48 protein-coding genes and 1 tRNA gene (2 of these 49 cut by a window edge) are annotated in these 57,671 nt (G+C 55.3%); 24 read left to right on the forward strand and 25 right to left on the reverse strand.

Features of this window, described 5'->3' with window-relative positions; genetic code table 11:
* Together ABVF61_RS00535 and ABVF61_RS00540 are read left to right on the forward strand one after the other, a co-directional pair.
* Window positions 1-252 carry the 3' portion of a DUF6161 domain-containing protein gene (locus ABVF61_RS00535; protein ID WP_353991596.1) on the forward strand. 861 nt of this gene lie to the left of the window's left edge, so only the last 252 of its 1,113 coding nucleotides appear in the window; its start codon lies off the left edge, out of view; the stop codon is at window positions 250-252.
* A 71-nt stretch (window positions 253-323) separates the two neighbouring features.
* Window positions 324-1,091 carry a hypothetical protein gene (locus tag ABVF61_RS00540; RefSeq protein ID WP_353991597.1) on the forward strand — a complete coding sequence of 256 codons (768 nt, stop codon included), beginning with the start codon at window positions 324-326 and terminating at the stop codon, window positions 1,089-1,091.
* Between the two features lie 26 nt (window positions 1,092-1,117).
* Here the strand turns inward: ABVF61_RS00540 and ABVF61_RS00545 are convergent, their stop codons facing one another.
* Entirely contained in the window at window positions 1,118-1,660 is a 543-nt protein-coding gene (locus ABVF61_RS00545) for a hypothetical protein (protein ID WP_353991598.1), read from the reverse strand.
* A 98-nt stretch (window positions 1,661-1,758) separates the two neighbouring features.
* Here ABVF61_RS00545 and ABVF61_RS00550 point away from each other — a divergent pair, with 98 nt between their 5' ends.
* Entirely contained in the window at window positions 1,759-2,967 is a 1,209-nt protein-coding gene (locus ABVF61_RS00550; protein WP_353991599.1) for a pentapeptide repeat-containing protein, read from the forward strand.
* 116 nt (window positions 2,968-3,083) lie between these two features.
* On the opposite strand, the gene ABVF61_RS00555 is transcribed toward ABVF61_RS00550, so the two are convergent.
* Genes ABVF61_RS00555 through ABVF61_RS00575 form a run of 5 tightly spaced genes read right to left on the reverse strand, consistent with a single transcriptional unit; the run spans window position 3,084 to window position 5,338 of the window.
* The gene (locus ABVF61_RS00555; RefSeq protein ID WP_353991600.1) at window positions 3,084-3,647 is read right to left on the reverse strand and encodes a GcrA family cell cycle regulator; all 564 of its coding nucleotides are present in this window, start codon (window positions 3,645-3,647) and stop codon (window positions 3,084-3,086) included.
* Window positions 3,644-4,285, reverse strand: coding sequence for a hypothetical protein (locus tag ABVF61_RS00560; protein ID WP_353991601.1), 642 nt, complete (start codon window positions 4,283-4,285; stop codon window positions 3,644-3,646). The genes ABVF61_RS00555 and ABVF61_RS00560 overlap by 4 nt, the downstream gene beginning before the upstream one ends.
* A complete protein-coding gene (locus ABVF61_RS00565) occupies window positions 4,282-4,524 on the reverse strand; it encodes a hypothetical protein (protein WP_353991602.1) in 243 nt (80 codons plus the stop codon). Before ABVF61_RS00565 ends, ABVF61_RS00560 begins: the two co-directional genes overlap by 4 nt.
* On the reverse strand, window positions 4,521-5,066 hold the full coding sequence (locus ABVF61_RS00570; protein ID WP_353991603.1) for a hypothetical protein: 546 nt from the start codon (window positions 5,064-5,066) through the stop codon (window positions 4,521-4,523). Before ABVF61_RS00570 ends, ABVF61_RS00565 begins: the two co-directional genes overlap by 4 nt.
* The gene (locus tag ABVF61_RS00575; protein ID WP_353991604.1) at window positions 5,063-5,338 is read right to left on the reverse strand and encodes a hypothetical protein; all 276 of its coding nucleotides are present in this window, start codon (window positions 5,336-5,338) and stop codon (window positions 5,063-5,065) included. The genes ABVF61_RS00570 and ABVF61_RS00575 overlap by 4 nt, the downstream gene beginning before the upstream one ends.
* Window positions 5,339-5,395: 57 nt before the next feature.
* Here ABVF61_RS00575 and ABVF61_RS00580 point away from each other — a divergent pair, with 57 nt between their 5' ends.
* The 6 genes from ABVF61_RS00580 to ABVF61_RS00605 all read left to right on the forward strand — a co-directional run bounded on the left by ABVF61_RS00580 (window position 5,396) and on the right by ABVF61_RS00605 (window position 12,467).
* Window positions 5,396-6,025 (forward strand): helix-turn-helix domain-containing protein, encoded by a 630-nt coding sequence (locus tag ABVF61_RS00580; RefSeq protein ID WP_353991605.1) that lies wholly within the window; start codon window positions 5,396-5,398, stop codon window positions 6,023-6,025.
* A gap of 1,807 nt (window positions 6,026-7,832) precedes the next feature.
* Complete coding sequence (locus ABVF61_RS00585; RefSeq protein ID WP_353991606.1) at window positions 7,833-8,279, forward strand: hypothetical protein; 447 nt, start codon at window positions 7,833-7,835, stop codon at window positions 8,277-8,279.
* Entirely contained in the window at window positions 8,276-8,560 is a 285-nt protein-coding gene (locus ABVF61_RS00590) for a hypothetical protein (protein WP_353991607.1), read from the forward strand. The genes ABVF61_RS00585 and ABVF61_RS00590 overlap by 4 nt, the downstream gene beginning before the upstream one ends.
* A gap of 95 nt (window positions 8,561-8,655) precedes the next feature.
* The gene (locus ABVF61_RS00595; protein ID WP_353991608.1) at window positions 8,656-8,883 is read left to right on the forward strand and encodes a hypothetical protein; all 228 of its coding nucleotides are present in this window, start codon (window positions 8,656-8,658) and stop codon (window positions 8,881-8,883) included.
* Between the two features lie 210 nt (window positions 8,884-9,093).
* Complete coding sequence (locus ABVF61_RS00600; protein ID WP_353991609.1) at window positions 9,094-11,973, forward strand: AAA family ATPase; 2,880 nt, start codon at window positions 9,094-9,096, stop codon at window positions 11,971-11,973.
* Entirely contained in the window at window positions 11,970-12,467 is a 498-nt protein-coding gene (locus ABVF61_RS00605; RefSeq protein ID WP_353991610.1) for a hypothetical protein, read from the forward strand. The genes ABVF61_RS00600 and ABVF61_RS00605 overlap by 4 nt, the downstream gene beginning before the upstream one ends.
* A 94-nt stretch (window positions 12,468-12,561) precedes the next feature.
* Here the strand turns inward: ABVF61_RS00605 and ABVF61_RS00610 are convergent, their stop codons facing one another.
* From ABVF61_RS00610 to ABVF61_RS00635, 6 genes are all read right to left on the reverse strand, one after another.
* Window positions 12,562-13,887, reverse strand: a complete 1,326-nt coding sequence (locus ABVF61_RS00610; RefSeq protein ID WP_353991611.1) for an MvaI/BcnI family restriction endonuclease — start codon at window positions 13,885-13,887, stop codon at window positions 12,562-12,564.
* Window positions 13,887-14,342, reverse strand: coding sequence for a very short patch repair endonuclease (locus tag ABVF61_RS00615; protein ID WP_353991612.1), 456 nt, complete (start codon window positions 14,340-14,342; stop codon window positions 13,887-13,889). Before ABVF61_RS00615 ends, ABVF61_RS00610 begins: the two co-directional genes overlap by 1 nt.
* A complete protein-coding gene (dcm, locus tag ABVF61_RS00620; protein ID WP_353991613.1) occupies window positions 14,335-15,591 on the reverse strand; it encodes a DNA (cytosine-5-)-methyltransferase in 1,257 nt (418 codons plus the stop codon). Before dcm ends, ABVF61_RS00615 begins: the two co-directional genes overlap by 8 nt.
* Window positions 15,592-15,811: 220 nt before the next feature.
* Entirely contained in the window at window positions 15,812-17,164 is a 1,353-nt protein-coding gene (locus tag ABVF61_RS00625) for a DUF6538 domain-containing protein (RefSeq protein ID WP_353991614.1), read from the reverse strand.
* Between the two features lie 128 nt (window positions 17,165-17,292).
* Window positions 17,293-17,377, reverse strand: a tRNA-Leu gene (locus tag ABVF61_RS00630).
* A gap of 88 nt (window positions 17,378-17,465) precedes the next feature.
* Window positions 17,466-19,013: an NAD(P)H-hydrate dehydratase gene (locus ABVF61_RS00635; protein WP_353991615.1), complete on the reverse strand. Its 1,548-nt coding sequence runs from the start codon at window positions 19,011-19,013 to the stop codon at window positions 17,466-17,468.
* Window positions 19,014-19,380: 367 nt separating this feature from the next.
* Here ABVF61_RS00635 and ABVF61_RS00640 point away from each other — a divergent pair, with 367 nt between their 5' ends.
* Complete coding sequence (locus tag ABVF61_RS00640; protein ID WP_006934743.1) at window positions 19,381-19,719, forward strand: P-II family nitrogen regulator; 339 nt, start codon at window positions 19,381-19,383, stop codon at window positions 19,717-19,719.
* Between the two features lie 125 nt (window positions 19,720-19,844).
* Window positions 19,845-21,254 (forward strand): type I glutamate--ammonia ligase, encoded by a 1,410-nt coding sequence (gene glnA / locus ABVF61_RS00645; protein WP_353991616.1) that lies wholly within the window; start codon window positions 19,845-19,847, stop codon window positions 21,252-21,254.
* A 74-nt stretch (window positions 21,255-21,328) separates the two neighbouring features.
* Here glnA and ABVF61_RS00650 read toward each other — a convergent pair whose 3' ends face one another.
* Both ABVF61_RS00650 and ABVF61_RS00655 read right to left on the reverse strand, forming a co-directional pair.
* Window positions 21,329-22,366: a DmpA family aminopeptidase gene (locus tag ABVF61_RS00650; protein ID WP_353991617.1), complete on the reverse strand. Its 1,038-nt coding sequence runs from the start codon at window positions 22,364-22,366 to the stop codon at window positions 21,329-21,331.
* Window positions 22,367-22,504: 138 nt separating this feature from the next.
* A complete protein-coding gene (locus ABVF61_RS00655; RefSeq protein ID WP_353991618.1) occupies window positions 22,505-22,774 on the reverse strand; it encodes a tyrosyl-tRNA synthetase in 270 nt (89 codons plus the stop codon).
* 555 nt (window positions 22,775-23,329) lie between these two features.
* Between ABVF61_RS00655 and tyrS the strand changes: the two genes are divergently transcribed.
* Entirely contained in the window at window positions 23,330-24,583 is a 1,254-nt protein-coding gene (gene tyrS / locus ABVF61_RS00660; RefSeq protein ID WP_353991619.1) for a tyrosine--tRNA ligase, read from the forward strand.
* A gap of 37 nt (window positions 24,584-24,620) precedes the next feature.
* Here the strand turns inward: tyrS and ABVF61_RS00665 are convergent, their stop codons facing one another.
* On the reverse strand, window positions 24,621-27,866 hold the full coding sequence (locus ABVF61_RS00665; RefSeq protein WP_353991620.1) for a YhdP family protein: 3,246 nt from the start codon (window positions 27,864-27,866) through the stop codon (window positions 24,621-24,623).
* A 244-nt stretch (window positions 27,867-28,110) separates the two neighbouring features.
* On the opposite strand from ABVF61_RS00665, the gene bcp reads away from it, so the two are divergent.
* The 3 genes from bcp (at window position 28,111) to ABVF61_RS00680 (ending at window position 30,893) form a co-directional block, all read left to right on the forward strand.
* Entirely contained in the window at window positions 28,111-28,578 is a 468-nt protein-coding gene (gene bcp / locus ABVF61_RS00670) for a thioredoxin-dependent thiol peroxidase (RefSeq protein ID WP_353991621.1), read from the forward strand.
* A gap of 35 nt (window positions 28,579-28,613) precedes the next feature.
* Window positions 28,614-29,450 (forward strand): ferritin-like domain-containing protein, encoded by an 837-nt coding sequence (locus ABVF61_RS00675; protein WP_353991622.1) that lies wholly within the window; start codon window positions 28,614-28,616, stop codon window positions 29,448-29,450.
* A 156-nt stretch (window positions 29,451-29,606) separates the two neighbouring features.
* Window positions 29,607-30,893, forward strand: a complete 1,287-nt coding sequence (locus tag ABVF61_RS00680) for a M23 family metallopeptidase (protein WP_353991623.1) — start codon at window positions 29,607-29,609, stop codon at window positions 30,891-30,893.
* Between the two features lie 49 nt (window positions 30,894-30,942).
* On the opposite strand, the gene prfB is transcribed toward ABVF61_RS00680, so the two are convergent.
* The 3 genes from prfB to ABVF61_RS00695 form a co-directional block, all read right to left on the reverse strand.
* Window positions 30,943-32,074, reverse strand: a protein-coding gene (prfB, locus tag ABVF61_RS00685; protein WP_353991624.1) for a peptide chain release factor 2 whose coding sequence is annotated in 2 segments (ribosomal slippage) — window positions 30,943-32,004 and window positions 32,006-32,074 — 1,131 coding nt in all. Because the reading frame shifts where the segments join, the coding sequence is not laid out codon by codon here.
* 154 nt (window positions 32,075-32,228) lie between these two features.
* Entirely contained in the window at window positions 32,229-34,673 is a 2,445-nt protein-coding gene (locus ABVF61_RS00690) for a penicillin-binding protein 1A (protein WP_353993648.1), read from the reverse strand.
* 187 nt (window positions 34,674-34,860) lie between these two features.
* Window positions 34,861-36,162 (reverse strand): N-acetylmuramoyl-L-alanine amidase, encoded by a 1,302-nt coding sequence (locus ABVF61_RS00695; protein ID WP_353991625.1) that lies wholly within the window; start codon window positions 36,160-36,162, stop codon window positions 34,861-34,863.
* Window positions 36,163-36,827: 665 nt separating this feature from the next.
* Between ABVF61_RS00695 and ABVF61_RS00700 the strand changes: the two genes are divergently transcribed.
* Entirely contained in the window at window positions 36,828-39,830 is a 3,003-nt protein-coding gene (locus ABVF61_RS00700; protein ID WP_353991626.1) for an Rne/Rng family ribonuclease, read from the forward strand.
* Window positions 39,831-39,898: 68 nt separating this feature from the next.
* Here ABVF61_RS00700 and ABVF61_RS00705 read toward each other — a convergent pair whose 3' ends face one another.
* Complete coding sequence (locus ABVF61_RS00705; RefSeq protein ID WP_353991627.1) at window positions 39,899-41,062, reverse strand: pyridoxal phosphate-dependent aminotransferase; 1,164 nt, start codon at window positions 41,060-41,062, stop codon at window positions 39,899-39,901.
* A gap of 401 nt (window positions 41,063-41,463) precedes the next feature.
* Between ABVF61_RS00705 and ABVF61_RS00710 the strand changes: the two genes are divergently transcribed.
* From ABVF61_RS00710 to aat, 5 genes are all read left to right on the forward strand, one after another.
* Window positions 41,464-42,714, forward strand: a complete 1,251-nt coding sequence (locus tag ABVF61_RS00710; protein ID WP_353991628.1) for a M48 family metalloprotease — start codon at window positions 41,464-41,466, stop codon at window positions 42,712-42,714.
* Between the two features lie 58 nt (window positions 42,715-42,772).
* Window positions 42,773-43,540 carry a DsbA family protein gene (locus tag ABVF61_RS00715; RefSeq protein WP_353991629.1) on the forward strand — a complete coding sequence of 256 codons (768 nt, stop codon included), beginning with the start codon at window positions 42,773-42,775 and terminating at the stop codon, window positions 43,538-43,540.
* A 301-nt stretch (window positions 43,541-43,841) separates the two neighbouring features.
* Window positions 43,842-44,315, forward strand: coding sequence for an acetyl-CoA carboxylase biotin carboxyl carrier protein (gene accB, locus ABVF61_RS00720; protein ID WP_353993649.1), 474 nt, complete (start codon window positions 43,842-43,844; stop codon window positions 44,313-44,315).
* A gap of 14 nt (window positions 44,316-44,329) precedes the next feature.
* Complete coding sequence (gene accC / locus ABVF61_RS00725) at window positions 44,330-45,676, forward strand: acetyl-CoA carboxylase biotin carboxylase subunit (RefSeq protein ID WP_353991630.1); 1,347 nt, start codon at window positions 44,330-44,332, stop codon at window positions 45,674-45,676.
* Window positions 45,677-45,725: 49 nt separating this feature from the next.
* Window positions 45,726-46,406 (forward strand): leucyl/phenylalanyl-tRNA--protein transferase, encoded by a 681-nt coding sequence (aat, locus tag ABVF61_RS00730; RefSeq protein WP_353991631.1) that lies wholly within the window; start codon window positions 45,726-45,728, stop codon window positions 46,404-46,406.
* A gap of 150 nt (window positions 46,407-46,556) precedes the next feature.
* Here aat and ABVF61_RS00735 read toward each other — a convergent pair whose 3' ends face one another.
* Together ABVF61_RS00735 and ABVF61_RS00740 are read right to left on the reverse strand one after the other, a co-directional pair.
* Window positions 46,557-46,943 (reverse strand): NADH:ubiquinone oxidoreductase subunit NDUFA12, encoded by a 387-nt coding sequence (locus tag ABVF61_RS00735; protein ID WP_353991632.1) that lies wholly within the window; start codon window positions 46,941-46,943, stop codon window positions 46,557-46,559.
* A 165-nt stretch (window positions 46,944-47,108) separates the two neighbouring features.
* On the reverse strand, window positions 47,109-47,834 hold the full coding sequence (locus tag ABVF61_RS00740; protein ID WP_353991633.1) for a response regulator: 726 nt from the start codon (window positions 47,832-47,834) through the stop codon (window positions 47,109-47,111).
* Window positions 47,835-48,468: 634 nt separating this feature from the next.
* Between ABVF61_RS00740 and ABVF61_RS00745 the strand changes: the two genes are divergently transcribed.
* Entirely contained in the window at window positions 48,469-52,158 is a 3,690-nt protein-coding gene (locus tag ABVF61_RS00745) for a vitamin B12-dependent ribonucleotide reductase (RefSeq protein ID WP_353991634.1), read from the forward strand.
* 293 nt (window positions 52,159-52,451) lie between these two features.
* Window positions 52,452-52,901, forward strand: coding sequence for a GNAT family N-acetyltransferase (locus tag ABVF61_RS00750; protein WP_353991635.1), 450 nt, complete (start codon window positions 52,452-52,454; stop codon window positions 52,899-52,901).
* Between the two features lie 337 nt (window positions 52,902-53,238).
* On the opposite strand, the gene ABVF61_RS00755 is transcribed toward ABVF61_RS00750, so the two are convergent.
* On the reverse strand, window positions 53,239-53,796 hold the full coding sequence (locus tag ABVF61_RS00755) for a hypothetical protein (protein ID WP_353991636.1): 558 nt from the start codon (window positions 53,794-53,796) through the stop codon (window positions 53,239-53,241).
* Window positions 53,797-54,233: 437 nt separating this feature from the next.
* Window positions 54,234-55,127 (reverse strand): AraC family transcriptional regulator, encoded by an 894-nt coding sequence (locus ABVF61_RS00760; RefSeq protein ID WP_353991637.1) that lies wholly within the window; start codon window positions 55,125-55,127, stop codon window positions 54,234-54,236.
* Window positions 55,128-55,272: 145 nt separating this feature from the next.
* Here ABVF61_RS00760 and ABVF61_RS00765 point away from each other — a divergent pair, with 145 nt between their 5' ends.
* Window positions 55,273-56,208: an SDR family oxidoreductase gene (locus ABVF61_RS00765; protein WP_353991638.1), complete on the forward strand. Its 936-nt coding sequence runs from the start codon at window positions 55,273-55,275 to the stop codon at window positions 56,206-56,208.
* Between the two features lie 77 nt (window positions 56,209-56,285).
* Here the strand turns inward: ABVF61_RS00765 and ABVF61_RS00770 are convergent, their stop codons facing one another.
* Window positions 56,286-57,296, reverse strand: coding sequence for a cytochrome d ubiquinol oxidase subunit II (locus ABVF61_RS00770; protein WP_353991639.1), 1,011 nt, complete (start codon window positions 57,294-57,296; stop codon window positions 56,286-56,288).
* A 6-nt stretch (window positions 57,297-57,302) separates the two neighbouring features.
* Window positions 57,303-57,671: the final stretch of a cytochrome ubiquinol oxidase subunit I gene (locus ABVF61_RS00775; protein ID WP_353991640.1), read on the reverse strand. It continues 1,008 nt past the right edge of the window; only the last 369 of its 1,377 coding nucleotides appear in the window; the start codon falls outside the window, past its right edge; the stop codon is at window positions 57,303-57,305.

A 57,671-nucleotide genomic window follows, 5' to 3' on the forward strand; every position in this document is an offset into this window, starting at 1 on the left:
CCGGTACTGGGCATAGCCTGGGTGCTCCGTCTTCTCAGCCGCTTTACAACCCAAAACATGATGCTTGCCGACGATGCTCAGCTTCGCCGAGTGATGGCTGAAACCTATGTGAAACTGGTTTCTGAGAACGCAATCAAGGAACCGGAAGATAGGGCGATTATACTCTCCGCTCTTTTCAGACCGTTGCCCGGAACAGGCGCTGAAGACGTCAGCCCACCCAGCATTACGGACATCCTCAAGGGCAAGAACTGACATCACGCCACGCTCCCCTTGCCCAACTCCCCGAAACTCGGCAAGTTTGAGTTGCAACAAAGGGTGAAGGCATGAGGAACTTTGACGGTCACGCAACACTGCTCTTCGGCATCCTGATTGGGCTTGCCCTTGGCCTCATCGTTGGCATGTGGTCTCCTCCATCGACTTTCGAGGTCCCCGAGGCATGTCAGGGTCAAGAATTTTGGTGTTGGTTGAACGACTGGCAAACACTTGTCAGTGCCATTGTCGCTGTGGCGGCAACACTGATGGCTGCAACGATCGCGTGGTTTGCAGTTCAAGCACAGATTGCGGTTACCCACTTGCCCGCAGATCAGACGAAACTCGTACTTGATAACTTTCTGGAAGAATTTCTTCAGGAAGTGAATCAGGCGTGGCGGTTTCTTGAAGTCGCTCTTGACCACAATTACAGTGAAGAACGAAAGTTTACTGCCTTGAACATAGCTTGTGCCGAGGTTGATTCTAGTTTTCAGTCTTCCAACATCCTTGACTGCAGCGAGATGTTGACTGATCTTCTTCCCGCTCAAAAACATGCTTACGAACAAGTGTTTATTTCGCTCAGACGAATAAAAACTGAGCTTGAGCGTAAAAGATCCGATGATGATCCCGAGAAGGGCTATGGCTTGAGCGCGCAATTGTTCGCAATTCAGCTTTCCCACCTCGTGAAGTATCTTGAACAGGCAAATCACACCCTCGCGGAAGTGTTTAGCGAGCGCGAAAAATACGACGTTGATCACACACTTAGTTGGCACTCGTCCAAGAAAAGGGCAGATATTCAACTCGAAAAGTGGGCAGATGAACTGAGTAAGCAGCAAGCTTGAGAGCAGACACCAAACCCCATCATCCATCACCCCACCCTCCCATGAAACACCGTCGGCTTGCCGGCAGCTTCCCGGTCGAACCGGTACCAGGCGCAATTGTCCTTGCCGTCCTGGCTGGTTGAGGGCATGAAGCGCAGCTTGCCGACTGACAGAACATCGGTGCAGGTGTCCATGAAGGGGGCCGACTGCTTGGTGTGCAGCCAGTCCGCATCGAACAGGAACCAGGTCGGCACCATCGCGGCACACCGGGCGATCAGCGCATGCAGGATGGGCCGCAGCCAGGGCGGATTACTGATGATGTTGCCCGCCCCGTTCAGATCCGCCTTGGAAAGTGTCAGCGCATCGCCAAAGGGAATGCCCGGCCGGCGCGGGTTGATGTCGTAGCGGGCAAGACAGGTGAGCCCGAGCCCTTTCAGCTGCCAGATCAGATCCCCCAGCCCGCAACACGGCTCGGCATAGTCCGTAACGCCATAATGCTGCAGCAAGGGCTCAAGCGGCGCACAGGCCCGCGGATCGAACGTCCGGTAATACTCGTTCTTCACCCGCTGAAAACCCGACCGCTTCCCCATCACGCGGCCCTTTTAAAAGAATGCAACCCGGCATTGAAAGGTGACGCTTCCTGGGGTCTAATTGCGTGGTTGATTAAACCCTTTCGAGACCTTGAATTATGTCTGATGAAAACCTCATCACACCGAATGAAGCCCGCGCGAAACTGAACGACCTTTCGGTACGCATTGAAGCCGCCAAAAGCACGAACGACGCGAAACCATCGGAGCCTGCCGCACTTCGTTACGGGTCTGCGAAAAGAGGGATCACCTCCCTCTGGCGAAACACAATGAAAAGCTACAGAAGCTTTGTCAGCGCCTTGGATGCCGTTGAAAAGTCGCCACTCGTCAGGCTTGCCGTAGCTCTCGTCTTTCTTCTGACTGCCGCTACCGTCCTGTTCGATCTTAATGATCGAAGAACCCAAATAGAGATTGCTGCCTGGGATCTGTTTGAAAAAACCAAACCAGGAACGCCCCAACGTACTCGTGCGGCCAATTTGTTGGCAGATACTGGCGCTAGCCTTGTGGGGATCAACTTTGGAACTGAAATCGACAGTAATGAACTTGTCGAAAAAACAAAAGAAGAAGTTATCCGAGACGCTACCAATAGCATTGAAGATAAATTTTACGTTCGCTCGGCGGTTTTCAAGAGAGCCTGCAAACAACACGAAAAGGGAATGTCCGACGTCGATTTTTCGCACAAATTGCTGTGGTCGACAATTCCTCCCGAGTTTCGTTCGCACAGCATAGATTTGTCTGAAGCAAGTTTTGCTTGTTTGCGAATTACGGGAACCTTTGAAGGCGCAGTATTGAGAAGGACCAATTTCGAATTTACAGAATTGACAACAGCAAACTTGAGCTACAGTGCAATTCACCAATCCAGTTTTGAATTCACAGAGATACTTCGCGGTGACTTCAGCGGGGCCCACATATGGTGGGTTTCTTTCCGTTTCGCGCACTTGGGAGGTTGGTCTGACTTTGTGCCTGCTGGTTATGCTGAAAAAACTACGTTTAGAGAAGCCACCCTCAAAAGCGTAAGCTTCCAAGATGCAATATTTAGCAGCGTGGATTTCACAGATGCACTTTTCAACGAGGTCAATCTCAGCGGTGCGGTGTTTGAAAATGCCTCTGAAGTAAAAGGCCTCACACAAGAACAATTGGATGAAACTTGGGCCTGGGAGGATATGCTGCCGCAGGGGCTCGACAAATTTGACCCGCCGCTGCATGTTGGACGCGTTTGCGAGATTAAGTATAGGGAGCCAGGCACTCAATTTGATACGCAACTTAGTGAGTTTGTATGCCTTCCAAGTCTCGAAACTCTTACGCAATGAACTATTCATTGCCCGACGAAATTTCTGATATCTGTGCAAAGCCGAAGGTCCAGAAAAACTTTGAGTTTGTAGGCAATATTCGGCTCTGTTCTTCGTAATTTCAGTATCTTGCCCCATCACGCCGCCTCGTCTTCGCTGAGAACCAGCTCCGGCGCGGCGTAAGCCAAGCGGCTGTGTGCCGGGCAATAGGCAGCATCCGCCGCACAGGCCGCGCCGCAGTAGAACCCGCCCTTTTCCGTTGTCTCGTCAAAGCCCCAGACAGGCCATCGGCAGGACCTTGCACCAAGCTCGGCAAAGGCAACCGGCCCCTCCGGCCGTGTGCTGCTCTCGCTGAGCTCTGCCCGTTCCTCCCGGCTCATCCCGGCCGCGGCCGCAAGACTCACCCGCTCCGGATAGGTTCTTCGGGGCGCTGTTTCCGCCTTGCGCGCGCCCTTGGAAGGGCCTTTGGCTTTCGCTGACGGTTTGGGTGCAGACGCTTTGGCCCGCCTGCCCTGGATCGGTTTGCCGAGGAAAATGCCGTTGCGGTTGCACGCGCCGATCACCGCGTTGCGCGACACCCGCCCGTACAAAACCGAAATGCGCGCCGCCATCTCCACCCCGCTCAGGCCCTCGGCTGCAAGCGGCCGGCACACTTCCGCCTTTTCCGCTGAAGACAATTCGCTCCATAGCCGCTTGGTCATGGCAAACACCCCTCGACTTTCTGGGGCGCTTTTGCTTGCATTAATCCAAGAGATGAGGTGCTACCATGCTTGAAATTCTGATTGGGGCCGCCATCGCGTTTTTGCTGTTGTGGTTGTTCAAAGTCAGCAAAAGGAAGCGCAATGCGCCTATTGAGGCGGCGCCACAACCAGGTCGCGCACCGGACGCAACTCAATTCGCCAGCAATCGGGAAACTGATCGGCTGATGGCACCGCATCGCGAGATGCGAGACGACCTCAAAAAATGCCTCATGAAAGAGCACGCCGCGAACGACCCGGCTGACAGATTGGCGCAACTCGACAAGGCGGTGAGCGATAGCCAAATGGTGGCCAAAGAAGTTGGCCGAATAATCGATACCGCCGACCTCGGCACCGATCCAGCTTCCAGCGCGCTTCTTTCCGAATACGAAAGTTTCGATCAACTGAGCACGGACCTTGAAGACGCGCGCAACGAGTTTCTGGAAGACGTCCTCATGGAATGGGAACAGCGCGAAAACATTGAACCCAGTTTGGAACCCCGCACCTTTGAAGAGGTCGAGCGCCTTGCGAGAGAGCACATCAAAGGCCTGCGATCGGGCAGCTAGCAATCTTTGGCCGACACCCCTTTGCCGTTTGGTCATTGTCCGGCTCCTGTTCGTGTTCTGGAGATCTGGGTGAGAAGGCCGGCAACGTCGTCCAGCATGGCCGCGTCCTGGCGATAGCCGCGCGCCACCGCCGGCGCGTTGGAAAACCCGTTCCCGGCCAGCGCCACCTTTTCCGAAATGTCCGCGCAGCTTCTTTTGTTTAACGCCAGCACCTTCAGCCGCGACGCCATGCTGGTGAGTTCGTGAGGGGAATAGTCATTAAGGCGACGGGTCATTCCCCTGCCCTCGTTATGGTCCCCGCCTCCGTCCCGGACGAAGATCCGGGATCCCGATCGACGCACAAGAGCTGCTGTTTCAATTGAGAAAGATCGTTCAGCAGCTGCGTCACCAGCGGCAGCGCTTCCCTGGCGAAATCATCGGAGCCGATCTCATCGGCCATGTAACGGCTGATCAGGCTGGGAAACGACCAGTGCCGGGCCCCAAGCGCGGCAAGCTCAAGCTGCGGTGCGGTTTTGGTCTTGTCCGGTTCCGGAACGCGCACAAAGGTGCCGCCGCCAATATCGCACAGGGCAACAAGCAACGGCGCGATCTCACCCGCCTCGCGCCGGTCCCTGATCAAATCGGCCAGCACATCGACCGGCATGAACGTGTCCTGATGCCGCTCGTTGCCGGTGTTGGAATAGTCGGACAGCGTGTTCCGCCCGACCCGCGTTACGGAGGCGGCATTGTCCTGCCCGCCTGCCATTTGAACGGTGCGCTGCGTCGCCAGTTTCAGGCAGCGCCGGTCCCGGTCGGTGGTCGGACGATGAGGCTTCACGAATCCACCCCGCAATTTTCATTGGTTTTGCGGGATGACTGGTTTGTTGGATTTGACGAATATTGATTGCGCAGATCAGCGATCTGTTGCCGCTCGTCTTCGGTAAAGACCAACTCCTCTAGAGAAAGGCTGCTTCCTGACGTGATTATCTCAGACCAAATTTTGAAGAAGTTGCCAGCAGGAACGCGCCCTTCCGCGCCACCCTTGCTTTTGGGCATGCTCCAGCGAAGCACCGAAGACGGGTCTTTCTCCACCAGCCTGGAAACCTTCATAAGGCCTCCAAGCTCTTTGAGGACCAATTTCGCCGGTTCGTTTTGCATGAGGCAAATATGAGATTTTCGCATAATTTATGTCAAGACATGAGCAACCAAATTTATTCGATTTTCGTGGGTAACGACATGGGAGAACCTATGCAAAATTCTCCTATGCATGAGAAAGACGCACGAGCAGCTATAGCCGACTGGCTTCGAACAGCCCTCAAGGACGCTAAGATTTCGCAATCGGAACTTGGTCGCCGGATGCAACTTGACCAATCGAAAATCAGCAAAATTTGCAGCGAAGATCGGGGTATGAGTGCGGCAGAACTTTATGCTGCAGCAACTGCCCTCAATGTCCCACTCCCGTCGTTGGGCCACGTCTCTTTCTCAGACCCACCTCAAAATGCAGGGGAAGGTCTACAAGAAGACCTTTCGGAACTCGCCCTCCAAATTACAAAAGACCTCGAGAAAACACACTTCTCGGGAGACATGCCGCCAGAGGACTACATTGAGGCCTCGGCAGTACTTTATGGCATGCTGAAAGGTGCCGGCTCCTGGCATCCGAAGTTATTCAAGACCTCAGTTGAGATGGTCGACAAGGTTAAAAAAGCCAAAGAATACGAGCATTCTACCTTTACAGATTATGTGAAATCTGTTGCGCTACACTACCGTACGTTGGTAAGTGCCGAAAATTCAATTTGACGGCAATCCCACAGGCCTTGGGGATAGGCTCTTCAGATGACGCATAACAAAAAGAATTTGGACGACGATGCAACTCAGCCCGATGCACAACCAAGAGTCGCTCATGACGGCTTGCTCAATCTTCTACTCTCTGCCCAGGCACGAGGTCAGCTCTTCATTGTTTTCGATGAATGCGAAAACGAGTTCGAGCACCGGAACATCCATACTCTGACATTATCCGAACAGAGGCGACTTTATCACATAGCCCGAGACGAGCTGTCGAAGGTGAGAATGAAAAACTATTGGCTATTCGATTTCAAAACCTCGAGTTCCATCCAATGACTAGTGAGATACACACGCAAAACATCGACCTGGTTTCAAAGGGATGGATTGGCGAGAAAGCTCAGCATCTCCTGACGACGTGGTATCGTACGGACGGTTTAGTTGATGATCCGAACGTCTTCGCAGGCATAGCACCACATTTCGTTCGTCTTGCTGGGCATGTGCCAGAAAATGACAGCCCGGAAATCTTGTTTGTTGGCTGCAAGAGCCTCCTTGGGCGAGAAATAAGATCATCACGACGACTTAAGTCAGACCGACGCTCGCTCTTTCGACCAGACTATAGGCGAGCAACGCGCGATGGCTTTGAGCAGGCTCTTCACGAACCAGTACTTCAGGAAATTCAGGATGTCTTTTTCCCAGATTCTGGCCCAAGTGTGCTGCTTTACGGCAAACTTACAATGTGCTGGCGAACCACTGCAGGCACGCCCTATCTGATCAGTTATTCGAAGCTGCTAGGAAAGCGCGCTCTAGACCATCCATCCAATCGAGAGCGTCCGCACGACTATTCGACGCGGCCACCAGGTCGGATGCTATCGTTGCCGGCGGAACCTCCCACACAAGTCCCAAAGGGTTTATTCGGCTGAAGCCGTACGCGAGCGGATATCGTTTTGACCAATCGCTTTGATTTACCCAGCAATAGTGCCAGTCCGGATCCCATTTCCAAAGTCCCAACAGCACACAAAGGGGGGCAAACAATTTTGGGATTCCGCGCCCCTGAAAACGATCACGCTTTACGTGGAAGTCTCCATAGTACGCTACCCTGCCCTTGATTTCCGACCAAAATCTGGGCTGTCGTTCTGCTGGCTGCGCGCGCTCTGCATCTGCTCCCGGGTAACAGCGTCGCCAGTACCTACGTAAGTGACCATCCAAACTTTCTGAACCGAGATCATCCAGTCGTGCCGCGCAGAGGGCGACTAACTGGCCTTCCGAAAACCCGCCAACCCAGAATGCAGTTGCTTCAGTGTAGGTGTTCAGTTCGGTTCGAAAGTGTTCTGACAGTCGAGCTTTTTCTTCAATCGGCAATACCTCCTCGAGGGTTTCAAAACTCCAAGAATACCGAACAGAGACTCCTATTTCAGACAGCCTCGCTTTGTGAGCAGCGATTAGCTCACTAAGTACAAGCGGGTTCAAAGAATCTCTCATAATTCACCCATCCAGAAATATGCGAAATCCCGATCTCGCACATTGCCTATTCATTTTTATTCGATTTTTGCTTGACTAAATTATGCGAAAATCACATGATCATTATTGACATAAGCACACAAGAACACACGCTCGGCCAAAGGCTTTGAGCTTCACATGTCAATGCGAGCGATAGGGTTCCATGAACAGTGAATTCGATTCTTTGAGGAACATTAATACGGTGCGTTCGACGCATGCAGAAGGCTCTCAAGAATCTACAGCTTTTTGTTATGCAAAGGCATGCGTTTGGAACCTCAGGTTGTTAGCGTCTATTCAAAGACGAAACCGAACAGGCTCACAACAAATGACCGCCAGCCTCCAGAACACCCGCTCCTCATTCCAAATGCTGAAAAAGGGCATTGCCTGGTTCAACGGGAACAAGCATCTGCCGGCAGAGGACAGGGTTTGGCACGTCGAGATCCTGCTCGACTCCTTCGAAAAATGCATGGAGAGCCTGGCCGCTCAGATCCGGTTCTACCAGAGCGCCAAAAGCCCGACGCGCACCCTGGTCGTCACCCATGACGACGGCCGCGAGGAAGTTGTCAGCGGCCAGAAGGTCCAAAGCCTTTGCCTGCATGGTCTCGACGAAGAAGAAGACCACGTCATCTACGGCAAGCCCGAAGCCCTGGCAGCGATCGCCGAGGCACTTGCAGGAAACGGCAAGACAGTCACCGGCCCTGCCCCGGTTCATGAGCACGCAGCACAGCTCGCCGAAACGGCACCCGCGACACCAAAGGCGAACGTGACATGACCGAGCAGCTCATTGTCTTTGTGATCGACACAGCTCCGTTTGCCTGCATGGCGATCGCAGCTGCGTGCGTTGCGGCTGTGTTCTGGAACGTCGCGAAAAGCGGCAAAGGCTCTGCACACCAAAGCTTCGGCGAATGGCCGGAGACATCAACCTCCCCTCAGACGGCCAGGACATCTCTCGTGCAGGCGGATGCCCTCGCAAAACGTCTGCCCCTCGGCCTCGCCGCCGGCATCGCTGTCGGCGAGGTCCTTTTCTTGGTTATTAGGGGGTCGGTTCTGTGAACACCCACAAACAGCCCTGCCCCCTCTACGCCCGCGCGCGCGCCAGTCTTCGGCTCAGGGACTTTTCTACCACTGCAAGGGATTGAATGGCTCCCATGCGCGCCCATGTGTTTCAGCACGAACGAGAAAAGAGCCGGGAAGACATCCTGACCATTGAGAATGTCGACCGCGCGCTCGACATCCTGGCCGCCCTCATCGACGGCCCCCGCCCCAACCTGCTACCGGCCTACATCCGTCTGGAACAGATCCGCGACGACCTCCTCGCCAACGACGATGCCATGTCGCGTGTCCGGGCCCGAAACCAAGCGAAGAAGCGGCGATAATGTTTGCGGTAGGTTAGGCTCTATTTTGCCCGTGACAAAACACTAAAGATTATTCAGACACATCTGTTTAATCCACGCCTAGTATTTTCCACTCGTATAGCAGCTCAAGTACGCAGGATTAGCGATACATGATACATATAATTCACTAGACAGACAGTGGACGTTACGTCATGCTGTGATTTTGTATCGAATTTAATGATGGTAGACTTCATGCACAGGATACTTTCTCGCAAGGCCTTGTCCTTTACACTTTTTTTGATCGCTTGCAGCAATGCTTACGCGCAAGATCGAGATAACAAAGCAAGTGTTGCAATGGCTAAGGTTGCGGTAAAATATGGGCCGCACGTTGTCTCTCAGCTTCGAAATCAGAATCCTACCCTCGTGATGAAGTCGAAGCTTCCTCCCGATCAACGAAGCATTGTTCTTGAAGATACGCTTCGTAGATATGAGTTGTCGCGTTCGGTTAACTCGAGCCTTCAGAGACCACTCGATACTCTTGCTCTCGGTGCAGAATTAGGAAGTGAGGTTGCACTCGCTGTCGTGGGTCCGCAGGCTGGTGTGACGGTCCCTGTTTTGCTTGCTGGTGCTGCAGTTAGTACGACATTCGAACTTGCTAGCGAGAGAATCGAAACCAAAGCTCAAAAAAATATGCGCGAATTGTTCAAGTCTCGGGAAGGATCAATCCTTAGGGAACTTGGCCTCACTTCACTCGCCGAGTTTCATAACAAACCTGAAGAGGCAGCCAGGGTGGTCCGGAATGGCATACGCGTCATGCAGGACTTCCAAGACCGGGCCGATGACGAACTGCTTCGTGAAATCAGCGAAGATCTCATGATCCAGACACTAATTAATACTGATGAGGCTCAATGGAACCAAACAATCGTCAACTCCAGCGATATTGATCGCATCGAAAATGATGTTGAAAGTATTCAGAAAGAGCTTCGTGATTACAAAGTAGAAATAGATACTCGATTTGGCGATATTGAGCAAGAATATGAAGTTCTGTCTGTCGACGTCGAAACGCTGAAGGACGCAGTTCTCGAATTGGACGCCAAGATTCAAGTTCTTGAGCGCGACCAATCCGTAATTTCGGATTTCGTACTATCGCGAATGTCTCCCAAAGAAAAGATTCGCGCGATTGAGAAGCAAGGGTTTTTGGCTGATCAGTTTAAGTGCCCAGAAGGTGTTGAGACTTGCAGGCAAAGTGAAGTAAAGGCAGCGATGCTGGAACGCTTCAAGCGAGAGGACAAGGTTGAAACTACAATCAAAGGCGTTTCTTATGCGATATCCGAACTGACAGCTGCTACGCAGGTAGCTCAGGATCTTGGCATTGACCTTCCTGCGGAAATACAGATCGCAACAGGGATCGCAAACGCTGGTCTAAGCTCATTCGTCAATTTTTCAACTGGAAACTATATGGCCGCATTAGCCTCGGTGACAGGCTTGTTCTCTAAGCAAAACGATCCTGACGCCGAGAGATTTAAGGTGATGATGAATTACCTGCAGAAACAGTTTGAAGTCGTAAACTTGAAGCTGGATAAGGTTCTGCAAAATCAGGTCAAAATAATGGAGGCGATAAATCGTCTCTCAAAGCAAATGTTTGATGGTTTCGTGCTAGCAGACAAAAAAATAAGCAATATAGACTTCGAAATTCGACAAATCGGATATTCTATTCGACAGCAATACTGGCAGAGTTGGTCAGAGTGCAACACGGTGCAGGTCAGGGCTCTCGAAGCGTTTGGATCAAGTGATCCCTTCGTGGATACGGCAACACTGCTCTTCAGGAGCGAGAAAGCTGTCCAGGAAGTGATCCAATCACACGATGGTAACATCCAAAATTGCAGAACCCTTATGAACAGCTCTTTTGATAGCTTCCTGAACCAAAACCGCTTCGGCAATTTTGTCGACTTGCGCTGGGTACTCAACAAAGTCGAGATTGAAATCGAAAGGGTTACTGCGAGTGCTGCCCGTGCGAACCAGATGGAAACACCAAGTAACGGTGTTCAAAATGAGAGCCTGGAAACTCTGAAATTAGATATTCGCGATCCACTCCAGAAATTCGACAATGATGTCTTCAAAGTAAGCTTTAGAAACATCGTTAACTTCGCGACGCGTGACGACACACCAGGTTTTGCCGAAATCGCTCTGGTTCTTGCCGAGCCGGTGCAAAACATCAAAGCGTGGCAAGACATCAAACAAGAGGGCTTCGCGTCGGATTTCAAATGTTCAGAAATGCAGGGTCCAAGTGCAAGCATTAGAAGAGCATTGTGTCCACCATACCCAAATCGCCCGTCGGCCGAAGTTGCAGCATCACAGTTGCTAAGCTTTCCATACCTTGCGCCAGCAATAAACGATATCGCGGACTGGACACTGGTGATGGCCCAATTGGTGGATCGGACCTTGATCGTTGACGGCGAAGCAAAGTGGCTCACAAGTGATGAGATTTTTAAACTCGCTGTCGAGCAGAAATTAACTGATGGTGCGAGCAACGGGGAACTACTCGTAAGTTCTCTCTTACCGGTCGTTGACACCGTGATAGCCTCACAGGGAATGCTCTACGGACCAATGATGGCCGAGATTATGTTGGAAAAGGTATTATCCGGTGGAGATGAGGCGAAATCTGCGTTGATCGAAATGAAGTCAAATGGCTACTTGGCAAGAAATTTCGCTCAAGTCTACCTCGAACACAGATATCGCGAGCGGATACCGAATAGAGAACGGCCAAGCCTCACAGGCGCTCAGTCCGCATACGAGCTTGCAACCGATCCCAGTAGTCCAAGCACCTTGTTACTGGAGGGGTATTTTGGTGACGATCTCGGATTTCATTTAAGCACCGACGATCAACGCCCTATGTTCATGCTTTCCGCGGGCGACGAAACTCTCGCGTTTGAGGTTCCCCCACCATTTGCAATGAGTGAAGGATTGATAGTTTGGCCACCGGTTTACCAAGAGTTGATTGCGTCAAGAGAACAGCTATTGGACCGATTAATTTCCTACCAAGTTTTGGATGATCTGGATGGTGAAAAACTGGTGTTCATGGCATCGATGATTACGCGCCCCGCACCAAACAGGGAGGACTCGGCACAATGAAAAAACTTGTGGCTACTGGCAGTATTGCTTTGATGCTTGGCATAGTGGCATTTCCACTTGTGGGAACAGCCCAAGAAGTGACATTCACAATCGCCAAGCCAGCGGGCGGTGCTAATGAATATATTCAGGCATGCACAGACGTGAATCTTGGAGGTAAGACTAAAAGGGTTTGCAACCCGAATTTACTAGGACTTGAACAAATCATCGAAGTTGCCAATCACCAACTTTTCAGGAGCATTAACAGCAATCAATCGCAAGTCTTAGCCCGAACAACCAATACTGATAACAACATAGGTAAGTTACTGCTTGAAATTACGGACCTAAGAAAAGAGATCCGCGAAACAAATAACAACCAGTTACTTGCAATACGAGATCAACTCGTCACACGTATCGAAACGCTTCCTTTGAAAATGGTCGGTGATCCTGAAGTTCAGAGACTAATCCGGCAAGTGGTGATCGAGGAGGTTAATAAGGCGATACCAAGCGATCAATGATCTGTTTCCCCACTCCAAAAAGTAAGTGTCGCGGTGTGCTCTGATCTCGTCTTTTGACACTCCCGTTGAGAGCATCCATCGACTTCGCGTTGACCTAAACAGCAAGTTCCACAATTTCGGACTGGTGATACATACGGGTAAGCTGGTCGTGTCTGATGCGGAACTGGCTGCGCCGCTTGATGGCCGGTGTATCCGTTGAAGCATCCTCGATCTTTATCGCCGGATCATAATAGACCGCACCATCAGCGATCGCCTTAAGGAAGAGCGTCAGGTCCGTTCGCTCGCACAGGAGGATCCGGGGGCCATAATGGTATTCTGGCGGCGGTGTCCGGAACAGCGACGGCACATAGGCCGCCTGGGCATGCTTGCGGTTCCAGTGATCAATGATGCCGGTGAACTGCCAGAGCGCAGCCACTTCCCCGTTTCGGTCCTGAAGGGCTATTCCTCCGGTCATATCGGTGATTTTTGAGGTGTCGACGTCGTAGCCGATCATACGAAGCTGCAGGCCGGTCTCCGCGTGATAGCCGCGGTCGCAGGCATAGACGCCGCCAAAATTGTACCGGTCCGACCTGCCACTCTTGTCGGCATAGGCGTAGCGCCTCATGAACCCGGTGACACCGCTCTCGCGGTAAAAACCGCCCGTGGGTCCTGGTGTCATCAGAGTGACCGGGCTCTTGGGCCTGAAACTCTTGAAGTCGCTAACACCGTACTGTTTGATTTCCCAGCCGAGGAAATCCGGCTCCGCGTAGCCGTTGGGGCTGATACCCAACTCCGCTTCAAGCGTATATCCGCCGCCGTTGCGGGCCCGGTAGGGATGGGAGAACCCGTCAGCTCCCAGCTTCTGCGACGGGATCCAGTGTTTGCGATAGATTCTGGTCAGTGTTTCAAGAAGACGCTCTCTGGTGTCCCCAGCTTCCGGTTCTGCGAGAAGCTCCAGAAACACCCCTGTCTGGTGCAGGTCTTTCCGCTCGTGGATTTCGCGTGCGAGCGAATGGTCCGGACCAACTGCATGACCTATCACATGGCCGCTTGGGCTTATTCCGAGAAAAAGGACACGACCCGTATCCCTCACCCGCATGATATCTCCGGGCGCTTCCTTGCACCCTTTCAGGAAGCCGGACATGCGGACTTCTGGGTAGTCAGGATAAAGGATCAGCTGGGCGTTCGGTGCCTCAAAGCGCCCGTTTTCATTGACCCAGGCAAATGATACCGCTGCCTTCGCACGGTCACGTTTGCTGCCCGCCACATCGTCCGCGTCGGTGTAAACACCCTGGTGCGGGATGATGTTCAGCGCCGAAAAGTCACTGCCCAGATAGACTTGGTTCTTCGAATTGTCATTGGGGGCAAGCTTTTTGGCATAAAAGCGAATTGCGCCGTGTTCCTGAAAAAGTTTTATGAGGCCCGACAACGTGTCGATCATCAGGTCGTGCCTCTTATTTCGATCTGCCTTTCCTCGCCCTTCAGCCACCGTGTAAGCTCGGAAACGATGTCCGCCAGAGGTCGTCTGGTTTTCCCCTTGAGGGCACACTCCCAGACGATTCCAACACGCCACCCGTCATACAAAAGTTCCACGACTGCCTTTTGATCCCGGGCGACATTTCCGGCGATCTTGTCCTTCCAGAAACCGGTTCTTGTCTTGGGCATCTTGAACAGATGACAATCGTGACCGTGCCAGAAACAGCCGTGCACGAAAAGAACAGCCCGCCATTTACGAAACACTAGATCTGGCTTTCCGGGCAACCTGCGATTATGGAGACGATAACGGAAATTGGCCTTGTGGAGGGCCGACCGGATAACCATTTCGGGCTTGGTATCCTTGCCCTTGATGCCGGCCATCATCCGGCTCCGGGTTTTGGCTGAAACAATGTCAGCCATGCGCCGCCGTCACCTCCGGCTCCTCCACGGTTGTGGTCAGCGAGACGACGTCCGCGTCAGCTTCCGGATGAATGTAAGGTGCCATCGATTTTGCAATGGCCTCGACGACAGGAACCACAACGGCATTACCGAACTGCTTGTAAGCCTGGGTGTCGGAAACCGGAATGTGCCAGACTCTGTTTCCGCGCTCGAAGCCCATCAATCTCGCACATTCCTGCGGAGTCAGCCGGCGGGGACGGTTGCCCTGTCCCTGGTCAATCAGGATTTCCGAGCCGTCCTTGTAGTAGCGCGCCGAAAGTGTTCTTGCGACGTCTCCCGGACCGAACAATCCGAAGCCGAAGCCGTTGCCCTTTGCCGTGTGTTTTTTCTTGTAGTCCTGGAGGTACTGCCAGAGCTTCGGGGTCAGGGTGTATTTCGGGTCGACATTCTGCCGGAGAATACTGCCCAGTGTTGGCTCCGGTTCAGCCGGATACTCGAGTTCATCGAACGAAAAACCGTTTTCCTCACGAAAGCCGACAATGAAGATGCGATCTCGGCCCTGGGGCACCCACGGCCGGGCGCTGATTACCTTTGTGGTGACGCTGTACCCAAGCTCGTTTTCGAGCACGTTTATGATGGTGGCGAATGTCTTGCCGCGGTCGTGTCGTTCGAGGTTTTTGACGTTTTCCAGCAGGAAGGCCCTGGGCTTGTGGTGCCTGATAATCTGCGCCACATCAAAAAACAGGGTTCCCTGCGTGTCACACATGAAGCCGTGCGGACGGCCGAGGGCATTTTTCTTTGAGACGCCTGCGATCGAAAATGGCTGGCAGGGGAACCCGGCCAGTAGCACATCATGCTTCGGGATCCGGGCAAGGGCTTCGTCACCGGTGGTATATTCCCGGATGTCTCCGGCAAACACATGGTCGGCATCACACGAAAAGTTTTTCCGGTAGGTCTCCACAGCGTATTTGTCCCATTCACTGGTGAAGACGCACTTGCCACCTATATTTTCAAATCCGATCCTGAGGCCTCCGATTCCGGCGAAAAGGTCTATGAACCGGAAACTGGCTTGTTTGTCGACCCTGCCCGAGTTGTCAGCCAACATTTGCAGAATATCAAGGGCCAGCGGCGATGGAGAGCATTCGCCATTGTCATGACGGTACGCCGATCGAAGGGACGCTCTGGTCACCCTTGCGGCTTCCTCCAGTGTCAGACCGGCCAGCTCACGCAGGCGCTTGAACTCGGATTTCTGTCCCTGCGTTTTGGCCACGTGCCCGAATCCTTTCTGTGTCGATTTTTGCCAGCCTGACACGAGTTGACTCGGCGATCAATTGGCTTGTTCTCTTTTTGTTCGTACTCGTGTGAATTTTGCACAGGGTTTTAAGTACCGGAGTATTTCTCAATTTAGAGTTTTGAGGGGGATAGTCGTATTGAAGCAATTGAAAGAGATGACGGCTTGGCCAATCAAAGGATTTGCAGTTCATGCCCAATTAATCGCGCAACTTGTCAACAAGAGCCATGGGATAGGGGAACACTATCCGGTCGAGTTCGCCCTGCAAAAACTCCATCGAAGCCCCGTCGCCGTAGACCTGCCGGTCGATCGCATGACCGAAAAGGTATCGCCGGATCTCTGGATCAATCCGGCCTTCCTTCATGCGGTCCTCAAACGAGTGGCGTAGTGAATAGATCACGTGATTTTCCGTTGGAAAAAGACCTTTCGCTCGAAAGTGCTTCCGCGCAATCTGTGAAAAGTTCTCTTCCTTGTCGAGATAGCGCGTGAAGCCTTCGGGAAAAAGCTTCAACGCCTGGAGCGCGACACCCACAAGAGGGATTCGGCGAATGCTCGATTCCGTTTTCAGCTCTCGTTGTTCCTGAAACTCGATCTCGATGAACGGTACCTTGGCGTCCGTGTGAATACGATGTGCCGGTAAATTGCAGATCTCTGACGGCCGGCAGCCCGTCTCTATCAGCACAAGCAGGATGCCGCTCGCCTGGCGGTTCAGCCCCTTGAACGTTTCAGGACGCAGAATCCGGTCGCGGATCCAGTCGGTCGGAAACGCCGGCCGTTTCTTCTTGTCGATCTTGCGCTCGCGGAATCGCAGGTTCCGGAACGGATTTGGCAGATCGTCCTCGCCGATATGCTTGAAATAGTCGTCGAACAGCTTGCGCATGTTGCCGACATCCCGATTACCGGAATTCGGCGAGCATTTCGGTTCAATATCCCCTGTCACACGCTTTTGCCACCAGGCATGAAACTTTACGGCATCCTCACGGGTGATATCTGCCATGCCCTTGTCGCCGCAGATCTCAATGAAATTGTTCACCGCCCGTTGCTTGACCTTTTGATAGGTGCGTTTTTGTTGCGGGCTTTTGTTGCGCATGAGATCTGGAGCAATCTCGGCCAGAAACACCTCTAGCGCCTTCGATACAGCTATTGTCGGCCTTTTGGCTGTTCCGAGCAGCGCATCCGCCTTTGCGGTTCTGGAGGTATCCGAACCGTTTCCAACGCTCAGAACACGCGACACAAGCTCCTCAGGAGCCGCCTCGGCAACCAGGTGGTCCAAACTCTTCCATACATAGCCGAGCGCCATGCAGCGCGCCTTGTCGGCCTTGTAACGCGCCTCTGCCTGTTCGGCTGGCGATTGCGCAATGAGCTTCGCCCAATAGGCGGCATCCGCATCCTCCATGGCATCCCGACGCACACGGGCAGTTTCAAGCGAGTCTGTTTTGAGCGTCAGACTGATCCGGGATTGACCGACAAGGTCCTGCACATGCCCCGGGATCCGGCGCACGTAGTACCATTTTCCATTTCGATTTTTCAGGTACCGGTCGGGATCACTCATGCCCGAAGGCTAAGAAATGTACATCATTTTGTACATCAAAATGTACATCACTTTTCGACATATTTAGGATTTATAGGTCAAACAAATCTAATTTTCTAAGTTAAAACAATAACTTACCTGAGAGCAAATGGTGCGGATGGAGGGACTTGAACCCCCACGCCTTGCGGCACCAGAACCTAAATCTGGCGTGTCTGCCAATTTCACCACATCCGCATCGCTGGCGCCTTTGGGCACCGCGTTTAAAGCGGGGCTTCTATAGCACCGCTCTTTTTCCCGTCAAAGGAAAAAGGTGTCAGCGCGCTCACTTGGCCCGCGTCTTGTCCACAAGTCCTGCTGTCACCGTTTTCAGCGCAGGGCCGAGATCTTCGGCAATCAACCCTGGTCCGGCGACATTACCCGCCTCCCCGTGCATCCAGACTGCCTGGCACGCGGCCTCAAATCCTGGAACGCCCTGCGCCAGCAGACCGACCGCTATCCCGGCAAGAACGTCGCCTGATCCGGCCGTCGCCAGCCAGGGCGGCGCATTTTCGTTGATGACCGCGCGCCCATCTGGGGCAGCAATCACTGTGTCCGGCCCTTTTAGTATGACAACCGCGCCGGATTGCGCGGCCGCTTTGCGGGCTCTAACGACCTTGTCGCCGCCAAGATCAGGGAAAAGTCTCGCAAACTCTCCTTCATGCGGCGTCATGATCACTGGCACGTTCGCCATTTTGATCAGCTTGAAGACTGCGTCCGGTTCTGCGGCAAAACTTGTGAGCGCGTCCGCATCCAGAACGCTTGCGCGGCTTGTTTCCAAAATGGCGGCAACCGTGTCGCGTGTCTTTTCACCAACGCCGAAACCGGGACCTATCAAAACCGCATTCAAACGCCGGTCCTGCAGATATTCCGATATGGAAACGGCGTCGCTGAGTTTCTTTAGCATCACGGCCGTCAGATGCGATGCATTGACCATCATGGCATCCGGCGGCGAGCCGAGAGTCACAAGCCCCGCCCCTGCCCTTAGCGCGGCGCCGGCTGAAAGACGCGCGGCGCCGGTCGACGACATCGGACCGCCGAAGACGACGGCGTGTCCGCGCGTATATTTGTGTCCGCCAACCGACGGACAAGGCCAGGCTTTGAGCCAGAGATCCGGACTGTTCACGTATGTATCGGGCGCGATTTGATCGAGCGTTGTGGGCAAGATACCGATATCGGCAACCTTCGTCTCACCACACATGTCCCGCCCCGGATAGAGGACATGTCCCGGCTTCCTTCGGAAAAACGTTATCGTCGCACGTGATCTTATCGCCTCGCCCACAATCTCGCCGCTGGTGCCGTTGACGCCAGACGGCAAATCGATCGCAAGAACCGGAACCTGGGACTGATTGACGACTTCGACGAGTTTGCGGACCGCATCGGACAAGGGCCTGTCCAGCCCGGCCCCGAAGAGCCCGTCGACGACAAGGTCAGCCATGGCGAGTTCATCGACAAGGCCATCTGCGACGTTGTCGCCCATCACAACATAGGCGATCCGGTCCCGTACCCCGGCATCCAGTTGCTCGAAGGCGATGCGCGCGTCACCTTTGAGGCAATCGGGGTCCCTGAGAAGCATCAAGCGTGATTCATAGCCTGCCGCCTCAAGACAGCGGGCTGCGATGAAACCATCTCCGCCGTTGTTCCCCGGACCGCACAGATAGAGAATACGGCCGCCTTTTGGAACGAGCTCGCGTGCGGCCCTTGCAACCGCCTGACCCGCACGTTCCATGAGAACGATGCCCGGGACACCGCTTTCGATCGTCAGCCTGTCGGCACGGCCCATTTCATCTGGCGTCAGGAGAATGGCTTTTGATTTTCCGGCGTTGAAATTCATCTCGACCAATTGCTCCGGGCGATTGCAAATTGCGGGCGATGCGCGTGATGATTATCCCAGTGATAGCGATTTATCGACAACCCAATCTCTTGTAAGTATATTTTTTAGGCATTTTGATTAATTAATATGCATTCTATCTTTGCAGTCGGAGCCGGAAGTGTTGCTCTGCAGCACGAATTGCCGCTTTTCTTGGCGGAAATCTTTACCTTGAAAATTAGTACCCGGCGCGCCCGCAGATTGGCATGCATCATGCTAAGCACGACACACCGGTTTACGCCGGTAATCGCGGACGCTTGTCCCGAGCTTACCGGCCAACAATGAGCCCGCCGACTTACCCGGCCTGCTATGTGGAGAGAGACATAAGGTGATGAAAAAGATCGAAGCGATCATCAAGCCCTTCAAACTGGACGAGGTCAAAGAGGCTCTTCAGGAAGTGGGCCTTCAGGGCATCACCGTAACGGAAGCCAAGGGCTTTGGCCGCCAGAAAGGCCACACGGAACTTTACCGTGGCGCAGAGTATGTCGTCGATTTTCTGCCGAAGGTAAAAGTTGAGATTGTGCTTGGCGACGATATGGTCGAGAAAGCGGTTGACGCGATCCGCTCCGCTGCGCAAACAGGTCGCATTGGCGACGGCAAGATCTTTGTTTCAAATATCGAGGAAGCTGTCCGCATCCGTACTGGCGAATCCGGTATCGACGCGATCTGACCCACCTAATTCCGGCATCCGCCGGTGATCTGAACCCCGGCCTTACCAAACAGAGAAATACAAACGCCTCTGAAGGCTCGGACCCAAACCCAACCGTTCACAAGATAATCAAAGGGATGGACATAATGACCACTGCCGCTGACGTCCTGAAGGAGATTCAGGAAAAGGACGTGAAATTCGTCGACCTGCGCTTTACCGATCCGCGCGGAAAGATGCAGCACGTAACAATGGACGTTGCACTTGTTGACGAAGACATGTTCGCTGAAGGCGTTGCCTTTGACGGCTCGTCCATCGCCGGCTGGAAAGCCATCAACGAGTCCGACATGATGCTGATCCTCGATCCGGAAACAGCTCACATGGACCCGTTCTTTGCACAGTCCACAATGGCGATCTTCTGCGACATCGTCGACCCGATCACCGGCGAAGGCTACAACCGCGACCCGCGCATGACGGCTAAAAAGGCGGAAGCCTACGTCAAGTCCGGCGGCTTCGGTGACACCATCTATTTCGGCCCGGAAGCAGAATTCTTCATGTTCGATGACGTCCGCTTCAATGCCGATCCGTACAACACAGGCTTCATCCTGGACAGCTCCGAACTGCCGTCCAACATGGGTTCTGAATACGAAACCGGCAACCTCGGCCACCGTCCGCGCACCAAGGGCGGGTATTTCCCGGTCCCGCCGGTCGACAGCGCACAGGATATCCGCTCCGAAATGCTCTCCGTCATGAGCGAAATGGGCGTTCCGACTGAAAAGCACCACCACGAGGTGGCTGCTGCGCAGCACGAGCTCGGCATGAAGTTCGACACGCTGACCCGCTGTGCCGACAACATGCAGGTCTACAAATACGTCGTCCACCAGGTCGCACACGCTTACGGCAAGACATCCACCTTCATGCCGAAGCCGGTCTTCGGCGACAACGGCACCGGCATGCACTGCCACCAGTCCATCTGGAAAGACGGCGATCCTGTCTTTGCCGGCAACCAGTATGCCGATCTCAGCGAGACCTGCCTCTACTATATCGGTGGTGTCCTGAAGCACGCAAAAGCCCTGAACGCCTTCACCAACCCGTCCACCAACTCCTATAAGCGCCTGGTGCCGGGTTACGAAGCGCCTGTTCTTCTGGCCTACTCTTCACGCAACCGGTCGGCATCCTGCCGTATCCCGTTCACGTCCTCTCCGAAGGCGAAACGCATCGAGGTCCGTTTCCCGGATCCGACCGCAAACCCGTACCTGTGCTTCTCGGCGCTGCTGATGGCTGGCCTTGACGGCGTCAAGAACAAGATCCATCCGGGCGATGCCATGGACAAGAACCTCTACGATCTGCCGGCTGAAGAACTGGCCGAGATCCCGACGGTTTGCGGCTCACTGCGTGAAGCCCTGGAAAGCCTCGATGCCGACCGTGAGTTCCTGAAGTCCGGTGGCGTCTTCGACGACGATCAGATCGATGCATACATCGAGCTGAAAATGGAAGAAGTCGAGCGCTTCGAAATGACACCGCATCCGGTCGAATTCGACATGTACTATTCCGTCTAAGAACAATCGTTCTTGTTGGAAAAGAAACCCCGGCCAATCGGCCGGGGTTTTTTTGTTTTCTGGCAAGGCGCGGTCTAAACCTCCAGCCAGTCTGCCAATGACGGTCGGTGTCTACCTTTGATGCCTGTCATCGCCGGAGATGCGATCATCGCATTGAGCACGGCTTCCTGGGTGGTCTCTGCCACCGCCTTGAACAAAACATCAATTCTGTCTTCCTGAAGAACATCGCGAGCGATGAAGTCGCCATCGCTAAAGTGCGGGAGCTTCCGTGCGGTGGAAAACGCGAGGGCAATGTCTCCGCTGCCGTTGCCGTAAAACGCTCCAAGCCGCCCAAGACCAGCGGCGGCGCGCCGGGCGACGCGCTTCAACTGACGGCTTTCAAGCGGCACATCTGTCGCCAGAACGACAATGACCGAACCACGTTCTTCGCTCCGTCCGGGATCGTCAGGGTTTGGCTTTCGGCCGTCCGGAAGGACAAGATCGCCCGGTTTGCCGAAATTGGCCTGGACAAGGGTCCCGAGAACATAGGAGCGGCCATCCAGCTCAAAAACGCGCGATGCGGAGCCAATACCGCCCTTGAAACCGAACGCGCTCATTCCTGTACCGGCACCAACGCTGCCCTGTTCGAAGTTCTTTGCGGCCGCATCCAGCGCGGCAAAAGCATCCGCTTCGCTCAAGGCCATTGCGTTGATGTCACTTAGATACCCGTCATTGCACTCCATCACGAGTGGATTGACAGTTCCGCCAGCACGATCGATGTCCGGATTGATGGACAGTTCCCGTCTGATCAGCGCGTTGATCCCGGTTCCGACGGCGAATGTGTTGGTCAACAGAATGGGCGTTTCCAACGTTCCGAGTTCTTCCACCTGGATCAGTCCGGCACTCTTGCCAAAACCGTTGATGACGTCGGAAGCAGCTGGAAGCTTGTTGAGAAAAAGGTTGCCCTGATGCGGCAGGACAGCGGTGAACCCGGTTCTGAGATCACCTTCAGACACCGTTCGGTGGCCAACCGTTACACCCTCCACATCCGTGATGCTGTTACGCGGACCCGGCTGCATGTCGCCAAACACAAGGCCTTTGGAACGCGCGGGAGAAAGTGGCAGTGAAGACATGAGATACCGCAAGTCTAGATTCGGAACATACGGTATTGAAGGGGAGAATTGAGGGTCGCTCAATACGAAAAAGCCTCCCGAAGGAGGCTCTTCGTTATGCTCTGAGTTTTCGCAGGTAGTTCCTGCAACTCGCTCAGATCAATAACAGACCTGGCGGTATCCAACGACAACATACTGACGCTGATAAGGGCTCCAGCGGCGGATCGGCTGATTGTGGCAACGAACCGGCTGGTAGTAACGTGGCTGCGCCTGGGAGCCGATAATCGCACCGGCGGCCAGTCCGATGATTGCACCTGCAGCAACAGCGCCGGCACGGTTTTTGGCATGAGCTTCGGACGGGGCAATGGTTATGGCCGCGGTTGCGACTGTGGCAACGGTAACGGCGGCGATGGCAAATTTACGAAACATAACGGTTCCTCTCAACTGATCTTCAAAAGTCTCTCTCTCTTGCTGATGAAACAACTTTACGTTCTGCCGCCTCACGCCGCTGTGATAGCCATCACGCTAAGTCACATTCGTATGAACGAGCCCAACAACCACTTAAATCGGGTATCCACACAGCAAATAGGGCAAGCAGAATGTGGGCGATACTTGCCGCTACGATACCGCGTGCCTATAGGACCGAGTGTCTGGCCGGTTTTGGATGAAGGAACCATTCCGTTAGAGATAGAATGACAGGCTGTGCTGGATGAGACGGTCCCGCGCTCGCATTCGGACAACCATGAAATTTCTTGGGACCATGGCGAACTCAAATGACTATGCATGAAGGTTCTTGGTTCTGGTCCGACACGCGATTGAGGCATTGTCGGGGGATGGCCTGACTGAAACGGCCGTTGGTAATGGGCCAGGTCGGAACTGGGCTGATTTTCGTTCGTCTGCAATTTACAACGCGCCAGCCACGCGCTAGAGCACGTCCGAAGAACAGCCAGCCGGCGAACACAACACACAGGCACGGACACCACAATGAGTGAGTTCAAATCGGACTTCCTGAACGTTCTCTCCGAACGCGGTTTCATTCATCAGATTTCCGATCCCCAAGGGCTCGACGAATTGTGTTCGAAAGAATGTGTTACGGCCTATATCGGCTTTGACTGCACTGCACCCAGTCTTCACGCTGGCTCGCTCGTTCCGATCATGATGCTGCACTGGTTCCAGCAAACAGGCCATCGCCCGATTGCGCTCATGGGCGGCGGAACAACCAGGGTTGGCGATCCCTCCGGCAAGGACGAAAGTCGAAAGATCCTCACTGAAGAAACCATTGAGGACAACAAGGCCGGTATACGCAAAGTCTTCGAAAAGCTCCTGCGCTTTGGTGACGGGCCGACTGATGCCATTATGCTCGACAACGCGGACTGGCTGCTGAAGCTCAACTATGTGGACTTCCTACGCGAGATCGGCCGGCATTTTTCGGTCAATCAAATGATTCAGAGGGATTCCGTTCGTCTGCGCCTGGAGCGCGAGCAGCATCTGTCCTTCCTTGAATTCAACTACATGCTTCTCCAGGGTTACGACTTTCTCGAGCTCTACCGGCGGACAGGATGCCGGTTGCAAATGGGCGGGTCGGACCAGTGGGGGAACATTCTTTCAGGCACCGACCTTGTGCGCCGGCTGGCAGAAAAGGAAGCCTTTGCGCTGACCTCCCCGCTCCTGACCACAGCCTCGGGCGCCAAGATGGGCAAGACGGCTGCCGGTGCTGTCTGGCTTAATGAGGAACAATTGTCCGCCTATGACTATTGGCAATACTGGCGCAACACCGAGGACGCGGATATCGAACGCTTCCTGAAGCTGTTCACCGTCCTGCCGATGGACGAGATTTCACGTCTCGCTGCTCTTGAAGGTTCCGAAATCAACGACGCTAAAAAGGTACTGGCGACTGAAGCGACTGCTCTCATTCATGGGCGTGAGAACGCCGAAGCTGCAGCTGAAACGGCGCGGAAAGCGTTTGAAGAGGGCCAATCGGCAGAAGGCCTGCCAACCATCGAAATTCCCAGGGCTGAATTGGAGGCAGGTCTCGGCGTCTTGAGCGCGTTTGTGACGGCGGGCCTCTGTGCTTCCAATGGCGATGTCCGCCGTAACATCAAGGGCGGCGCCGTTAAAATCAACGACCGGAACGAAAGCAACGACCGGCGCCAGCTTTCTTCTGAAGACATTACCGGCGACGGAATTATCAAGCTGTCGCTCGGCAAGAAAAAGCACGTGCTGTTGAAGCCGGTCTGATACCGGTCCTCTTCGGGTAAACTGAAGGACCGGTCGTTCAGTTTGCCTGGAATTCAAACATTTTCCGGAAGATACCCGGCGCAATCGCGGAAATCGGATTGACGGTCAGGACCGGATCCGACACGGAACCGGTCAGGCGGTAGGTTACCCCGATCAGGCCTTCTCCCGAGTTGCCACCCAAGGCAAATCCCAGAATTGGTATTTTCGCGAAGAAGTTGTTGAGTGCGTAAATCGGAACGAATGTTCCGCTCAAGCTCAGCGTCTGTTCCGTCAGGTTGACGGTACCGCTCACTGTCCCGCCCAGCACATTTCCCTGAAGAGCGCCACGAATGATGGTCATCACATCGCCTTCCCGCGTGAAATTGATATCCATCGTATCGAAGTTTGCAGTTCCCTCTGACGTGCGTTTGCTTGCAACGGGGTCATCGGGATCCAGGTTGTTACGCTCGCGTTCTCGAATGCTTTGGATGGCGGGATCTTCGGTGATGCGGAGCGAACGAACCTTGAAATCGCCAGCCCAACTGTCCTCGTCTGCCATGGCGACGCTGAGCACACCCCGCCCCCCTTCCATGCGCTCATAAAAGTCCAGGAATTTCAGGGTCGCACCGGTGTCGGCAAACTGGCCCGTGGCAATCTGGCTGGCACCCTGCTCGCTCACCTTGAATTCGAAATCGGACTGGCCGTTGATGAGTCCGCTGAGGTCTGCGGTGCGCAGGCCTTTGCGGCCAGTCTCAATTTTTCCGGTAAAATTCTGCAGCGTTTGCCGGTTAAAGCCTGTCACGCGGTCGATCGACGCTGCGATGCGTGCTCCCTCGGAAAAATCACCGGCACCCTGGCTACCACCCGGGCTCGTGAGGCTCTGGATCAAGCCGCGTCCGTCAAACGCCGCTGCGGAAAAAATAATGTCATAGCGTCCATCCGCAGTCCGTTTGATGTCGACATCTGCGTCATCCCCGGGACGCAATCTGAATGTGTCGAAAGACGCGTCGATCAACTCGCCTGCATCGGAAAGGCGCATGGCACCCGAAACGGTCGCACCCTCCAGAGACAGATTGAAGTCTCGAACCAGTTGGAAGTCCTCTGTTTCGACAAGTTTGAAGGTGGCTTTGGCCGGAACGCCCTTCGCCTTCCGCCACCCGAGCGCCTGCAAAGCGATTTCGGCTTTTTGCAAATCGACCGAGAATTTCTGCCCATCGCTGACACCGGTTACGCTCAAAACAAGATCACCATCGAGAAAGGCCGTGAGATCGATTCCCTTCTCCTTAAGCTGTCTGGCGGTTACCGAGACAACAACATCCTGCTTCCCGGCAACACCGGATTCGCCGAGAGGCACAATCAGGTCGATATCGGCGGACAAACCGTCAAGCGTTCCATTGCCGGTAATCGCAACCTGATCCGGGTTGGCATCTATCTGCACATCCGCATCTTCTATTGTCCGGCCCATAATCGGATTTGAATCGGAGAAGCTTACAAGCTCGCCAGTCGCGCGCCAGTCGATGTCCTCCACGTCAATGCCCTTTGCGAGCGGAAACCGGGCGACGACGTCGATACTGCCGGTACCGGTTGCCCCGCCTTGCTGCAGACCGGCCCTGTCAACGACGCTCAATGGCTCGCTGTTGGCAACCGAAGCGAGGTTTTCAACGTCTCCCTCCACCTTCGCAGAAATACTGGCCGTTTTACCTTCCCGTTGAGGCAGATCATAAATCTCAAATACACTTTCCGGCACTGTAACCTCGCCACCAGTCAGCGTTGTTGCGACTCCATTGCGAGACGTAACCGTAAGGACCTCGTTGGCCACCTGCACTGTGCCTTCAAGTCCGCCAACCTCAGGCAGCTCGCCAAATGGCGTCACGGCGCCATCGGTGAAGGACATTTCCATCACCATATCGTTGCCGGACCAACCCGCGTCCGGGTCCCTATGATTGAAGGCAGGCGGGCGAATAGCGGCGGAATAGGAAAACGTCCGAACTGTTCCGCCCTTGATATTGTCGTTCACCCAACTGCGCGCCGGCGGCACAAGCGTGATCGGCCAGACTTGCTTGACGGTCGCGATCGGAATGTTTTCACCTGCCGCTGCAATTGCGACATAAGGACCTTCCTGCGTCACTTCCACAGATGCGACCAGCTGCGCGATCGCCTTGCCGGATCGGGCAACAAACCTGTCGATCGAAATCAGTTTCTTGACAAGATTAAACCGTGCGCGGATTTTCACGCCATCCAGCATCTGAGGCGCTTCCTTCACATCCGCAGAACCAAATTGCGGGTGATCCGCATCCAGACCGATCGTCCAATCGCCCGTGTCCGCTTCGTCAGGCTTGATCTGGCCGGAGAAATAAATGCGTGTGTTCCCGCGTATGACGTGGGACCGCGTGACCTCGATCGTATCCTGTCCCGCCTTGAACAACAGCGAAAGTGCGGCATCGTCGAATGCGACAATCGTTTTGCCCAGCTGAAACCAGCCGTTTCTCACCCGGGCAACCGCATTCGCCGACAAAAAATTTCCATCTTTATCCAGGCTGGTTTCAACTTTTGCAGATGCCGGTAACCCAAGCCCCTTTCCCTGCCTGTTCAAAGCATCCGGACCGAGCAATTCAGCAAGCGTGATACCGTTTACAACGACACCTATGGTCTTTTGCGCCTCGTCTTCCTCCGCTTCACGCACAAGTTCGAGCCGCCATGTTGAGACATTCCCGGTCACCTTCGCATTCGCCCGAATGACCCGGTCTTCCGTTCTCATGATGTAAGCGTCGATGCCTTCAAATTGGCGCGGCGTCTTTCCTGCCAGATTTACCGAACCATTCCTGACGCGCACGAGCCTTAATCCACGTCGTGCGAACTGATCGTCAACGACATCGCTGGTGCGGTCGATGGCCTCCATGAGCGGTCCGACCTCAGGAATTTTGGCCGGGCCACCCGACATCGTCACCTGAATTCTGGGACTATCGAGTATCAGCGAGGAGAACCGCAACTTGCCCGACAACAAGGCTTCTCGGTCCATAGGCACAACCAGCTTGGGCAAACTCAGCGTCACCGGCGCCGGGCCGGCGATCTCAGCGACAGCATCTTCCAGAACGACTTCGACGCCTTCCGGCGCGGTAAAATCCAGACTTGCCCGTTCTATGGACAGCGTTACGGGACCTCGCGTTCCCTGTGCGGCAAGAATACTGCCCATAAACGGTACTGGGACTGGACCGGATGCAAAAAGCGCAACGACGCCGGCAATTGCCAACACAAGAATGATCGCACTCGCAAACCAGATACGCCTGCGAAAACGTTTCCGCACCCCAGCTTTTTCTTCGCTCTTTCCGACGCCAGATCTACGAAACAAGTTCAGTCGGCTCTCCTGCCCGTTGTCAGCTGCTTGGCTCGCGAGGAGCACAAAGTTTCAATTACTTGTTCTAGCGCGCATTGAACGAGTCGCAACGCGACCTATGATAATTCGAAACCCGTCTCAAAATCGACTACTGCGTGCGCGCTGGCACCCGGTAGCGGCAAAAACGCACAAATTATGACAGAAGGATGACGCGATGCAGGAACTTGCAATTGGAGACGCAGCCCCTGACTTTGATCTGGAGAGTGACGGTGGTGGACGCGTGTCTCTGAGCGGACTTAAGGGAAAACCGGTCGTTGTTTATTTCTACCCGAAAGACAACACACCGGGCTGCACCAAAGAGGCAATCGCCTTCACGGAGTTGAACGATGAGTTCAATAAGTTGGGAGTGACCATTGTCGGTATTTCGCCTGACTCGGCAAAAAAGCACGACAATTTCATAGCCAAACACAATCTCGCGGTTCGCCTTGGCGCTGATACCGATATCAAGACGGCGGAAGCCTATGGCGTGTGGGTCGAAAAATCCATGTACGGGAAGAAGTACATGGGCGTTGAGAGATCAACGTTTTTGGTCAACAAGGACGGCGCGATCGCGCAGATCTGGCGCAAAGTGAAAGTACCAGGGCACGCAGACGCTGTTCTTGAGGCTGCATCCGCACTATAGAACCGGCAGTCGCATAAGATCCGGTCGAGACAAACATGACAGATAAAGCCGCAAATGCTCCTGCCTCCACACTGGTCGCAGGGGCTAGGGCTATCGTTGGCGCAGCAAATACTTCTGAAAAGGTCGAATTGGCATATGCCGTCTCAAAAGCCTGGTTCCAGCGAGGCATAGCGCTTGGCTCGCCATCAAAAGACGGCCGAATGCCGGATCGTCCGGGACGCCCACAAAAGCCGGAACTGAGAGCTCCGCGTGACATGCCGAAGCGCAGTCTTTCGGGAAAGTCCGGTCGCCTCGCTCTCATTCATTCTCTTGCCCATATCGAATTGAATGCCGTCGATCTCACTTGGGACCTGATCGGCCGTTTCGCTGACGCGCGGTTGCCTCGCTCCTACTACGATGACTGGGTGCGTGTCGGCCTTGAAGAAGCGAAACATTTCTCGATGCTGCAAGACCGTCTTGAAAAGCTGGGAGCAGCGTATGGCGACCTTCCGGCGCATGATGGCCTCTGGGAAGCGGCCCAGGACACCGGGCACGACCTGGCGGCACGCCTTGCCATCATTCCACTGGTGCTGGAGGCGCGAGGCCTCGACATTACACCGCCCATGATCGAAAAGGCGCGTGAGATTGGTGACGATGACACCGCAAAGTGTCTCGAAATCATCTACCGGGATGAAAAAAATCACGTAGCGTTCGGTGCGAAATGGTTTCGATTCTTGTGTGACCGGCAGAGAATCAGACCTGAGTCGGCTTTCCATTTCTTCGTGCGGAAGCATTTTCGTGGCACTTTGAAACCGCCATTTAATGATCGTGCAAGATCAGAAGCAGGCCTAACCCCCGGATTTTACAAGCCCCTTGCCCCTCTTACCGGCTAATTTCGATGCGCTTGCAGACGATTTATTAACCTTACCAAATTCTAATCAGCATCAGTTCTTTTGCAGAATGCAGACAGTGACTGAGTGATCATGCAACAGCGCCAAAAACAGATGCGGTCTCATCAAACGCCAAGAATGGCGGCACACCATTCTTCGTTGGATAGAAGCGCCAAATCCACGACCTACAGCGTACGGCCCATACATCTGATATGCGGTGCCCTCGCCTGCGTTGCCGCAACGCTCGGTGTGAGTGGAACGGCAGGCTACTATCTCATGCGAAGCGACATGATCGCGGAAGCATCTGCCGAGCGCACCGAGCTCGTTCTGGAGTACCAGGATCACATCGACCGGCTGCGGACTGAAATCGAAAAACTGACAAGCCGGCAGATGGTCGACCGGGAAACCGTCGAAATTCAGGTTATGGATGTTCTGCGGCGCCAACAGGACCTGAACCAGCGCCATGCAATCGTGGCGGACCTGGTGGCACGCGCTGAAAGCGTAGGCATCTATCTCAGCACCGACAAACCGCTTCCGCAGCAAAAACCGTCACTGGACTCACTTGGTCTGGCGTCTATCGGGAGCGATGACAAGTCGGCAATCGGTGGTGAGAGCGAACTGATTGATGAACCGGTCAAGGCTTTGGGCTTGCGCGAAACCACAAGCAGAAGCGTTGACCCGCTCACAATCCTGCAAAAGACCACACCCGCGCCCGCTTCCTCCCGAGGCGACTTAAAAAAAAACTCTGAAAAGCAGGCAGCGCTTGACGCCGTGAAGGCCGATATTTCGGAGATGGATGTCGAAAGCACCGCAGCAGTCGATGCCATCACCGTTGCGACCGAAAGCCGGATAGAAGACATACTCGGCATTACGCGCAAGATCGCTCCATCCGTGAACGCGGCGCTTATGAAGGACAGCTCGATTGGCGGACCGTTTACCCCTGTATCCGGAACAACATTTCCCGGCCGGCTGAAGCGGGCCGATAGCGCTCTGAAGACGCTGCGCCGCGTCAAGTTCACAGCGCTCCGCCTTCCAGTTGAGCGCCCGCTCCGCAACGGCAGCGTTTCGAGCCGCTATGGCCCGCGTGTCGACCCATTCCTTCGACGCCTTGCGATGCACACCGGTATCGACTTCAAGGCTCCCTATGGGGCGCGTGTTTATTCCACTGCACCCGGCACCGTTTTGAGGGCCAAGTGGGCCGGCGGTTACGGCAAGATGGTTGAGATCAAACACGCCAATGGCTTTGTCACTCGTTATGCCCATTTGAGCCGCATGCAGGTTGCCGAAGGAGATCACGTGCTTGCGGGTGACTTGATCGGAAATGTCGGATCAACGGGCCGTTCGACGGGTGCCCATCTGCACTACGAGATCCGCCGGAATGACAAACCGCACGACCCCGGACACTTCCTAACGGCAGGCGAAAAGCTCTCGGCCCTGTCCTTGTAAAAAACGGGGCCAATGGCCCCGTTGGTCTCACCAGGTCCAAGTGCCAAGCTTAGTCGATATCGTCAACTTCGACCGGGTCTCCGCCAAAAACCCTTTGTGCAAGCGCAGCTTCCATGAATTTGTCCAGATCCCCGTCAAGCACATCTCCTGGCGAAGTGCTTTCCACACCGGTGCGCAGGTCCTTGACAAGCTGATAGGGCTGAAGGACGTATGAGCGGATCTGATGCCCCCATCCGATATCCGTTTTGGAGGCCGCCTCAGCATTCGCCGCTTCTTCGCGTTTTTTCAGCTCGGCTTCATAAAGGCGTGCCTTGAGCATGCCCCAGGCTGTCGCCCGGTTTTTGTGCTGCGACCGTTCGGACTGACACTGAACGACGATACCCGTCGGCTGGTGCGTGATCCGCACCGCTGAGTCCGTCGTGTTGACGTGCTGACCGCCAGCGCCTGAAGCGCGGTAGGTATCAATGCGGCAGTCGCTCTCGTTGACGTCGATTTCGATGGAATCATCAATGACCGGATAAACCCAGGCACTGGAAAAGCTCGTGTGGCGCCGCGCATTGCTGTCGTAGGGCGAGATACGCACCAACCGGTGAACCCCGGACTCCGTTTTCATCCAGCCATAAGCATTTTCACCCTTGATCAGAAGGGTTGCAGACTTGATACCGGCTTCTTCGCCGTCGTGATACTCCAGGACCTCAACCTTGAAACCATGCTTTTCCGCCCACCTGCGATACATGCGCAGCAGCATGGAAGCCCAGTCCTGACTTTCGGTGCCGCCGGCGCCGGAATTGATTTCGATGTAAGTGTCGTTTGCATCGGCTTCGCCGGAGAGCAAGGATTGAAGCTGTAGCTTGTCGACCTTCTCCTTCAGACCGCGCAAAGCGTCCTCGGCGTCTTCAACAACAGACGTGTCGTCTTCCATCTCGCCAAGTTCGATGAACTCGACATTGTCGGCCAGATCCTGCTCGAGTTCCCGAACGCCTGTAATGCCGTCATCGAGCTGCTGACGCTCCCGCATCAGTTTCTGCGCCTTTCCGGGGTCATTCCAAAGGTTGGGATCTTCCGATAGGGCATTCAGTTCCTCTAACCTGACCAGTGCCTGGTCCCAGTCAAAGATGCCTCCTCAGCAGGCTTATGGCCTGCTTGATTTCATCGACGATGGCTTCCATTTCGGCGCGCATCGGATACCTCGCTATTTTATGTGAAGCGGCCCGGGCTTCTGTCGAAGACGCCGGGCCGAAACTTGGAGCGCGACCTTAGCCGCGCATACTGGCAGTGTAAACCGTCATTGGACGAGGAGCGTCTGTTCCGGAAACCGGTAGCGCGCCCACCGTGTCAGTAGAGTCCCCCGGTGCCCTCGGTTACTGCTCGCTGTGCCTCGGTCGAGACCGCAGTCGGAACGCCGAGCGTACTCTGGAAATCAATCACCGCATAACTGTCATTCGGTGCCATTCCGGGCTTAAACGCTTCGAGAATCGCGCCCGGAGCACCCGGTGACGCCCGACCGCCTGTGCTGCGGTTGATAGCGATTAGCTGCAGACCGCGCGGGACACGGAACTCGACAGGAGGTTTGTCCGAGAGCGCTTTTTTGACGAAATCGGTGAAAATAGGCGCAGCAACCTGTCCACCTGTTGCGCCGCGGCCCATCGGCTTCGGATTGTCGTAGCCGACGAAGACACCGACTGCGAGGTCAGGCGTGAAGCCCATGAACCAGGCGTCCTTCTCGTCGTTCGTGGTTCCGGTCTTGCCGGCGACCGGCCGCTCCACCGCGCGTACTGATGTTGCTGTACCGCGTTGGACCACGCCTTCCATCATCGATGTGATCTGGTAGGCGGTCATCGGGTCGAGCACCTGTTCGCGGTCGTCGATCAACGACGGTTCTTGCTGACCTTCCCAAATGTTCTGGGTACACCCGTCGCAGATCCGGCTGTCGTGCTTGTAGATCGTGCGTCCGTAGCGGTCCTGAATACGGTCAATCAATGTAGGACGAACCTTGCGCCCACCATTGGCAATGGTGGCGTAGGCCGTGGTCATTCTCAGCACCGTGGTCTCACCCGCGCCAAGCGACATGGAAAGAACCGGCAGCATGTTGTCGTAAATGCCGAACCGTTTGGAATACTCTGCAACCAGCGGCATGCCCATATCCTGCGCAAGACGAACCGTCATCACATTTCTGGAGCGTTCGATCCCTGTGCGCAGGGTGGAAGGACCATAGAACTTGCCACCATAATTCTGCGGCCGCCATGTGCCGAGGCCCGGTCCCTGGCTGATTTCCAGTGGCGCATCCATGATCACCGAGGACGGTGTGTAGCCGTTGTCCAGAGCAGCGGCATAAAGGAACGGCTTGAACGAGGATCCCGGCTGGCGGTACGCCTGTGTGGCACGGTTGAACTCGCTCTGTGCGAAGCTGAAGCCTCCAACCAGCGCAAGAACGCGACCGGTGTAAGGATCCATCGCGACAAGAGCACCGGATACTTTGGGTATCTGACGAAGCTCAAAAGTACCGGGCGCAACCTGACTTTCCTGGACATAAACGACATCTCCGGGTGCCAGTACATCCGACACGGAATCGGGAGCGCGACCGCTTACGCGTGCCCATTTCATGGTGTCGAGGAACAGCGGTCCGGTCTTGCGTTCTTCGGAGAGTTTCCCGCTCACCAGGACATCCGGTTGAACGCCTACCGTTGCCTGATCGCTGCCGCTCTCCAGAACGACTGCCAGGGTCCACTCGGGTATGTCGCTCAGGGCTTCGATTTTGGAAAGATCAACGCCCCAGTCAGCGCCCAGACCGATACGGTCGATCGGGCCGTTCCAGCTGCCGCGCTTTCGATCGAAATCGATCAGCCCGTCCATGAGCGATTTGCGCGCCATTTTCTGAAGTTCAGGATCGAGCGTCGACCGAACAGAAAGACCGCCTTCGTAAAGCCGTGTGTCGCCAAAGATGTCTGCAACCTCACGCCGGACTTCCTCAGTGAAATACTCGGCAGCAAAAAGACGGGATCCGCTTTTGCGCGGCGTGACGACAATCGGCTTGTCTTTCGCTTCTTCGCCCTCTTCCACGTCCACATAACCATCTTCAATCATGCGGTCGATGACGTAGTTCCTGCGCGCGATCGCACGGTCTGTGTATCGGAAGGGATGGTAGTTGTTGGGTGCCTTGGGGAGCGCGGCCAGATAGGCAACTTCCTCAAGACTGAGTTCGTGCACGGATTTGTCAAAGTAGATCAGGGCTGCTGCAGCGATCCCGTGCGCTCCAAGACCGAAATAGATCTCGTTAACATAAAGCTCGAGAATCTCGTCTTTCGTGTAAGCCTGCTCAATCCGCAGCGACAGGATGGCTTCCTTGATTTTACGCACGATGGACAGATCGTTGGTGAGAAGGAAGTTCTTCGCGACCTGCTGCGTGATCGTAGACGCGCCTTCCGGTCGCTTACCAGATCCGTAGTTTTGAACGAAACGGACCGCCGCACGGGCGATCCCTTCGGGATCAACGCCAATATGGGAGTAAAAATTCTTGTCCTCGGCGGAAATAAACGCCTGTTTCACTCTGTCCGGAATTGCCTGGATCGGCAGGAACATGCGCCTCTCGGTCGCGTACTCGGCCATCAGACTACCGTCAGCGGCATGGACACGCGTCATGACCGGCGGCTCATAGTTCTTGAGCGCGGTATAATCCGGAAGGTCTTCGTCAAGGTGCTGCAGGTACATCCACACGCCTGCTGCAACCAAGAGCGCAAATGCGGCTCCAATACCGAACAGGTAACCGAAAAATTTCACCAAGAATTTCATATTGCGGGCTCGTCTTTCCCCGTCATTGCTCTAAGCCACGTTTTAACACGTAAACCTTAACTCGACACGCAGGCGTACCAGTTATCACAAATACCTGAATGTTTCCTCGTGCACCAATATGGCGATGCTGAGGCAAATACCACACAAGGCGCTCAATTTGCGTGACAAATCCAAGCATTCATTGTGATGGCGTTGTCTGCTGACGCGCGAGCCTTGGTCTGAAGAAGCCGTGTATCGCTTCGCTCATCGCATTTGCCATGCGCTCGCGCCACTCTTCGGTAACCAAAAGCTTCTCATCGTGTTCGTTCGACAGATATCCGAGTTCCACGAGTACTGACGGCACATCGTGTGCCTTCAGAACGCGAAATCCCGCGGAACGATGCGGGTTCTTGATGAGGCGAACGGCGCTCTTGAGCTCGGTCACAAGCGTCTTTGCGAAGTAGCTCGAAAACGATCGCGTCTCACGCTTGGCCAGATCAAGCAGGATATCGGTGACTTCCGTCGGTTCCTCGTCCAGCTCGACGCCCGCAATGACGTCGGACATGTTTTCGACCTCGGCAAGCTCGGCAGAAAGCTGGTCAGACGCTTTGTCCGACAAGGTGTAAACCGTTGCGCCCCTTGCCAGTTTGCGGCCGCGCCGAACCGAGTCCGCGTGGATCGAAATGAATAGGTCGGCTTCCAGTTCATGTCCTATCTCGACGCGCCGGGACAAGGACACAAACGTGTCGTCTTCGCGGGTCAGGCGAACGTCGTAAAGACCTGTTTCTTCAAGTTTATCTCTCAGGAGATTGGCGAAATCCAGAACGATGGCCTTTTCCAGTGTGCCGCCAACGCCTGTCGCGCCATTGTCAATGCCGCCGTGCCCCGGATCCAAGACGATCAATGGTTTGTCACCGCTTCCCGACGCAGGCAGCTTGTCGGATTTCGCTTTTGTTTTTAAGGCCTCACTCTTTGCGACGCCTCTGGATTCCTCAACGAACGCAGCGAACTGATCGGGGTCGGAGCGCACGAGGTCCATCACCAGACGTGCAGGCTGATCGTCAACTGCGGGCAGAAAAAAGGTTTTGTCCACACGAACGGGACCACTCAAATCGAGAACGATCCTCGATTTGCCCTTTGCAAACATTCCGAAGCGCCAGTTCGTTACCATTCCACGCCCGGACGACCCGGCATCTTCCGGCAACAAAAACTCGACTTCCGGCAAATCGATGATCAAACGGTACGGTTTCGAGAGCCCGGAAATGGCCGGTGTCACCTGCGAATTCATGTCCAGAACGAATCGGGTCCGGTCTTCATCACCTGCAACACGTGCTCCAATGACCTTCGGATCGGGTTTGCCAGCGCCCAATGCTGCGTTCGATGCCATGAACGCAAAAAAAGTGAAAAATAACAGTGCGATCGGAACGAATGCCCAGCCGAAAGCCGGCCTGAGCAACGATTCATCACCCGCCACCTGAGGTTTTGTCCCGATTTTGTTCACAATTTCTCCGGCCATGTTGCGCACGATTTGCTCAGTATCACGCCCTGCCCGCTCCTCTCATACGCCATAACCCGGCGAAGGAAAATGGCTTATGCTTTTTCCACTGCTTGCAAAGAGGATCAGCGGATCGTAAAAGTACCTTACGGATTTCGGTTCGAAACCGATACCTTCCCCGATGACGAACAGGGTGATCTATCCACAGCGTCATCGCAATCCAGGGCATACTTGCGACGGAACAGAGGCCGTTCTGTCGCGCCAAAGCGTGTCCGGTTGAAGCGGGCCGGGTTTCGGGAAACCTTTGAACCAACTACTTGCGCAACGGGCCCTGCCGGTTCGGCAGACATCAGCGCAGGAGAAGGATCAGAAAGGTCGAACCCGTCCGCTACTGGCAGCAGATGCAGCGGCACCCCCCTCTCTGTTCTGCCGGCAAAGTACAACGACTTAACTTAAAGGGCCTGCGTTGCCCCGAAGGACCCGCGCGATGCACACATTGATCAACATAGAGCAAGGCTCCGCACCTGCGGCCGCTTTTGTTGATCAGACGACCGCGCCGGGCGCAGACGCCCTTCTCTATCTTAGCAAAACAAGTACGGCAGCTTCTCTCCTTTCGGGCGATGCGTGTTTACGAAACGCGCACAGCACCGCTGCCGTGGAGACGTTCAATAATGGCAAACAAAATGCTGATCGACGCGGGCCACCCGGAGGAGACCCGGGTTGTCGTCGTACGTGGCAATCGTGTTGAAGAGTTCGACTTTGAAGCAGCAAACAGAAAGCAGCTGCGCGGTAATATTTATCTTGCAAAAGTAACTCGGGTAGAACCTTCACTTCAGGCAGCGTTCGTTGAATATGGCGGAAACCGGCACGGCTTTCTGGCATTCAGCGAAATTCACCCGGACTATTACCAAATCCCCGTCGCAGATCGCGAAGCACTGCTCGCCGCGGAAGCGGCAGAGCGTCAGAACGACGATCAGGACGCCGAAGAAAAACCGAAGCGCCGTCGCCGTTCGCGTGCAGCGAAGAACGAATCGACAGAAACGGTTGCCAGCGAGAAAATCGAGCCATCCGAGGCGTCCGGTGACGAGCCGCAAGCTGACACTGATTCGCCCGACTCTGGCGAAGAGACTGAAGCAGCTTCTGCCAGCGCTGAAAGCGATGCAGATTCAGCAACAGAAACTGAAGTGTCGGTAACGGACGCGGAACCAGCCGAGGAAGCTGACTCAGCCCCGGAATTACAGGCCGCAGACGAAGCGGGCTCCGAAGATGGTTCAGACGATACTGAAACGTCAGCCGAGGCTGCCGCGAGCGCTGATGGCGACGAGGTGGATGATACCGGCTTAGGTGACGACGCCGAAGAAACCGAGACTCTCGAAGCTTCAGAGGAAGCTGAAGACGGCTCTTCAGAAGGCGTTGCTGCAGAAAAGGCCGAGGCTCCGACCAGGACCCGTAGCCGTCGCAGACGCCGGAGCCGGGATGACGAAGATGACGTCGACTCAGATGAGGATGCAGTCGAATCCGTTGGCGCTGAAGATGCCATGGAAGAGGTTCCGGAGCGGACTGTGCCGCTTCGCAAGCAGTACAAGATCCAGGAAGTCATCAAGCGTCGCCAGATCATTCTGGTGCAGGTCGTCAAAGAAGAACGCGGAAACAAAGGCGCTGCCCTGACGACTTACCTGTCGCTCGCAGGCCGCTACTCCGTCCTGATGCCCAACACTGCACGTGGCGGCGGCATCTCCAGGAAAATAACACAACCGACAGACCGCAAGCGCCTGAAGAAAATTGCCTCCGAACTGGACGTTCCGGAGGGTATGGGTGTCATCCTGCGAACGGCTGGCGCCAGCCGGACGAAAGCGGAAATCAAGCGTGACTTTGAATATCTCATGCGGCTCTGGGAAAATGTCAGGGAGCTGACGTTAAAGTCCAGCGCACCAAGCCTCGTTTACGAAGAAGGCAGTCTCGTAAAGCGTTCAATAAGGGATCTTTACAACAAGGATATAAATGAGGTGCTGGTGTCGGGTGACGACGGTTACCGCGAGGCCAAGGACTTCATGCGCATGCTCATGCCGAGCCATGCCAAGAATGTCCAGCCCTATCGGGATCCCTCCCCGCTGTTCATCCGCTACGGTGTCGAACCACAGCTCGACGCGATGTTCTCGCCGCAGGTAACTCTTAAATCCGGTGGTTACATTGTCATCAACCAGACCGAAGCTCTGGTTTCGATTGACGTAAACTCGGGCAAGTCGACGCGCGAACACAACATCGAAGACACGGCACTTCAGACAAACCTGGAAGCTGCCGAAGAAGTCACACGCCAGCTGCGCCTCCGGGACCTGGCCGGTCTTGTTGTCATCGATTTCATCGACATGGAAGAATCGAAGAACAACCGGGCTGTTGAGCGCAAACTGAAGGATTGTCTGAAAAACGATCGCGCGCGTATTCAGGTCGGCCGGATCTCGCATTTCGGCCTGTTGGAAATGTCCCGCCAGCGCATCCGCACTGGCGTCCTTGAAAGTTCGACGACGCCGTGCCCGCACTGCCAGGGAACGGGAATGATCCGCTCCGTGGAATCGGTTGCGCTTCATGTTCTGCGGTCGATTGAAGACAATCTCCTCAAAGGTGCGTCTCACAACCTGATCATCCGAACCACCACACAGGTTGCGCTTTATATTCTCAACCAAAAGCGTTCAAATCTCTCCGATTTGGAAACAAGGTTCGCAGTCGAGATCGCCGTCAACGCGGATGAGATGGTCAACGGACAGCTTTACGTGCTCGAACGAGGCGCTCCGATCGACAGAGACCGTGTTCCCGCACCCGCGCCGACCGTGCACCCGGATACCGTTGAAATTATTGACGAGAACACCGAGCAGCCGATCGTCGACGAGCAGGCTCAAGACGACGACGGCGGGGATCGCCGCCGCAGACGCCGCCGCAAGCGCCGCAGAGGCGGCGCGGACGGTGCTCAGGACGGAAGCGAAAATCGTCAGGTCGCCTCTGAGACCGATGATGCGGACGGTGACGAGCAATCATCGCAAGACGCCCGCGGTGATGATGACGACGCCAACGGTGACGAGCCACGGCGCAAGCGCCGTCGCGGTCGCCGCGGTGGAAGACGTGGCCGGCGGAACGGCGAAGGCACTGATCTCCAGTCTGCCGAAGCGTCGGACGATGGGGCCGGGCCAACCGATGAACCGGCTGCCGATGGTGAAGCTGCGGAATTCTCCGGCGAAATTGAAACTTCGGAAGAAGCAATCGAGATCGTTGCTGCTGAAGACAACACCACCGATACGGACAATGAAGCCGATGCGAACGTTGACCCGGAAGGTGCAGAAAACACCGACGAAAGCGCTGCAGCCGAGGAACAGGTTCTAGGCGCTGAGGCTGAAACGGCGTCTGATACCGGAGATGCTACGGATACCAACGCTGTCGAAATCGGAGAAGCTGAGGTTGTTGAGGAAGTCGCTTCTGCCGATGCAGCAGAAGAGCCGCAGGACATAGTTGTCGAAACGCCGACGTCCGAGCAGCCTGTCCCGAACGAGGCGGCAGAGGAAAAAACCGACGCGACACCGTCTGCGCCAGCAGAGCCGGTCGTGACCAGCGAAACATCAAGTGAAGACGATGAGGATAAACCGAAGCGCGTCGGCTGGTGGCAGCGAGGACGTTCGTTCTTTTGATCCGGATCTAGTCTGATGTGAGAAAGGCGGCATTGAGCCGCCTTTTTTGCTTTGAATGGCCTGCGGTGTCATTTGAGAAAACCGGACAGCCGGACCAGAGCCTCTTTCATCTGATCATGCGCCCCGGCAAACGAAAAACGTAAATACTCATGGCCATGTACCGGGTCGAAATCCACCCCGGGTGTTGCGGCAACCCCTGCTTCATGAAGCATCTTTTTGGCAAAGACCAGGCTGTCGTTGCTATATCGGCTGATGTCGGCGTAGACGTAAAACGCCCCGTCAACGGGGAGAATTTTGTCCAGCCCAACCTCCGGCAGTCCCTTTAAAAGCAGATTTCGGTTTGCGACATAACCAGCCTTGACCTCTTCCAGTTCCTGAACCGCATCCAGGGCGGCAGTTGCCGCGATCTGGGAGATTTCCGGCGCCGAGATGTAAAGGTTTTGCGCAACGCGTTCCGTCGGACGGATCAACTGGTTTGGCAGAACCATCCAGCCAATGCGCCAACCGGTCATGCAATAGTATTTCGAAAAACTGTTTATGATGATCGCGTTGTTTGAAATCTCCAACGCCGACTTCTGTCCCGGCGCGTAGTCGAGGCCGTGATAGATTTCATCTGAAATGAACCTGATATTCTCGTCATCGCAATATTGAACAAGCTTGGTGAGTGCGTCGGCATCCATCATCGTGCCGGTCGGGTTGGCCGGGCTCGCGACCAGAACGCCTTTGACCGGGCCGCTCTCACGAACCTTTTCCAGATGCTCCGGCGTGAGACACCAGCGCGTTTCCGCGTCAACCTCCACTTCAACCGGAACAAGGCCAAGTGCCTTGAGGATGTTACGATAGGCAGGATACCCGGGCGCGGTCAGGACGACCCTGTCGCCCTGATCAAAAGCGGAAAGAAAGGCAAGATTGAAACCTGCAGACGATCCGGTCGTCACCATGATCCTGTCCGGGGAAATCTCGACGCCGTATTGGCGCTGATAGTGCCGGGAAAGGGCTTGACGCAACGGCGCGATGCCGAGCGCTGCGGTATAACCGAGACGTCCATGGTCGAGCACTGCCCGCGCAGCCTCCACAGCAGCTTTCGGTGCGGGTGCAGACGGCTGACCAACTTCCATGTGAACAATTTCGCGGCCTTCTTCTTCAAGCCTGGCGGCTTCTGCGAGGACATCCATCGCAATGAAGGGGGCAACGTTGCTGCGCAAAGACGGTTGAAACGCGTCGTCTGTCATGAATTTTCTGCACTTCCAGCTTGTTTGTGTGTCGGACGTATTGCGGATTTTCCAACTCGTGGCAATCGGTTCTGACCGCAGCGATTTGACACAAGCGGCGTTCGCCGACCAGATCTTTCCGATTTGTCATGTTCGATTTCTTGACCGGAACCAAACACGTCCATAACTTCGCCACACATTCGCATAGGTGTATCTCGACCAGGATACCGGACAGGAGTGTTGACTTGCCAGGTTCCATGCCAGGTTTATCTTTTGTTGATAAGCCATTCATAACGCGCTTTTTTCGCAAGGTGACAGCAACGGCCTGCTCTGCCGCAGTTGCCTTGCCGATCATGGTGGCGCCATCTCATGCGCAGCGTGGAAAAGTGCCGGTTGTGCGGGATGCGGAAACGGAATCCCTCTTGAAGGATTATGCGAAACCGATCTTCAAGGTGGCAGGTATTTCACAGTCCGAGCCTGAAATCATTCTGGTCAACGACAAAAGATTCAACGCTTTCGTGCCCGATTCCAGGCGCATGTTCATCAATATCGGTGTGATCATGGACGCGGAAACGCCGAATGAGGTTATCGGGGTCATCGCGCATGAAACAGGTCACATCGCTGGTCGGCATCTCGTGCGGTTACGTGCAGCAGCTGCGAATGCGCAGATCATCGCGGTCATCGGTGTTCTCTTGGGCGCGGGCGCTGCAGCCGCCGGTGCCGCATCCGGTTCCGGACAAGCAGCTTCGGGCGGCGCTGCAGCTGCTCTGAGCGCGCCATCGGTCGGCAAAAGATCCCTGCTCGCCTATCAGCGCGGCGAAGAAGCAGCAGCGGACCGCGCAGCGCTCAGATATCTCAATGCGACCGGCCAAAGCGCACGCGGCATGTTGAAAACTTTTCAGCGCATGTCGGAACAACAGTTGTTTTCGAGCCGGTTCGCCGACCCATATGCGCAAAGCCACCCGATGGCCCAGGAGCGCTACACCGGTCTCTTGAATGAAGCGCAGAAATCAAAATACTTCAATCAGCCCGACGACTACGTGCTTCAGTATCGTCACGACCAGGTCCGCGCAAAGCTCTATGCGTTTTCCAGCCATCCCTCGGCGACCTTGCGGGCCTACCCTCGCAGCGACAAGAGCCCTGCGGCAAACTACGCAAGAGCGATCGCGGCAATGAAAAGCCGCGGAAAAGGTGCGGTGAAAGAAATCGATGCCCTCATTAGGACGCAACCGAATAATCCTTATTACTACGAACTGAAGGGCCAGGCTTTACTGGAAGGCGGCGATCCCACGAGCGCGATTGCGCCATTCCGTAAAGCCCTGTCGTTTAAACCCAACGAGCCGCAGTTTCTCGTGTGGCTCGGTTATGCGCTCGTTGGCGCTAACAACCCGGCCTATTACGCAGAAGCCGAACGCGTCCTGAAGCGCGCTATTCAACGGGATGCTAATTCAGGTGTCGCATACAGCCAGCTTGCCATTGCGCACGGCCGTCAGGGAGAACGCGCAGAGGCCGATCTGGCGACGGCCAAGGGCCTTATGGTCCGCGGTGACTTTGATGCGGCAAAGCGTTACGCGGCCCGTGCTCAAAAAAGTTTGAAGCGCGGATCGCCAGCATGGGTTCAAGCAGACGACATTGTAGCGTACAAACCACCTGATCTGCCGAATCGACGATGATGCCGGCAAACATGCGTGGTGACGGACACGGAAACTTGTGTCGTCCAAGGAGTTTTCAATGATGCACCTTTTCACAGTTTCAAAACGCGTGTGTTTCGCAGCATTCGTTTTGCTTGTGTCGTCGATGCCCGGCATCGTCGCGGCGCAAGACCTGGATCGCGGCGAGATTGAGAAAATCGTGCGTGAATATCTCCTCGAAAATCCTGAGATCATCGCTGAGGCTTTGAATGAGCTTCAACGCCGTGAACAGGAAGCAGAAGAGGCTGCACGGCTTCAGGCCTTGAATGACAGCGCGGATATTCTCTTCAACTCCACACGCCAGGTTGTCCTCGGCAACCCGGAGGGGTCCGTTACCCTTGTTGAATTCTTCGACTACAATTGCGGCTTCTGTAAACGCGCTTATGGGGACATGGTGCGTCTTGTCGAGGAAGACCCTGACCTCAGAATCGTTTTGAAAGAATTCCCCGTTCTCGGACAGGCGTCCGTTGAAGCCGCCCAGGTTGCTGTGGCGGTAAACTCGGTCGCCCCGGAAAAATACGGCGAATTTCACGAAGCCCTCATTTTGAGCCGCGGTCAGGCGAACCTTTCCAGCGCAATCGCGGCTGCAACGAGTGTTGGCGTATCCGAAGCCGACCTGCAGGTTGCCATGGCAACGGATGAAGCCGGTCAGACAATCGAAGAGGTCTATACCCTTGCCAACCGCCTCGGCCTGACCGGAACGCCCTCCTACGTGGTCGGCAACGAAGTGGTCATGGGTGCAGTCGGATATGAGGAGCTTCGCGTTAAGCTGGACGCCATGAAGGATTGCGGTCAGACGACTTGTTGAGTGGTGGCCGCTCTAGCTTGTTGGAAACCGCAGCCGAGTGAAATCTATAAGTATTCAGGGCTTTTCCTGACACAATTGAATCCCTATAAGAAGCATGGCTCGCATTCGGCCGAATGCGGGCCCAAAATCTATAGCCTCCTCATTTTGGTGGCAAAAATGTGCGGACGGAACCGGCCCTTCGTTAGATTTGTCTTTGTGCATGTCTGAAACACCCGGGAATCTGCAACATTTTGCGGAAAAAGAGACCGGCAGCCCCCGTGTCTCACGCTTAGTGGACCGAGTACGAGAGCCAAACGATATGATGCGTAATGATAACAAGAAATTCGACACGGCCCTGATCCGGGATCTCGCAGTTTTGCTGGACGAAACAAATCTGTCGGAAATCGAATTGGAACAGGGCGACACGCGCATTCGCGTCGCGCGCCAGATGTCGATCAATGCTCCCGTAAGTGTTGCCACGCCGACTGCGGTAGCAGCGCCCGTTGCGGCGGCCCCCGCTGCCCCCAAAACGGAAACCGTTGCTGAAAGCCCGTCTCAGTCCGGTTCGACCGTTACATCTCCCATGGTCGGAACCGCGTATCTTTCTCCTGAACCAGGGGCCGCCCCATTTATCCAGGTTGGTGACAAAGTGGCCGAAGGGCAGACGATCCTGATCGTTGAGGCGATGAAGACCATGAACAACATCCCGTCCACCAAAACAGGGACCGTCAAGCAGATCCTCGTTGACGACGCCCAGCCGGTGGAATTTGGCGAACCGCTGATCGTTGTCGAATAAGGATCCGGCAGACCATGTTCTCCAAAATTCTCATCGCCAATCGCGGCGAAATCGCCTTGCGCATTCTGCGCGCCTGCAAAGAGCTCGGAATTCCGACTGTCGCGGTTCACTCGACCGCCGATGCCGACGCCATGCACGTGCGCCTCGCAGATGAAAGCGTTTGTATCGGACCGCCGGCAGCTCGCGACAGTTACCTGAACATCCCGCAGCTGCTTGCCGCTTGCGAGATCACAGGCGCGGATGCTGTGCACCCCGGTTACGGTTTTCTTTCCGAAAACGCGCGTTTTGCCGAGATACTCGAAGCGCATAACATTGAATTCATCGGCCCGACCGCGGAGCACATTCGCGTCATGGGCGACAAGATCCAGGCAAAACAAACAGCCAGGGACCTTGGCATTCCTGTCGTTCCCGGTTCGGACGGCGAAGTCACCGCCAGCGACGATGCCCACGCGATCGCGCGCGAAATTGGCTATCCGGTTCTGGTCAAGGCTGCTGCGGGCGGCGGTGGGCGCGGTATGAAGGTTGCCCAAACCGAAAACGATCTGGAGACAGCACTTTCAACGGCCCGCGCGGAAGCGAAGGCCGCCTTTGGTGACGACGCGCTCTATATGGAAAAGTACCTCGGCAAGCCTCGGCATATCGAGATACAGGTGCTCGGAGACGGCAAAGGAAATGCCGTCCATCTTGGCGAACGGGACTGTTCCCTTCAGCGCCGGCACCAGAAGGTCCTTGAGGAAGCCCCTTCCCCAAGCCTGAATGCCGAACAGCGCGACAGGATCGGTGAAATTGTTGCCAGCGCCATGCGGAAACTGAAATACCGCGGCGTCGGCACGGTAGAGTTCCTCTACGAAAACGGCGAGTTTTATTTCATCGAGATGAACACCCGGCTTCAGGTTGAACACCCTGTAACCGAGATGATCACCGGGATTGATCTGGTCAACGAACAGATCCGGATCGCCGCCGGCGGTGATCTTGATATGACCCAGGATGACATCAAATTCGATGGCCACGCGATCGAATGCCGCATCAATGCCGAAGATCCGGTCACGTTCGCGCCCTCGCCCGGCACAATCACCTATTACCACCCGCCTGGCGGCCTCGGTGTACGTGTGGATTCAGGCGTTTACCAAGGCTACAAGATCCCGCCTTACTACGACAGTCTGATTGGCAAGCTGATCGTACACGGCCGAAATCGCGTTGAGTGCATGATGCGGCTGCGTCGCTGCCTTGACGAATTTGTCGTTGACGAGATCAAGTCTACTATTCCGCTTTTCCGCGATTTGGTGGACAATCAGGCAATCGCGAACGGTCAGTACGACATTCACTGGCTCGAGAAGTACCTGGCCGACAAGTCGAACTAACCGGGCGCTTGCACAGGGACAGCCCCTTGCAACCGGGAAGCGAGGCCATATGGCTGGTTACAAAGACGACATCGTTATGGAAATTACACCGCAGGTGCTGCTCAAAGCCTACGCCTGCGGCCTTTTTCCAATGGCCGAATCTGCGGATGATCCGGGCTTGTTCTGGCTTGAGCCGGAACAGCGCGGCATCCTGCCTCTGGATTCGTTTCACATGCCGCGCCGCCTGCGTCGGACAATCCGCAACGATGTCTTCGAAATTCGGGTCAGCACGGACTTTCAACGCATTATCGACGGTTGTGCAGAGCCGATGCCCGGACGCCAGAAGACCTGGATCAACCGGGAAATCCGTCGGCTCTATGGTGAACTCTTCGAAATGGGCTACTGCCACACAATCGAGGCATGGCTGGATGGCGATCTGGTCGGCGGACTGTATGGCGTCAGTCTGAACGGTGCCTTTTTCGGCGAAAGCATGTTCACCTTCAAGACGGACGCCTCGAAAGTGTGTCTCGCGCACCTTGTGGCACGGTTGATCGTCGGTGGTTACACGCTCCTGGATACACAATTCGTAACGGATCACCTCAGCCGCTTCGGTACGCTTGAGGTTTCGCAGGCCGACTACAACACACGGCTGTCAGAAGCCCTGCAGCTGGAGACAGACTTTTACGCGCTCTCGCCTCAGGCAAGCGGACAAGAAGTGATGACGGTCCTGGACAGTTGGAAAGCCGGCTGACTGGATTTCCCAGAAAGTCGGTCCGAAAAAGTGCCGGTTGCCGGTTGATGACAAGACTGGCCGGAGCCTTACCGGAACAACATCATCTGCGAGACAAAGAAAAACCCCGCTTGTGCGGGGCCTTTCACAATTCGATAAACTGAAATTCGGTCAGCTTCCTGGCGTCCAGGCTTCGTAGTCGCCAGTGACTTCGGGACGCTTTTCCGGCGTCAGGATCGAACCGTTCGGCCGATACGCATCCGGCGTTCCTGTCCGGTTCGCGTTATGCTTCTGCTGCCAGTGCTTGGGGTGATACGTTTCTTCCGAAGGTGGCGTATCGACGCGGTGGTGCATCCAGCCGTGCCAACCCGGTGGTATGGCGGATGCCTCTGCAAGACCGTTGTAGATCACCCAGCGCTTCTTGCCGCCCCGTTCCTTGTAGTACTTGTTGCCGGCCTCGTCCTCGCCCACGAATTCGCCCTTGCGCCATGTGAAAAAGCGCGTGCCCATCGTCTGGCTGTTCCACCAGGTGAAGAATTCGAGAAGAAACGTTTTCATGGCCCTCAAAAGGTCCCTAGGTAACAAGTGAGGTTGGACCGGCCCGACGAACCAGCTTTCCTGAGTTGGCGGACTATGGCGCCAACAACGGCGTCTGTCCAGTACCGCACTGTCGCAGGACTGAGAAATTGTCTTGTTCGCTCGAATGGGCTTGGCCGAACGGCACTAGTGCAATTTCAGATCTTTCGATTTGACGTATTCGGCATTGCGGATATGGCGGGCCGCTGCGGAATGTTTGGCCTTCGTTCCACCCTTTTTGACGCCGGCGAAGACCGGTTCTTTCACGGGCGGCGGCTCCTCCTTGGGCTTTTTGACGAATTCCTCTTCTACGACTTCTTCGACTTCGGCGCGTTTTTGAATTGCAAGCTTGTGGTGCAAGCGCGCACCGGCCAGGGACTGCATCTTCTCGGCCTGCTCGTCCATGGTCTTTTGAATGCCGTAAATATTGTAGAAGCCCGAATTCTCCAGAACCATCGGTCGGTCGTCTGCCAACAGCCACCGCAGGCGCTTGAAGAGCGTAGACGGCGAAACCGGTTTGACGAGCACGTGATGCGCTCCGGCGCGCAAGGCCTTGTCGACCAGCGGCCTCGTCCCGTGCGCTGTTATGAAGAGAATCGGCACATAGCAAAGCGGCTCCATGTGACGGTGCCGGACGAGGCGAAGAAACTGGTATCCGGACGTTGGCTCCATGCGCCAGTCCGTCAGAATCACATTGGGAGGTTCGGCAAGACTCGCTTCCAGAGCTTCATCGACCGAATCAAAAACCCGAACACGCGCGACTTTGAAGCTCAGAAGAATCGATCGGAGAATCGTTTGCATCGGTTTGCTGTCTTCCACGACAACTGCATCGATATCCTCCATCGATAGGCCAAATGCGGCGTGATGCTTCATAAAATGCGGATCCCTTTCCCTGTAATTCCCGCACTAAATCAAAGCCGGCTTAAACCGCGCTGAAATCGCTCATCGTGATTTTCTTCAAATTTTCATAAAACCGGGATAAGTCTCATCCACAAGGAAGTGCACACAGTGAGCCGGATGCTTTTTGCTGGGAATGCAAGCCCAATTTTCAAAGCTTCCCTCTGGTCTGACGCCACTCCCCACAATCCACACAGGCACACAATATTTTGCGTTTGCCCACAGGCTCGACACAAGCTGTTGTCGTCGACACCTTGACCTTAAGAATTCATTTACATTAGTTTTTCATTATTGCGATGTGCGTAATCGGGAGCCTCGTCAGGCGCTCCGGTCATCCAAAACACAAAAGTATCCGTGTGCCATTTCCCCGCTTTTCAGACAAATCGGGGACTGGATTTTTGTGTGCCGATTTCGCTGCGCGCATCGTGACAAATCTGTTGACGACTACTATATATAGTAGACCCGGAAACACGATACGCTAAATAAAGGAAGCCGCTTCGTTTACGAAGCGAATGCCGGTGACAGCGCAAACGAGCAGCTTCACCGTTGATCAGATGCGGGATTGACTGGTTCGGGCAGAACCAGCTGGGGATACAAGGGGACTTTGAGAATGCGGATAGAGCGGCGCTATACCAAGGAAGGCCAATCGCCTTACGCCGGCATTGAATTCCGGACAGCTACGAGTGAGATCCGCAATCCGGACGGGTCGATCGTGTTCCGCCTCGAGGACATTCAGGTTCCGGCTCAGTTCTCTCAGGTCGCCTCCGACATCCTGGCCCAGAAATACTTCCGCAAGGCAGGCGTACCCGCCAGGCTGAAGGCTGTCGAAGAGAACACGGTTCCCTCCTTCCTCTGGCGTCACGAGGCCGACGAAGACGCCATGAGTGATCTGCCGGAAGACGAGCGCTTTGGTTCGGAAATCGACGGACGCCAGGTTTTCGACCGCCTTGCCGGCACGTGGACCTACTGGGGCTGGAAAGGCGGATATTTCGATCAGGAATCCGATGCGCAGGCGTTTTATGACGAATTGCGCTACATGCTGGCCACTCAGAAGGTAGCTCCCAACTCCCCGCAATGGTTCAACACCGGCCTCCACTGGGCTTATGGTATCGACGGTCCGAGCCAGGGCCACTTCTATGTGGATTTCCAGACCGGCAAACTGACCAAATCGAAAACGGCTTACGAGCACCCGCAGCCGCATGCCTGCTTCATCCAGTCCGTTCAGGATGATCTCGTCAACGATGGCGGCATCATGGACCTGTGGGTTCGCGAAGCACGTCTGTTCAAATACGGCTCGGGCACAGGATCGAACTTCTCGTTCGTTCGCTCTGAAGGCGAGAAACTCTCAGGTGGTGGCAAATCCTCGGGATTGATGAGCTTCCTGAAAATCGGCGACCGCGCAGCAGGAGCGATCAAGTCCGGTGGCACGACCCGCCGCGCGGCCAAGATGGTCGTGGTTGATGTTGATCACCCCGATATCGAGGAATACGTCAACTGGAAGGTCAAGGAAGAGCAGAAGGTGGCAGCGCTCGTCACCGGTTCCAAGATCTGCCAGAAGCACCTGTCGGCAATCATGCGCGCCTGCGTCAACTGCGAGGCGGACAATGGCGACTGCTTCGATCCGGCCAAGAACCCTGCCCTTAAGCGTGAGATTCGCGCCGCAAAGAAAATGATGGTGCCGGAGAACTATATCCAGCGCGTCATTCAGTTCGCCCGCCAGGGCTTTACGAAGGTCGAATTCCCGACCTACAACACGGATTGGGACTCCGAAGCCTATCTGACTGTTGCGGGACAGAATTCCAACAACTCCGTCCGTGTGACCGACGGCTTCCTCTCCGCAGTTCTTGAGGACAGTGAGTGGGACCTGACGGCACGCCGCACCGGCGAAACCTTGAAAACCGTCAAGGCGAAAGAGCTTTGGGAACAGATTGGTTACGCCGCTTGGGCATCCGCCGATCCGGGTCTGCAGTACCACACGACCATCAACGACTGGCACACATGCCTCGCCGACGGTGAAATCCGCGCATCGAACCCGTGCTCTGAATACATGTTCCTGGATGACACGGCCTGTAATCTGGCTTCCTTGAACCTGATGCAGTTCCGCAACGAAGACCGGTCCTTTGCCATCGACAATTACGAGCACGCTGTCCGCCTGTGGACGATCGTTCTCGAAATCTCGGTGCTGATGGCACAGTTCCCGTCGAAGGAAATCGCGGAGCTCTCCTACAAGTTCCGCACACTCGGTCTTGGCTACGCCAATATCGGCGGCCTGCTGATGACATCCGGCATCTCCTACGATTCCGACGAAGGCCGCGCTCTGTGCGGTGCGCTTACAGCCGTCATGACAGGTGTTGCCTACGCAACATCCGCTGAAATGGCGGGCGAACTCGGATCTTTCCCGGGGTATAAGAAAAACGCCAAGCACATGCTGAAGGTGATCCGCAATCACCGCCGTGCCGCCCATGGCGAGACGACGGGTTACGAGGGTCTGAACACACCTCCGGTCGCGCTTGATCATGCAAGCTGCCCGGACAAGGGGATCATCGAGCGCGCCAGGAAGGCGTGGGACCGCGCCCTGGAACTCGGCGAAAAGAACGGCTACCGAAACGCCCAGTCGACGGTGATCGCTCCGACCGGCACCATCGGTCTTGTCATGGACTGCGATACGACCGGTATCGAGCCAGACTTTGCCTTGGTGAAGTTCAAGAAGCTTGCCGGTGGTGGTTACTTCAAGATCATCAACCGCGCTGTTCCGGAAGCCCTGCGCGTGCTCGGCTACTCGGAAGCCGAAATCGGGGAAATCGAAGCCTATGCCGTCGGTCACGGATCGATCGACCAGGCACCCGGTATCAACCCAGCAAGCCTTTCGGCCAAAGGCTTCACCGAGGAAAGCCTCGGCAAGCTCAAGGACGGCATGAAGTCGGCCTTCGACATCAAGTTCGTGTTCAACCGCTGGACCCTCGGCGATGACCAGTTGAAAACGCTCGGTGTTTCCGATGAACAGCTGGAAGACACCGAATTCGATCTCCTGTCGTTCCTTGGCTACTCCAAGGCCGATATCGAAGCGGCGAACACCCATGTGTGCGGTGCCATGACACTGGAAGGCGCTCCGTTCCTGAAGGAAGAGCACTACCCGGTCTTTGACTGTGCCAACCCGTGCGGCCGCATCGGCAAGCGCTTCCTGTCGGTGGAAAGCCACATTCGCATGATGGCCGCAGCCCAGCCATTCATCTCAGGCGCGATCTCCAAGACGATCAACATGCCCAACGATGCAACGGTTGAGGACTGCAAGGAAGCCTACATGCTCTCCTGGAAGCTGGCCCTGAAGGCGAACGCGCTTTACCGCGACGGTTCCAAACTGTCGCAGCCGCTCAATGCCCAGCTTCTGTCGGACGACGACGACGAGCAGGAAGATGCCATCGAGGAAATCGCAGCCAAACCGCAGGCCGCAAAGGCAGAGGTGGTTGCCGAGCGAATCGTGGAACGGATCGTCGAACGCGTCGTTCGCGAACAGGAAAAGTTGCCGGCACGCCGCAAGGGGTACACCCAGAAGGCCAAGATCGGTGGTCACACCGTGTTCCTGCGCACCGGCGAATACCATGATGGCCGTCTCGGTGAAATCTTCCTTGATATGAACAAGGAAGGCTCGGCCTTGCGCGCCTTCATCAATAACTTCGCCATCTCGGTGTCGCTTGGCCTGCAATATGGCGTGCCGCTCGAGGAATATGTCGACGCGTTCACCTTCACCAAGTTCGAGCCGGCCGGCATGGTCCAGGGCAACGATGCGATCAAGAATGCTACCTCGATCCTCGACTATGTCTTCCGCGAGCTTGCCGTTTCGTATCTCGGCCGTCACGACCTGGCCCATGTCCCGCCGGAAGTCTTCGGCAGCACTGGAGAAGGCCTCTCTTCGGGTGAAGACCGTGGCCAGAGCGGCCAGATCGTTTCGCACGGCCTTGTGCGCGGACAGACGGAACGGTTCCGTCTGGTTTCAAACGCCGGCGAGCCAGCCGGAGAAACCACGGAAGCGATCTCGGTGAAGACCGCAAACACGCCGGCGGCCCAGGTCTCCGCGGTCGCAACCGCATTTGCCCGCGGCTCAGAAAGTGCGGCCGCTGTCGAAGTCAGCACCGTGATGAGCCCTGCCCCGCAGGTCTCCTCGGCGGCCCAGCAAATCGCCCAGGCCCGCATGAAGGGTTATGAGGGCGAGAGCTGCTCCGAATGCGGCAACTTCACCATGGTCCGCAACGGCACCTGCCTGAAATGCGACACCTGCGGCGCGACCAGCGGCTGTAGCTGACGGGAACGACTTAGTCGGGAGTCCGCCAAGGCGGGCTCACCACCTGCCACAGCGCGGCTCCCGGCGACCAGACAAACAAACCCGCCCATCGGAAACGATCGGGCGGGTTTTGTTGTCTTGACGTTGCAAATGCCAACACCGGGCGGGAAATGAACGATTGATCCGGTTGCCAGCAAGGACCGCATTACGGACAATCCGTACCGTCGAGATTTGTTTGGGGAAGAGCGCTACAGATTTAAGCGTACAAAACATCGAACAGCATGTAGCCTCAACCAAAATCGGAGCACAGACTTTTGAATGTCACACTGACGAAAATCGCCAGACACAATTTCGACGATGTGATCGAGCTTGAGCTGGAGACGTTTCAAGAGAAGAACTTACCGTCAAACGTTTACTCCATCGCGGAATCCGTTCTGTCTGAAACCTTTCACCCAAGAGCCATCTGCCTGGACGGCAAAGCGGTGGGTTTCTTGATGTACCAATTTGGCGAGATTGGAGATTTTGACGAAGGCGAGTGCACTATCTGGCGCTTCATGATTGATCGAAGGCAACAAAACAAAGGGATCGGCAAGCTTGCTATGGGCTTGGCACTAGAAGAGATAAAAGCGCACAATCGGTGCGACCTGGTGGATATATACTACGATGCCGAGAATACTGCGGCGAAGAATCTCTACGCCAAATTTGGCTTCCAAGAAGTGGGGCGCAGAGACGATGGGGACATTATCGCAGAGCGTAACATTTAGTTTTTTTGATGCCATTCAGGCAACAGCGGTCTTTTGTTAACAACGCATCACCAGATACGACGGGCTCGCTGCCACCACTAGGTGCACTTCAGCAGAACGACCGCGAGGCGCGCGCCAATAGGTTTTCACTACAATCGGCAAGAACAATCACTTCACGCCACCTGAACATTCACTTCTTGCTCCACCGCCCAGTCCCAGTGCAGGCCTTCGTTGCGATCGAAGGAATTGGTTGGAAGGCGGACAAAACGCTGACCCGCTGCGCTTGTACAAAGTCTGATTATCAGATGACGTGGTCGATCATTAGCTTAGTGGCTTTGCGTCCCCTTATATAAACAGCTTAGTAGTTTTCATGCGTCTCTTCATAGGGCACTCCAGCGGCCCTAATTCTTTCAACCAGCCAAGGCAGACTGACGCCGGAAAATGATTTGAGTTGGATGGGCTCCCGAGTGTGAAAATGGACCCAATATTCGCGTTCATCCATGTCTTCGTGTTTTTGAATGGTCTTGAATTCTATCAGCTTGAGTTCGCCTAGCGAGACTGCAAAACCTTCCTCTTTCCCATGTGCATGGTAAGGGACATGCCAAAGCAGATCTTGTTCTGTAAGCCGGAAGTGCCACTCGCCCGACGTGGACCGCGCGCGCACGGCGAACACCAGTTCCTTCACCAGCCCGTAGATCCCGCTGCCAATGGCGATGAAGCCCAAAAAAGACCAAACGCTCCAAGTTTCTATCGCCGCAATATTGAACGATACGATCGTTTCCTTTGGCAGAAGCCACGCCCCAAACAAAATTAGACCAGCAGAAAACAGGGGCGCAATGATGAGCCGAGCCAGGTTTCGTCCTCGAACTGATTGGCGCACATCAAAGTATGGATCGCCTTCGGTAAATTCAGTCAAATTGTCCTCCCGGATGCCGCATGAGAACGACACGACCTACGGCGTCTGTAAATGCTGGCGCCAATAAGCTCAATAACCGACTTGATCACTGTCCTTGCTTGCCGGGCCTTCAAACAAGTTAAAGCATTCATTGCCTTGGGCTCGATTCTGCGGTTCGCTGCGTGCTGCCTCAATATCCGTTGCAGGCCAGTTGTGTTTATGTGCCACGCAGACCATTTTCATAAACCTTTTCAGAAGGTTGACAAACTTCCGGGTTTTATGTGCGTGCAAGAAAAAAGCCAAGGCGGGCTCACCATTTACCACAGCGAGGCCCTCTGCGTCCGAACACACAGCCCCGCCCCTCGGAAGCGAACGGGCGGGTTAATTGAATTTCGATGTCTAAACCGGAGTCGCGCGGGAGATAGGCATTCGCCTTGACCGCAACAGAAGATAAGTCCTTACGTTGCGCCTGCGGGCAGTTGCGTTTCCTGGCTCCATTGTTTGGGCGATTGTCCATACATGCGTTTGAACTCCCGGCTGAACTGCGAGGAACTGACATAACCTGCGTCCCAGGCTGCTTCGCTCACATTCATTCCCCCGGCGATTTTCATCGCGGCATGGTTCAAGCGCATGGATTTTGCGAACTGGATCGGCGACATCGTGGTTGCCTGTTTGAACTTGCGGTGGAATACGGCCCGGCTCATACCCGCATGAGCGGCCATGTCGTCGATTGACAGCGGTTCGTTGACGTGCGCTGACAGGAACTGGATCGTCCTGGCAATTTCATTGCCGACACCGAAGGAACGCCGCACTGACGCGCCTGCACCACCTTTCAAGACGGCGTAGTAGAGTTCGCGCAGCCGGCCCGCTCCAAGCACGGCTGCTTCAGTCTTGTCTGCTCCCAGTTGCACCAGCCGGAGCAGTGCATCGGTGAAGGCAGCATCCCAAGGCGCCAGCGCCAACCCGGAAGGCATCTCACCGCCCATCGGTTGCCGAGCGAGCCCGGTAACGCTTTCCATTTCCAGTGTCAGCTCCGTCATGACCCGCGTATCGAGGGAAACAAGAACACCAAGCAACGGATTATCAGATGAAGCGGTCGGCGTCCCCGCCTGGACCGGCATCGACGTTGGGCAGCAAAGATAAAGGTCACTGTCGTAGACATACCGTTTTCCGTCCAGGATCGCTTCCTTTGCCCCACCGACAATAGCGACGACCACCGGTTCATAGACCGCTGGAACGCAGGGCACCGGTTCGCTCACCCGGAAAAGCTGCACGCCCTGCACGCCGGTTTCAACAATACCGGCACCAGGAAGCCGCTGGTCGATGATGTGTCTGATCTGCTCTTTGCTCATTCGACATACGTGACCTGAAAAGGCACCAACTTCAACGTCATTGATACAATCAGGCAAAAAATCGCGATGAATTCATCTGTTTTGATCCTGCTTCGATAGTTATGTCTCACTTCAAGAATTCAAGAGCAGCTTGAAGGAGCGCGAGATGAAAAACAGATTTGGACCTGCAGGATGGACGCCAGAACGTTTGGGCTCCCTTAAGGGCAAGACCTATGTGATCACTGGCGCCAACGGGGGCGCTGGCTTTGAGGCGACACGCGTGCTCCTGTCCAAGGGTGCTCGGGTGGTCATGATGAACCGCAGCCCCGACAAATCAGCCGATGCGATAAAGGCACTGAAGCAGGAATTCGGAACAAACGCCGACGTAAGCTACGTGCTGATGGACCTTGCCGCACTGGCAAGTGTGCGAGAAGCAGCCAAGGAGCTACTGGAAACAGTTCCGCGAATTGATGCGCTCATCTGCAATGCCGCCATCGCGCAAATCGCCACGCAGCACCTCACCGTGGACGGCTTCGAAAGCCAACTCGGTGTGAATTATTTCGGTCATTTCCTGCTGTGCGGTTTGGTCTTCGAACGCATTGATCAATCGGCGGGACGCATCGTTGTCGTCGGCAGCAATGGCTACAAGATGGGCGACAAGCGCATACTTTTTGAAGACCTGAACTACGACAGGAATTATTCAGCCTGGAACGCCTACGCCCAGAGCAAGCTGGCACAGATGGTATTTGGCTATGAACTGCAGCGCAGAGTGCAGGCGTCCGGCAAGTGCGTAGAAGTGCATGTTTGTCACCCAGGTGCCTCGCGCACGGGCTTGATCCGGAACACGGCAGGCATCGCCACGAGGCTACTGGCAACCCTGCTCTCCCCCCTTGCGCAAACCGCCGAGCGCGGCTCGTGGCCGGAGGTCATGTGCGCAACGGAAGACGGTCTGGAACGCGCCAAGTACTATGGTCCGATGAAGTTCGAAATGGTCGGTCCCGTCGGCGAGTGCCCGCTGGAGGCATTTGCCCTCGATCCGGAACAGGCATCAAAGCTCTGGGCGGTTTCCGAGCAGAAAACGGGTCTCAATTGGTCGCCGTGACGCCCGGTTAATTGGTCCAAGGAACAGTTCCGTTCGTCGCGGATAGACCGCCGCAACATTGCTCTCGCCTCTGCGGTTCAGTCATATCGCAACTCGGTCGCTTTACCGCGAAAGACCGTGTAGGCGAGGATCGTATAGCCGACGATCACAGGCAGAACGAACAAGGCGCCGAGCAAGATGATGAACAGGCTTTCAGGCGCACTGGCACTTTCGTAAAGCGTCAGTTTTTCCGGAACCACGTATGGGTAGAAGGAATAAGCGAGGCCGACAAAGGCCAGGAAAAACAGGATAGACGTCGCCGTGAACGGAACCCACGCCCACTTGTCATCTCTTGCGGGCAGATGCCGAAGCGCGGTGTAGATGATGAAGACGAGCAATCCCGACATCAGCGGCAGAGGCGCCAAAAGGATCATTGAGGGGAACGAGAACCATTTGTCGAAGATACGCTCGCTCACCAGCGGACTTGCGAGCGAAATCGCACCAAGACCTAACATGACGCCCCAAAGACGTTTACGCGCCCATCGGATCGCCTTGAGCTGCAAGTCGCCTTCTGACTTGATGATCAGCCATGTCGCGCCAATGAAGCCATATCCGGCCGTCAGGCAAAGCGCCGTCAAAACCCCGAACGCGATCGACGCCGGCGTGTGCTGAAGACCCATAATGTAAAGGCCAAGCATATATCCTTGTGCCAGGGACGCTGAAACCGAGCCTGTGAAAAACGCCTGGTTCCAGCGGTGTTTCTGCCTTCCGCTGGTTTTGGCGCGAAACTCGAAAGCGACACCGCGGAGGATCAGACCGATCAGCATGACGGCCACAGGGAGGTAAAGAGCGGTCAGGATGACACCGTGCGCCACGGGAAAGGCAACAAGCAAAAGCCCGACCGCCAGCACCAACCAGGTTTCATTCGCATCCCAGAATGGACCGATTGCAGCGATCATGCGGTCTTTTTCATCCTCGTCGCCAAGTGGAAAAAGGATGCCGACACCAAGGTCAAACCCGTCCAGCACGACGTAAACGAGGATCGAGATGCCCATGAGGACGGCGAAGGCCAGCGGAAGCCAGACGGAAGGGTCTCCAAAAAGGGTCATGTTATCTTACTCCGCCGGAACCAGGGCCACTTGCGCCGCACCCGAGTGCGGCCGCGTCCCTTCGGTGTCGCTCGCCTTGCGCGCCAGCCGGAAGATTACCGTGACATAGGCCATGAGCAGCACAACGTAGACGATCAGGTAGGCTGCAAGGGTCGTTGCCACCATGGGCGCCGGCACATCCGCGACAGCAAATTCGGTGGTTAACACGCCTTGGACAAGCCAGGGTTGGCGACCGATCTCCGTTGTGTACCATCCGGCCAGGGTTGCCACCCAACCCGAAAAGGTCATGGCGACGAGACCGCGAAGCAGCCATGGGTTCAGCGCGTCGACCCCTCCTTTGCGGCGTATCATGATAACGGTCGCCCAGCTCATCAC

Origin of the sequence: Roseibium sp. HPY-6, from assembly GCF_040530035.1 — a bacterium.
GTDB lineage: Bacteria > Pseudomonadota > Alphaproteobacteria > Rhizobiales > Stappiaceae > Roseibium.

Bases quoted from the DNA above. Each gene is read 5' to 3' on its own strand.
- ABVF61_RS00540 (WP_353991597.1), top strand. From the start codon at position 324: ATGAGGAACTTTGACGGTCACGCAACACTGCTCTTCGGCATCCTGATT.
- ABVF61_RS00545 (WP_353991598.1), bottom strand. From the start codon at position 1,660: ATGGGGAAGCGGTCGGGTTTTCAGCGGGTGAAGAACGAGTATTACCGG.
- ABVF61_RS00550 (WP_353991599.1), top strand. From the start codon at position 1,759: ATGTCTGATGAAAACCTCATCACACCGAATGAAGCCCGCGCGAAACTG.
- ABVF61_RS00555 (WP_353991600.1), bottom strand. From the start codon at position 3,647: ATGACCAAGCGGCTATGGAGCGAATTGTCTTCAGCGGAAAAGGCGGAA.
- ABVF61_RS00560 (WP_353991601.1), bottom strand. From the start codon at position 4,285: ATGACCAAACGGCAAAGGGGTGTCGGCCAAAGATTGCTAGCTGCCCGA.
- ABVF61_RS00565 (WP_353991602.1), bottom strand. From the start codon at position 4,524: ATGACCCGTCGCCTTAATGACTATTCCCCTCACGAACTCACCAGCATG.
- ABVF61_RS00575 (WP_353991604.1), bottom strand. From the start codon at position 5,338: ATGAAGGTTTCCAGGCTGGTGGAGAAAGACCCGTCTTCGGTGCTTCGC.
- ABVF61_RS00580 (WP_353991605.1), top strand. From the start codon at position 5,396: ATGAGATTTTCGCATAATTTATGTCAAGACATGAGCAACCAAATTTAT.
- ABVF61_RS00585 (WP_353991606.1), top strand. From the start codon at position 7,833: ATGACCGCCAGCCTCCAGAACACCCGCTCCTCATTCCAAATGCTGAAA.
- ABVF61_RS00590 (WP_353991607.1), top strand. From the start codon at position 8,276: ATGACCGAGCAGCTCATTGTCTTTGTGATCGACACAGCTCCGTTTGCC.
- ABVF61_RS00595 (WP_353991608.1), top strand. From the start codon at position 8,656: ATGCGCGCCCATGTGTTTCAGCACGAACGAGAAAAGAGCCGGGAAGAC.
- ABVF61_RS00600 (WP_353991609.1), top strand. From the start codon at position 9,094: ATGCACAGGATACTTTCTCGCAAGGCCTTGTCCTTTACACTTTTTTTG.
- ABVF61_RS00605 (WP_353991610.1), top strand. From the start codon at position 11,970: ATGAAAAAACTTGTGGCTACTGGCAGTATTGCTTTGATGCTTGGCATA.
- ABVF61_RS00610 (WP_353991611.1), bottom strand. From the start codon at position 13,887: ATGATCGACACGTTGTCGGGCCTCATAAAACTTTTTCAGGAACACGGC.
- ABVF61_RS00615 (WP_353991612.1), bottom strand. From the start codon at position 14,342: ATGGCTGACATTGTTTCAGCCAAAACCCGGAGCCGGATGATGGCCGGC.
- ABVF61_RS00625 (WP_353991614.1), bottom strand. From the start codon at position 17,164: ATGAGTGATCCCGACCGGTACCTGAAAAATCGAAATGGAAAATGGTAC.
- ABVF61_RS00635 (WP_353991615.1), bottom strand. From the start codon at position 19,013: ATGAATTTCAACGCCGGAAAATCAAAAGCCATTCTCCTGACGCCAGAT.
- ABVF61_RS00640 (WP_006934743.1), top strand. From the start codon at position 19,381: ATGAAAAAGATCGAAGCGATCATCAAGCCCTTCAAACTGGACGAGGTC.
- glnA (WP_353991616.1), top strand. From the start codon at position 19,845: ATGACCACTGCCGCTGACGTCCTGAAGGAGATTCAGGAAAAGGACGTG.
- ABVF61_RS00650 (WP_353991617.1), bottom strand. From the start codon at position 22,366: ATGTCTTCACTGCCACTTTCTCCCGCGCGTTCCAAAGGCCTTGTGTTT.
- ABVF61_RS00655 (WP_353991618.1), bottom strand. From the start codon at position 22,774: ATGTTTCGTAAATTTGCCATCGCCGCCGTTACCGTTGCCACAGTCGCA.
- tyrS (WP_353991619.1), top strand. From the start codon at position 23,330: ATGAGTGAGTTCAAATCGGACTTCCTGAACGTTCTCTCCGAACGCGGT.
- bcp (WP_353991621.1), top strand. From the start codon at position 28,111: ATGCAGGAACTTGCAATTGGAGACGCAGCCCCTGACTTTGATCTGGAG.
- ABVF61_RS00675 (WP_353991622.1), top strand. From the start codon at position 28,614: ATGACAGATAAAGCCGCAAATGCTCCTGCCTCCACACTGGTCGCAGGG.
- ABVF61_RS00700 (WP_353991626.1), top strand. From the start codon at position 36,828: ATGGCAAACAAAATGCTGATCGACGCGGGCCACCCGGAGGAGACCCGG.
- ABVF61_RS00705 (WP_353991627.1), bottom strand. From the start codon at position 41,062: ATGACAGACGACGCGTTTCAACCGTCTTTGCGCAGCAACGTTGCCCCC.
- ABVF61_RS00715 (WP_353991629.1), top strand. From the start codon at position 42,773: ATGATGCACCTTTTCACAGTTTCAAAACGCGTGTGTTTCGCAGCATTC.
- accB (WP_353993649.1), top strand. From the start codon at position 43,842: ATGCGTAATGATAACAAGAAATTCGACACGGCCCTGATCCGGGATCTC.
- accC (WP_353991630.1), top strand. From the start codon at position 44,330: ATGTTCTCCAAAATTCTCATCGCCAATCGCGGCGAAATCGCCTTGCGC.
- aat (WP_353991631.1), top strand. From the start codon at position 45,726: ATGGCTGGTTACAAAGACGACATCGTTATGGAAATTACACCGCAGGTG.
- ABVF61_RS00735 (WP_353991632.1), bottom strand. From the start codon at position 46,943: ATGAAAACGTTTCTTCTCGAATTCTTCACCTGGTGGAACAGCCAGACG.
- ABVF61_RS00740 (WP_353991633.1), bottom strand. From the start codon at position 47,834: ATGAAGCATCACGCCGCATTTGGCCTATCGATGGAGGATATCGATGCA.
- ABVF61_RS00745 (WP_353991634.1), top strand. From the start codon at position 48,469: ATGCGGATAGAGCGGCGCTATACCAAGGAAGGCCAATCGCCTTACGCC.
- ABVF61_RS00760 (WP_353991637.1), bottom strand. From the start codon at position 55,127: ATGAGCAAAGAGCAGATCAGACACATCATCGACCAGCGGCTTCCTGGT.
- ABVF61_RS00765 (WP_353991638.1), top strand. From the start codon at position 55,273: ATGAAAAACAGATTTGGACCTGCAGGATGGACGCCAGAACGTTTGGGC.
- ABVF61_RS00770 (WP_353991639.1), bottom strand. From the start codon at position 57,296: ATGACCCTTTTTGGAGACCCTTCCGTCTGGCTTCCGCTGGCCTTCGCC.